Source organism: Streptomyces sp. NPDC026301, from assembly GCF_055567935.1.
In genome coordinates, this window is sequence record NZ_JBVHPN010000022.1 from 56,854 (window position 1) to 112,829 (window position 55,976).

General features: G+C 70.3%; 47 protein-coding genes and 1 pseudogene. 25 read left to right on the top strand and 23 right to left on the bottom strand.

Features of this window, described 5'->3' with window-relative positions; all coding sequences use genetic code 11:
- Positions 1-14: 14 nt before the first annotated feature.
- The 7 genes from ACZ4MH_RS30050 (at position 15) to ACZ4MH_RS30080 (ending at position 4,555) form a co-directional block, all read left to right on the top strand.
- Positions 15-329, top strand: a complete 315-nt coding sequence (locus tag ACZ4MH_RS30050) for a Flp family type IVb pilin (protein ID WP_351599778.1) — start codon at positions 15-17, stop codon at positions 327-329.
- A 32-nt stretch (positions 330-361) separates the two neighbouring features.
- Positions 362-1,039: a pilus assembly protein TadG-related protein gene (locus tag ACZ4MH_RS30055; RefSeq protein ID WP_351599796.1), complete on the top strand. Its 678-nt coding sequence runs from the start codon at positions 362-364 to the stop codon at positions 1,037-1,039.
- 46 nt (positions 1,040-1,085) lie between these two features.
- Complete coding sequence (locus ACZ4MH_RS30060) at positions 1,086-1,688, top strand: hypothetical protein (protein WP_351599779.1); 603 nt, start codon at positions 1,086-1,088, stop codon at positions 1,686-1,688.
- Between the two features lie 4 nt (positions 1,689-1,692).
- Positions 1,693-2,316 (top strand): OmpA family protein, encoded by a 624-nt coding sequence (locus ACZ4MH_RS30065; RefSeq protein WP_351599780.1) that lies wholly within the window; start codon positions 1,693-1,695, stop codon positions 2,314-2,316.
- A gap of 238 nt (positions 2,317-2,554) precedes the next feature.
- The gene (locus tag ACZ4MH_RS30070; protein WP_351599782.1) at positions 2,555-3,286 is read left to right on the top strand and encodes an Imm52 family immunity protein; all 732 of its coding nucleotides are present in this window, start codon (positions 2,555-2,557) and stop codon (positions 3,284-3,286) included.
- Positions 3,287-3,331: 45 nt separating this feature from the next.
- Positions 3,332-3,685: a DUF192 domain-containing protein gene (locus tag ACZ4MH_RS30075; protein ID WP_351599784.1), complete on the top strand. Its 354-nt coding sequence runs from the start codon at positions 3,332-3,334 to the stop codon at positions 3,683-3,685.
- A 69-nt stretch (positions 3,686-3,754) separates the two neighbouring features.
- Positions 3,755-4,555: an A24 family peptidase gene (locus ACZ4MH_RS30080; protein ID WP_351599786.1), complete on the top strand. Its 801-nt coding sequence runs from the start codon at positions 3,755-3,757 to the stop codon at positions 4,553-4,555.
- Positions 4,556-5,261: 706 nt separating this feature from the next.
- On the opposite strand, the gene mgrA is transcribed toward ACZ4MH_RS30080, so the two are convergent.
- The gene (gene mgrA, locus ACZ4MH_RS30085) at positions 5,262-6,296 is read right to left on the bottom strand and encodes an L-glyceraldehyde 3-phosphate reductase (protein WP_351599788.1); all 1,035 of its coding nucleotides are present in this window, start codon (positions 6,294-6,296) and stop codon (positions 5,262-5,264) included.
- Positions 6,297-6,439: 143 nt separating this feature from the next.
- On the opposite strand from mgrA, the gene ACZ4MH_RS30090 reads away from it, so the two are divergent.
- From ACZ4MH_RS30090 to ACZ4MH_RS30105, 4 genes are all read left to right on the top strand, one after another.
- Positions 6,440-7,219: an isoprenyl transferase gene (locus tag ACZ4MH_RS30090; RefSeq protein ID WP_351599798.1), complete on the top strand. Its 780-nt coding sequence runs from the start codon at positions 6,440-6,442 to the stop codon at positions 7,217-7,219.
- A 373-nt stretch (positions 7,220-7,592) separates the two neighbouring features.
- Positions 7,593-8,915 (top strand): PhoH family protein, encoded by a 1,323-nt coding sequence (locus ACZ4MH_RS30095; protein WP_351599790.1) that lies wholly within the window; start codon positions 7,593-7,595, stop codon positions 8,913-8,915.
- 454 nt (positions 8,916-9,369) lie between these two features.
- Positions 9,370-10,083 (top strand): aggregation-promoting factor C-terminal-like domain-containing protein, encoded by a 714-nt coding sequence (locus ACZ4MH_RS30100; RefSeq protein ID WP_351599792.1) that lies wholly within the window; start codon positions 9,370-9,372, stop codon positions 10,081-10,083.
- Between the two features lie 120 nt (positions 10,084-10,203).
- A complete protein-coding gene (locus ACZ4MH_RS30105) occupies positions 10,204-11,703 on the top strand; it encodes an AI-2E family transporter (RefSeq protein ID WP_467754780.1) in 1,500 nt (499 codons plus the stop codon).
- 149 nt (positions 11,704-11,852) lie between these two features.
- Here ACZ4MH_RS30105 and ACZ4MH_RS30110 read toward each other — a convergent pair whose 3' ends face one another.
- A complete protein-coding gene (locus ACZ4MH_RS30110) occupies positions 11,853-12,386 on the bottom strand; it encodes an alkyl hydroperoxide reductase (RefSeq protein WP_351600368.1) in 534 nt (177 codons plus the stop codon).
- A gap of 6 nt (positions 12,387-12,392) precedes the next feature.
- Positions 12,393-12,947 (bottom strand): peroxiredoxin, encoded by a 555-nt coding sequence (locus ACZ4MH_RS30115; RefSeq protein ID WP_351600366.1) that lies wholly within the window; start codon positions 12,945-12,947, stop codon positions 12,393-12,395.
- A 130-nt stretch (positions 12,948-13,077) separates the two neighbouring features.
- Here ACZ4MH_RS30115 and ACZ4MH_RS30120 point away from each other — a divergent pair, with 130 nt between their 5' ends.
- A complete protein-coding gene (locus ACZ4MH_RS30120; RefSeq protein WP_351600364.1) occupies positions 13,078-14,037 on the top strand; it encodes a hydrogen peroxide-inducible genes activator in 960 nt (319 codons plus the stop codon).
- 27 nt (positions 14,038-14,064) lie between these two features.
- Here the strand turns inward: ACZ4MH_RS30120 and ACZ4MH_RS30125 are convergent, their stop codons facing one another.
- The 5 genes from ACZ4MH_RS30125 to ACZ4MH_RS30145 are packed head-to-tail and all read right to left on the bottom strand — an operon-like array spanning position 14,065 to position 18,960.
- Positions 14,065-16,485, bottom strand: a complete 2,421-nt coding sequence (locus ACZ4MH_RS30125) for an ABC transporter permease (RefSeq protein ID WP_467754781.1) — start codon at positions 16,483-16,485, stop codon at positions 14,065-14,067.
- Positions 16,482-17,168: an ABC transporter ATP-binding protein gene (locus ACZ4MH_RS30130; protein WP_351600362.1), complete on the bottom strand. Its 687-nt coding sequence runs from the start codon at positions 17,166-17,168 to the stop codon at positions 16,482-16,484. The genes ACZ4MH_RS30125 and ACZ4MH_RS30130 overlap by 4 nt, the downstream gene beginning before the upstream one ends.
- Positions 17,165-17,689, bottom strand: a complete 525-nt coding sequence (locus ACZ4MH_RS30135) for a PadR family transcriptional regulator (RefSeq protein WP_351600360.1) — start codon at positions 17,687-17,689, stop codon at positions 17,165-17,167. The genes ACZ4MH_RS30130 and ACZ4MH_RS30135 overlap by 4 nt, the downstream gene beginning before the upstream one ends.
- Before the next feature lie 54 nt (positions 17,690-17,743).
- Complete coding sequence (locus tag ACZ4MH_RS30140) at positions 17,744-18,007, bottom strand: type II toxin-antitoxin system antitoxin (protein WP_351600358.1); 264 nt, start codon at positions 18,005-18,007, stop codon at positions 17,744-17,746.
- Complete coding sequence (locus ACZ4MH_RS30145) at positions 18,004-18,960, bottom strand: SPFH domain-containing protein (RefSeq protein WP_351600356.1); 957 nt, start codon at positions 18,958-18,960, stop codon at positions 18,004-18,006. Before ACZ4MH_RS30145 ends, ACZ4MH_RS30140 begins: the two co-directional genes overlap by 4 nt.
- A 268-nt stretch (positions 18,961-19,228) precedes the next feature.
- On the opposite strand from ACZ4MH_RS30145, the gene ACZ4MH_RS30150 reads away from it, so the two are divergent.
- Positions 19,229-21,466, top strand: a complete 2,238-nt coding sequence (locus ACZ4MH_RS30150; protein WP_351600354.1) for a transglycosylase domain-containing protein — start codon at positions 19,229-19,231, stop codon at positions 21,464-21,466.
- A 91-nt stretch (positions 21,467-21,557) separates the two neighbouring features.
- On the opposite strand, the gene ACZ4MH_RS30155 is transcribed toward ACZ4MH_RS30150, so the two are convergent.
- The 6 genes from ACZ4MH_RS30155 to ACZ4MH_RS30180 form a co-directional block, all read right to left on the bottom strand.
- A complete protein-coding gene (locus ACZ4MH_RS30155; RefSeq protein WP_467754782.1) occupies positions 21,558-23,972 on the bottom strand; it encodes a SpoIIE family protein phosphatase in 2,415 nt (804 codons plus the stop codon).
- Positions 23,973-24,019: 47 nt separating this feature from the next.
- On the bottom strand, positions 24,020-24,700 hold the full coding sequence (locus ACZ4MH_RS30160; protein WP_351599698.1) for a class I SAM-dependent DNA methyltransferase: 681 nt from the start codon (positions 24,698-24,700) through the stop codon (positions 24,020-24,022).
- A gap of 306 nt (positions 24,701-25,006) precedes the next feature.
- Positions 25,007-25,711, bottom strand: coding sequence for a cytidylyl-2-hydroxypropylphosphonate hydrolase (gene fomD / locus ACZ4MH_RS30165; protein WP_351599699.1), 705 nt, complete (start codon positions 25,709-25,711; stop codon positions 25,007-25,009).
- A gap of 220 nt (positions 25,712-25,931) precedes the next feature.
- Positions 25,932-27,347, bottom strand: coding sequence for a class II fumarate hydratase (locus ACZ4MH_RS30170; protein ID WP_351599700.1), 1,416 nt, complete (start codon positions 27,345-27,347; stop codon positions 25,932-25,934).
- Positions 27,348-27,446: 99 nt separating this feature from the next.
- The gene (locus tag ACZ4MH_RS30175; RefSeq protein ID WP_351599701.1) at positions 27,447-27,773 is read right to left on the bottom strand and encodes a DUF1876 domain-containing protein; all 327 of its coding nucleotides are present in this window, start codon (positions 27,771-27,773) and stop codon (positions 27,447-27,449) included.
- A 98-nt stretch (positions 27,774-27,871) separates the two neighbouring features.
- Positions 27,872-29,569 carry a fumarate hydratase gene (locus tag ACZ4MH_RS30180; RefSeq protein ID WP_351599702.1) on the bottom strand — a complete coding sequence of 566 codons (1,698 nt, stop codon included), beginning with the start codon at positions 29,567-29,569 and terminating at the stop codon, positions 27,872-27,874.
- 148 nt (positions 29,570-29,717) lie between these two features.
- Here ACZ4MH_RS30180 and ACZ4MH_RS30185 point away from each other — a divergent pair, with 148 nt between their 5' ends.
- The 3 genes from ACZ4MH_RS30185 (at position 29,718) to ACZ4MH_RS30195 (ending at position 33,076) form a co-directional block, all read left to right on the top strand.
- Positions 29,718-31,721 carry a glycoside hydrolase gene (locus ACZ4MH_RS30185; RefSeq protein ID WP_351599703.1) on the top strand — a complete coding sequence of 668 codons (2,004 nt, stop codon included), beginning with the start codon at positions 29,718-29,720 and terminating at the stop codon, positions 31,719-31,721.
- A gap of 55 nt (positions 31,722-31,776) precedes the next feature.
- Entirely contained in the window at positions 31,777-32,514 is a 738-nt protein-coding gene (locus ACZ4MH_RS30190) for a DUF1707 SHOCT-like domain-containing protein (RefSeq protein ID WP_467754783.1), read from the top strand.
- 202 nt (positions 32,515-32,716) lie between these two features.
- Positions 32,717-33,076: a WhiB family transcriptional regulator gene (locus tag ACZ4MH_RS30195; protein ID WP_351599704.1), complete on the top strand. Its 360-nt coding sequence runs from the start codon at positions 32,717-32,719 to the stop codon at positions 33,074-33,076.
- An 86-nt stretch (positions 33,077-33,162) separates the two neighbouring features.
- On the opposite strand, the gene glpX is transcribed toward ACZ4MH_RS30195, so the two are convergent.
- Complete coding sequence (gene glpX / locus ACZ4MH_RS30200; protein ID WP_351599705.1) at positions 33,163-34,194, bottom strand: class II fructose-bisphosphatase; 1,032 nt, start codon at positions 34,192-34,194, stop codon at positions 33,163-33,165.
- Between the two features lie 209 nt (positions 34,195-34,403).
- Between glpX and ACZ4MH_RS30205 the strand changes: the two genes are divergently transcribed.
- Positions 34,404-34,916, top strand: a complete 513-nt coding sequence (locus tag ACZ4MH_RS30205) for a DUF4245 domain-containing protein (RefSeq protein ID WP_467754788.1) — start codon at positions 34,404-34,406, stop codon at positions 34,914-34,916.
- Between the two features lie 110 nt (positions 34,917-35,026).
- Here ACZ4MH_RS30205 and ACZ4MH_RS30210 read toward each other — a convergent pair whose 3' ends face one another.
- The 4 genes from ACZ4MH_RS30210 to ACZ4MH_RS30225 all read right to left on the bottom strand — a co-directional run bounded on the left by ACZ4MH_RS30210 (position 35,027) and on the right by ACZ4MH_RS30225 (position 38,803).
- Positions 35,027-35,620 (bottom strand): malonic semialdehyde reductase, encoded by a 594-nt coding sequence (locus ACZ4MH_RS30210; protein WP_351599706.1) that lies wholly within the window; start codon positions 35,618-35,620, stop codon positions 35,027-35,029.
- 135 nt (positions 35,621-35,755) lie between these two features.
- Positions 35,756-36,037 carry an exodeoxyribonuclease VII small subunit gene (locus ACZ4MH_RS30215; protein ID WP_351599707.1) on the bottom strand — a complete coding sequence of 94 codons (282 nt, stop codon included), beginning with the start codon at positions 36,035-36,037 and terminating at the stop codon, positions 35,756-35,758.
- Between the two features lie 10 nt (positions 36,038-36,047).
- Positions 36,048-37,298, bottom strand: a complete 1,251-nt coding sequence (gene xseA / locus ACZ4MH_RS30220; protein ID WP_351599708.1) for an exodeoxyribonuclease VII large subunit — start codon at positions 37,296-37,298, stop codon at positions 36,048-36,050.
- Between the two features lie 68 nt (positions 37,299-37,366).
- Entirely contained in the window at positions 37,367-38,803 is a 1,437-nt protein-coding gene (locus ACZ4MH_RS30225) for an APC family permease (protein WP_351599709.1), read from the bottom strand.
- 171 nt (positions 38,804-38,974) lie between these two features.
- Here ACZ4MH_RS30225 and ACZ4MH_RS30230 point away from each other — a divergent pair, with 171 nt between their 5' ends.
- Positions 38,975-39,964 (top strand): 4-hydroxy-3-methylbut-2-enyl diphosphate reductase, encoded by a 990-nt coding sequence (locus ACZ4MH_RS30230; protein WP_351599710.1) that lies wholly within the window; start codon positions 38,975-38,977, stop codon positions 39,962-39,964.
- 123 nt (positions 39,965-40,087) lie between these two features.
- Positions 40,088-40,945 (top strand): polyphosphate--glucose phosphotransferase, encoded by an 858-nt coding sequence (gene ppgK / locus ACZ4MH_RS30235; RefSeq protein ID WP_467754784.1) that lies wholly within the window; start codon positions 40,088-40,090, stop codon positions 40,943-40,945.
- 19 nt (positions 40,946-40,964) lie between these two features.
- Here ppgK and ACZ4MH_RS30240 read toward each other — a convergent pair.
- Positions 40,965-41,570, bottom strand: a pseudogene (locus ACZ4MH_RS30240) (DUF6542 domain-containing protein); the annotation flags it as partial.
- Positions 41,571-41,877: 307 nt separating this feature from the next.
- Here ACZ4MH_RS30240 and ychF point away from each other — a divergent pair.
- The 6 genes from ychF (at position 41,878) to ACZ4MH_RS30270 (ending at position 52,893) form a co-directional block, all read left to right on the top strand.
- Complete coding sequence (ychF, locus tag ACZ4MH_RS30245) at positions 41,878-42,966, top strand: redox-regulated ATPase YchF (RefSeq protein ID WP_351600265.1); 1,089 nt, start codon at positions 41,878-41,880, stop codon at positions 42,964-42,966.
- 371 nt (positions 42,967-43,337) lie between these two features.
- Positions 43,338-46,940, top strand: a complete 3,603-nt coding sequence (locus ACZ4MH_RS30250; RefSeq protein WP_351600266.1) for a type I restriction endonuclease subunit R — start codon at positions 43,338-43,340, stop codon at positions 46,938-46,940.
- An 8-nt stretch (positions 46,941-46,948) separates the two neighbouring features.
- Positions 46,949-48,463 (top strand): restriction endonuclease subunit S, encoded by a 1,515-nt coding sequence (locus ACZ4MH_RS30255; RefSeq protein WP_351600268.1) that lies wholly within the window; start codon positions 46,949-46,951, stop codon positions 48,461-48,463.
- Positions 48,460-50,103 (top strand): type I restriction-modification system subunit M, encoded by a 1,644-nt coding sequence (locus ACZ4MH_RS30260; RefSeq protein WP_351600270.1) that lies wholly within the window; start codon positions 48,460-48,462, stop codon positions 50,101-50,103. The genes ACZ4MH_RS30255 and ACZ4MH_RS30260 overlap by 4 nt, the downstream gene beginning before the upstream one ends.
- Before the next feature lie 520 nt (positions 50,104-50,623).
- Positions 50,624-51,367: a hypothetical protein gene (locus ACZ4MH_RS30265; protein WP_351600272.1), complete on the top strand. Its 744-nt coding sequence runs from the start codon at positions 50,624-50,626 to the stop codon at positions 51,365-51,367.
- Positions 51,368-51,792: 425 nt separating this feature from the next.
- On the top strand, positions 51,793-52,893 hold the full coding sequence (locus ACZ4MH_RS30270) for a tyrosine-type recombinase/integrase (protein WP_351600274.1): 1,101 nt from the start codon (positions 51,793-51,795) through the stop codon (positions 52,891-52,893).
- Positions 52,894-53,106: 213 nt separating this feature from the next.
- Here ACZ4MH_RS30270 and ACZ4MH_RS30275 read toward each other — a convergent pair whose 3' ends face one another.
- The 3 genes from ACZ4MH_RS30275 to ACZ4MH_RS30285 are packed head-to-tail and all read right to left on the bottom strand — an operon-like array spanning position 53,107 to position 55,931.
- Positions 53,107-53,493, bottom strand: coding sequence for a YwqJ-related putative deaminase (locus tag ACZ4MH_RS30275; RefSeq protein WP_351600276.1), 387 nt, complete (start codon positions 53,491-53,493; stop codon positions 53,107-53,109).
- Positions 53,486-53,962: an SUKH-3 domain-containing protein gene (locus ACZ4MH_RS30280; RefSeq protein ID WP_351600278.1), complete on the bottom strand. Its 477-nt coding sequence runs from the start codon at positions 53,960-53,962 to the stop codon at positions 53,486-53,488. The genes ACZ4MH_RS30275 and ACZ4MH_RS30280 overlap by 8 nt, the downstream gene beginning before the upstream one ends.
- A 28-nt stretch (positions 53,963-53,990) precedes the next feature.
- Positions 53,991-55,931: a YwqJ-related putative deaminase gene (locus tag ACZ4MH_RS30285; RefSeq protein WP_467754785.1), complete on the bottom strand. Its 1,941-nt coding sequence runs from the start codon at positions 55,929-55,931 to the stop codon at positions 53,991-53,993.
- Positions 55,932-55,976 lie beyond the last annotated feature (45 nt).

A 55,976-nucleotide genomic window follows, 5' to 3' on the forward strand; every position in this document is an offset into this window, starting at 1 on the left:
CCGGGGGGAAGCAGGTGCCACGTACGGCGTGGAAGCCTGCGCGCCGGCCCGAACTCGGCCGGCCGGACCCGGAGGGGAACACCACCATCATGAACCAGCGGATGCTCAAGGCCACGACCGCCACCCAGGTGTACATCGGCTCCTGGCGGGACGCCTGCATCGAGCGGATGTACGGCCGGGAGCGCTCCAAGGGGCAGACCGCGGTGGAGTACATCGGCATGATCGTGGTGGTCGTGGCGATCATGGCGGCGATCGCCGGGTTCACGGACATCGGCGACACGATCAAGAACAAGATCAAGGCCGCGATCAACAGCGTCAGGACCGGCTGAACCTGCCCGCGCCGGGGATCTCCCGCGCGCCGCTGCGGACGTGCCGCGATTCAGGGCAGGCCCTCCCCATCTACATCACGGTGGTGGCGGGCCTGCTCTTTCTCGCGTTCGCGTACTTCGCGGTCGGACAGGCGGCGGCCGCCCGCAACGGCGCCCAGTCCGCGGCCGACTCGGCGGCGCTCGCGGCCGCGCAGGACGCCCGCGACCAGCTGCGCGAGGCGCTGCTCGGCTCCCTCCACGAGCCCGCCGACTGGCCCGTACTGATCAAGGGGCAGCTCTACGACGCGGCCAGGGCCTGTCTGGCGGCCGGCAGCTTCGCGCAGCGCAACGGTACCGCGGTGGCCGGCGACGGCTGCCGGCAACTGAGCGATCAGCGGGAGGGCTTCACCGTCCAGGTGCGCACCACCGGCGGCATGGGCGCCTCGGTCATCCCGGGCACCGAGAACGAGCAGGCAACGGCAAGTGCCGTCGCGGTCATCGAGCCGAAGTGCGCCCTGCGGCCGGACGAGAAGCCGGGCGGGGGCGGTACCGGTGACGAGGACCCGAAGCCGAAGCCCGGCGGGGACGACGGGGACAAGGACCGCGATCCCCGGCGCCTGAACCTGATGTGCGACGGCCAGGAGTGGTCCATCGATCCCGAGGAACCGGATCCCGCGCACCCGGACTTCCCGCGCGCGGCCGATCTGTTCTCCGTAAAGCTTGCCGGCTGAAGCCCTCTCACGGCTGACGGCGCGAAGACGAGTAGAGGACGAGTTCATGAGTATGTGGCAGATCACCCCGGCGCGACGGACGGTGGCCGCCGCTTCCCTCGCGGCGGCGCTCGCCTTAACGCTGTCCGCGTGCGGTGAGGACCCCGCGAAGACGGCGAACCGGATCCCGTCGTCCAGTCAGCAGCACACCAGTGACCAGGCCGGCGGCGAGCGGGCGCGGCAGCCCGAGCAGCCGGCCGACGACACGGTGATCGCCACGCTGCACGGCCCGCAGGGCATCACGCTGGACGTGACGTCGGCGACGCGCGACTCCAGCGGATTCGTCACCGTCAACGGCAACTTGAAGAACTCCTCGGGCAAGGACTTCACCGACACCGCCCAGTGGACCGGCCCCGAGCTGGCCATGAAGCGGGCCGCCGGCGACTCCCTCGGCGGCGCCACTCTCGTCGACAAGACCGAGAAGAAGCGGTACTACACGCTGCGTGACACGGAGAACCGCCCGCTGGCGACCACCGGCCTCGGCATCGTCGCGGCCAACTCCGACCAGAAGGTCTTCATGCAGTTCCCCGCGCCGCCCAAGAGCACGACGGACGTGGACCTGCAGATACCGACCTTCCAGGCCGTCTCCCTCACGCTGACGGACGCGTGATCCGATGAGCACCCCTCACCGCTACCGCGTGCGCGGGCCCGTACTGCTGCTGTCCTCGGCGCTGGCGGCGGGCCTGACGCTGGCCGGCGGGTCGGCCGCGCTCGCCGACGAGGACGTGCCGGCGGCGCCCTCCGTCTTCCGCGGCAAGGTCGACGTCAAGGACCCCGACCTCAAACTCCCCGAAGGCAAGACCCTCGCCGCGCCCAAGGTGCTGGACATCAAGACCGTCGTCGGCGACGAGCGCGGGACGGAGCAGCGCGAGGACTCCAACTCCGACGTGAAGTTCCAGCTCCAGGCCGAGGTGCTGTTCGGCAAGGACAGCGCGGAGCTGTCCGGCGAGGCGAACGACCGCATCGGGCAGATCGCCGACGAGATCGAGAAGCAGCACGCCACGAACGTGACCGTGGCCGGCTTCACCGACGACCTCGGCTCGTCCGCGCACGGCCTCAAGCTGTCCAAGCGGCGCGCGGACGCCGTCCAGCGGCAGTTGAACGAGGACCTCGACGGCAGCGGCATCACCTTCGAGATCCGCGGCTACGGCGAGGACGCGCCGGTCGCGAGCAACGACACCGAGGACGGCCGCGAGAAGAACCGCCGCGTGGAAGTGTCCTTCCCGCGGGCCGAGTGATCATGCCGGTGTCCGTGACGGGCGCCTCGATGTGAAGAGACACCACATAACCCCGTGAAGGTGGTGAAGAAGGCGCAGGCCGGACTCGACGCGGCACGGGGGCGGATGACAGCGTGCATCCGGACCGGGCGGGCGCCGGCCTGATGGCTGCCGTACGCGCCGGCCGGCGTGCCCGCGGCAGCAGACCGCGGGCACGGCGACGAAAGGCAACGAACGGAACACCTGAGTGGGAGCTGACGTGACACTGGATCTGACGGTCGGCGGTGTCTGGGGCCCGCGGCAGGAGAGCCCGGACCAGCTCGCCGAGCGCTGGCTGCGACTCCTGCGGCGGCTGGCGAGGATCGCGCCGGAGGACTTCGCGGGCTGGCGGGCCGAGGCGGTCGGACAGGCGGAGCAGCTGCCCGAGAACGTCGACGCGGACTGGTTCGCCTCGTACCTCTCGCGCGTCAATCCCCAGGACGACGCCGCCACGATCGGCTACTCCGCCGTCCTGGTCGCGGCCCGGCCCGGCCGGCCGATCATCACCCTGTGCGTCGGCGCCGGCGGGACACCGCAGTTCGCGCCGCAGACCGCCGTCATCACGATCCGCTCCGCCGACCTGAACGATTCGGCACCGCTGGTCGCCCGGCTCCCCGAGGTGCTCACCGCGATCGCGGAGGAGTGGGACGCGGACTGGGGCGACATCGCCGACGACGACCTCCTCGGCGCGCTGGAGAAGGAGTACGAGCTCGACAACTCCACGCCGCGCTGCGGCCGGGCCGTCTACCTCTCCAGCGGCCGCCGGGCGCTGATCCCGGAGGACGTACCGGGGCGCCGGTCGCACACCGAGCACGGCGGCCTGGTCATCGACCTCGGCAGGCCGGACGGCACGGGCCCGGACGCCGATCACGTACTCGCGGTCAACGGCCTGCTCCGCAAGGCCGGTGCGCTGGAGGAACTGCCGTACCCGATGGACCGCGCGAAGTGGTGACCGCGCGGCGGCAATATCCCGGCCCGGCGTAGGGGAGGGGACACCATGGGCAGGTGGCGGGACGGCCGGGGGCGGCTGGGGATCACGGCCGGCGAGAGCGTCCCCCTGGAGATCGCGGCCTCCTACCGCGCCAGGACCCGCGGGCTGCTGGGCCGGGACGGCATCGAGGGGGCCGTCCTGCTGACGCCCGCGAGCAGCATCCACACCTTCCGCATGCGCTTCGCGATCGACGTCGCGTACCTGGACCGTGACCTGACCGTCCGCGCCGTCCGCACCATGCGGCCGAACCGGCTCGGCCGCCCACGGCTCCGCGCTCGCCACGTCCTGGAGGCCGAGGCGGGCGCGATGGCCTGCTGGGGCCTGCGGCCGGGCACCCGCCTGACGATCGAGGCGCCGTAGGGGCCGCGTGGCCCGTTGTTGGGCCCCAGGGCCCATGACCGGGCCGCCGGCCGGCCGTACGGTCGAGGGGTGCATCCGCTCCTGATCGCCCTCGCCGCCGTGTTCGGGGCCGCCGCCGGGCTGCTCGTGCCGCGGGCCGCCTACCGCCTGGCCGTCGAGCCCGAGGAGGGGCGGCGCGCGGCGTGCCCGCAGGGCCACCCGATCACCGGCGTGGCAGGCGGCTGGCTGGGCCGCGCGCGCTGTACATCCATGGGGTCCGCCGCACTCGTCGCCGTCCCCGCTTCGGCCCCCCTCGCCTCCGCACCTCCCGTCCCCTGCCCGGCCTACGGCCCCGCGCGCGCCACCGCGCCCCTCGTCACCGCCGCGGCCTGCGCGCTGCTCGCCGCGGCCGTCGGGCCCCGGCCCGAGCTGGGCGTGTGGCTGCTGCTCGCGCCGGTCGCGGTGCTGCTGGCGACGGTCGACGCGGTGGTGCACCGGCTGCCGGACGTGCTGACCCTGCCGGCGGCCGGCGCCGCCGCCGCGCTCCTGGGGGCCGCCGCGCTGCTGCCGGGCCACCGCGGGTCCTGGACCGGCGCGCTCCTGGGCGGACTCGCGCTGGCCGCCGCGTACTTCGTGCTCTTCCTGATCCGGCCCGACGGGCTGGGCTTCGGCGACGTCAAGCTGGCGCTGACGCTGGGGATCGCGCTGGGCTGGTACGGCTGGGCCGTGCTCTTCCTCGGCGCCTTCGCGGGCTTCGTACTGGGCTCGGTGTACGGGATCGGGATGATGATCGGGCGGCGTGCGGACCGGAAGTCCGCGATGCCCTTCGGCCCGTTCATGGTCCTCGGCGCGCTGCTCGGCCTACTTCTGGGGGGATTCGGCACCACCTGAGCGGTATGTGCCCTATGGTCGTTTCCGCACCGCCCGTAGCGATCAGCTGGAAGCGCATCGCCCGGGCCGCCCGCCCCCGCGCCGGGGGCGGCACGGCCCGCGGCGACGAGCCACCAGCCGGTGTGCGGCACGGCGGCGCGCCGCTGCCCGGCAAGGCAGGGACCGAGGACCGTGAGGATTGGGGGCCGCGGAGGACCGAGACGGAACGATCGCACGACGACCGGTGAAGTCCGATACGAGGGCCGGGACAGCCCGGCCATTGCCTCGCGCTCCGGGTGCGCCGCGCCGCACTCGGGGCGCTTCCCTTTTCGCGGGCCCTCTGCGGCCGGCCCGCGGGCGCGTCAAGCCGGCGACCGTACGGGTGTCGCTCCTGCGGGGTATCCGTGACCGGCGGGACGAGAGCTCCGTCACGCTCGCGGCGTGGCGGCCGGGGACGGGTCCGACACCGTACGAAACAAGATCATTAAGCCCATGGGCCCGGCATGGGGCGGGCGGTGGCCCGCGAATTCAAGATCATTAAGGGAATTCGCGTGCCGCCCGGACGGGCTCACCGCGCCATGACCGACTCCGCGACGCGCGGGCCGACCGCCGATGATGCGCGAACCACGGCCGTTCCGGGGTTATGGTGGAAACCCCCCCTCGGGCCGGTCCGTATCCCCCCCACGGACCGGCCCGCTTTTTCTTTCCCCGCCCCGGGCGCCGCGTGCTAGCGCCGGGCCCAGATGTTGACGCCCTCCGTCGAGGTCGCGAATTCGTCGATCTCGGCCAGCTCGGCGTCCGTCAGCTCGTCCCCGCCGAGCGCCGCGACATTCGCCTCCAGCTGCGCGACGCTGCTCGCGCCGATCAGCGCCGAGGTCATCCGCTCGTCCCGCAGCACCCACGACAGTGCCAGCTGCGCCAGCGACTGGCCGCGGCGCTTCGCGATCTCGTTCAGGCCGCGCAGCCGCCGCACGACGTCCTCGGAGAGCAGGCCCGGGTCGAGCGACTTGCCCTGGGAGGCGCGCGAGCCCTCGGGGATGCCGTTCAGGTACTTGTCGGTGAGCATCCCCTGGGCCAGCGGCGCGAAGGAGATGCAGCCCATGCCCGCCGCGTCCAGGGTGTCCAGCAGCCCGTCGTCCTCGGTCCAGCGGTTGATCATGCTGTACGAGGGCTGGTGGATCAGCGCGGGTACGCCCATTTCCCGCAGAATGCGGGCGGCCTCGCGGGTCTGTGAGGAGTTGTAGGAGGAAACACCCACATACAGGGCCTTGCCCTGCTGCACCGCGGAAGCCAGCGCGCCCATCGTCTCCTCGAGCGGAGTGTCCGGGTCGAATCGGTGCGAGTAGAAGATGTCGACGTAATCGACCCCCATCCGCCGAAGTGACGCGTCGAGCGACGAGAGCAGGTATTTCCGGGAACCCCATTCTCCGTACGGGCCCGGGTGCATCAGATATCCGGCCTTCGTGGAAAGGATCATTTCGTCCCGGTAGGACCGGAAGTCCTGCGCGAAGATCTTGCCGAAGTTCAGCTCCGCGGAGCCGGGCGGCGGGCCGTAGTTGTTCGCCAGGTCGAAGTGGGTGATGCCCAGGTCGAAGGCGCGCCGCAGGATCGCGCGCTGCGACTCCAGGGTGCGGTCGTCGCCGAAGTTGTGCCAGAGCCCGAGAGAGATCGCCGGGAGTTTCAGGCCGCTGCGGCCGGTACGGCGGTACTCCATGGAGTCGTAGCGCGAATCGGCTGCGCGGTAGTCAGAGGTGCCAGTCATGACCATCTCCTTATCACGGACTTGTGACACACCTGATTGGGTCATTGCCACTCCTGAGAAGTAAAGTTGCGGACTTGAGGCGACGGGGGCGACCGCCAAATAGGCACGGAGGGGCTGGACCACACATGCTGCGATCTTCCGGGATGGGTATCCCGTATCCCCCTGTTGTGCGGGAGTTCGTCTACAAGCTGTACGAGCGCCGGGTGGAGCGCCGGCTGGACCACTCCCAGGTGCCCAAGCACATCGGCGTGATCCTGGACGGCAACCGCCGCTGGGCCCGCGCCGACGGTCTGACCACCGAGCAGGGGCACCAGGCGGGCGCGGCGAAGATCGAAGAGCTGCTGGGCTGGTGCGAGGAGACCGACGTCGAGGTCGTCACCCTGTGGATGCTCTCCACGGACAACCTCGACCGGCCCGAGGAGGAGCTCAAGCCGCTCCTCGGCATCATCGAGAACACCGTGCGGCGGCTGGCGGCCGACGGCCGCTGGCGGGTGCACCACGTCGGCAACCGCGACCTCCTCCCCGCCGGTACGCAGCGGGTGCTCAAGGAGGCCGAGGAGGCCACGGACGACATCGGCGGCATCGTCGTCAACGTGGCGGTCGGCTACGGCGGCCGGCAGGAGATCGCGGACGCGGTCCGCTCGCTGCTGCTGGACGAGGCCGGGCGCGGCGCCTCGGTCGAGGACATCGCCGAGACCGTCGACGTCGAGAAGATCTCCGAGCACCTGTACACCCGCGGCCAGCCCGACCCGGACCTGGTGATCCGCACCAGCGGCGAGCAGCGGCTGTCGGGCTTCATGCTGTGGCAGAGCGCCCACTCGGAGTACTACTTCTGCGAGGTCTTCTGGCCCGCGTTCCGCAAGGTCGACTTCCTCCGCGCGCTGCGCGACTACGCCTACCGGCACCGGCGTTACGGGGTCTGACTCCCCGCACCACGGGGTGGCGACGGCCTGTCAGGCGCGGGGCGTGACACGTCACATGGGGCCTGCCGCTCATCCGTAACCACGAATTCACTGGCCATGCGTCATATGCCGGGGCATGGCGGCAGGTGTTCGCGGGAATATCCCTTCCAGGACGGCACCCGAAGAGCCAGATCCAGATCCAGTGGGTGCCGCTCTGCAGCGGACGGCATGGGGCCGTCCGCCCGGGAGGCCCTTTGCGCATCACGGACGATCGTGCGGTCAGCACGGCCGACGCGGAGGGCCGGTGCCCGGCCCGCGCATCGCGGCCCGAGCCCGGCTCCATCCCCCGCGACGCCGTCGCACCCCGACCTCATCCGAGGGGGTTCGTCCACCCGTGGTGAACAGCAAGCAGCGCCGTGAGGCCGACCGGCGCACCTACGTCCTCGACACCAGCGTCCTGCTGGCGGATCCAGGCGCCATGGCCCGCTTCGAGGAGCACGAAGTCGTGCTGCCCGTAGTAGTGGTCACGGAGCTGGAAGCCAAGAGGCACCATCCCGAGCTCGGTTACTTCGCCCGGCAGGCCCTGCGCCGGCTGGACGAGTACCGCGTGCGGTTCGGCCGCCTGGACGCGCCCATCCCGATCGGCGAGGTCGGCGGCACGTTGAGGGTCGAGCTGAACCACTCCGATCCGGGGGTCCTCCCCGCCGGCTATCAGATGGGGGACAACGACTCGCGGATCCTCGCGGTGGCCCGCAATCTCCAGGCCGAGGGGTACGACGTCACGGTCGTCTCCAAGGACCTGCCGCTGCGCATCAAGGCGTCCTCGGTCGGCCTGCTGGCCGAGGAGTACCGCGCCGAGCTGGCGATCACCGACTCCGGCTGGACCGGCATGGCGGAGCTGACGATCACCGCCGAGCAGGTCGACGACCTCTTCGCCGTGGAGAGCGCGTACGTCCCCGAGGCCGCGGAGATGCCCGTGCACACGGGGCTCGTGCTCCAGTCCGAGCGCGGCAAGGCGCTCGGCCGGGTCACGGCCGACGGCCGGGTGCGGCTGGTGCGCGGCGACCGCGAGGCGTTCGGCATCCACGGCCGCAGCGCCGAACAGCGGATCGCGCTGGACCTGCTGCTCGACCAGGAGATCGGGATCGTCTCGATGGGCGGCCGGGCCGGCACCGGCAAGTCGGCGCTGGCGCTCTGCGCGGGCCTGGAGGCCGTACTGGAGCGCCGGCAGCACAGAAAGGTGATGGTCTTCCGGCCGCTGTACGCCGTCGGCGGGCAGGATCTGGGGTATCTCCCGGGCACCGAGGCCGAGAAGATGGGGCCCTGGGCGCAGGCCGTCTTCGACACCCTCACGTCGGTGACATCGTCCGATGTCATCGAGGAGGTGGTGGGGCGCGGGATGCTGGAAGTGCTGCCGCTCACCCACATCCGCGGCCGGTCGCTGCACGACGCGTTCGTGATCGTCGACGAGGCGCAGTCCCTGGAGCGGAACGTCCTGCTGACCGTTCTGTCCCGTATTGGCGCCAATTCGCGCGTCGTGCTCACGCATGACGTCGCGCAGCGCGACAACCTGCGGGTCGGGCGGTACGACGGCGTGGTCGCGGTCGTGGAGAAGCTGAAGGGCCATCCGCTCTTCGCGCACATCACACTCAACCGCTCGGAGCGGTCGCCGATCGCGGCCCTGGTGACCGAAATGCTGGAGGACGGGCGTATCTGATCCTCTATAGGGGCCGCACCCCGTATGAGGAGGTCGGAGCGGCTCCGACCCGTTGTGTGACCTGCGCCGTCCGGCGAAGCCAGAGAGCCTAGCCGGGCGGCGTCGGCGCGCGCGGAGATATCCGGAAACTCCTTGGCGTAAACGAGGTGTGAGCTTTCACACCCGGCTGAGAATTGATTCCACGCGTCCGGTTCGGGCAGAGTCTGGGACCTGTCAGGCCCCGCATACGGCACATCAGCACCCCCAGCGGTGTAGAACCACAGAACTGAAAAGCGTTCGCCGTATGCCGCCCGAGCACCACGCGGACCCCCGAGGGGGACGTACCGGGCCAGTGCCTCCTGTGACCAGCCGGCCCCACCCGCACTTCGGGGACGGAGCAATACGGAGGACAGCGCCAGGGGCACGATTGCGTCCGCGATGGTCACCTACGCGGACGACGCTGGAAGGAAAACGTGTGAGCCGGATTTCGGTCCGGGGATTCGCCGTGGCCTCCGCCACCGCGGTCACCACAGTCGGCGCCGTTGTCGGCGTCGCGTCGGGCGCTCAGCCGGGCTCGGTCGCCAACACCGAGGCCACCGCTGCCGACGCGACGATCGCCGACATCCCCGCGGGCCAGCAGGCCCAGGTGGAGACGGCGTCCCTCGTGCAGCAGGCGGATGACCAGTCCACCCAGGCGGACGCCGCCGCCCTGAAGACCGCCCAGGAGGCGGCCCGCAAGGCGGCAGCCGAGAGCGCACAGGCCAAGAAGGACGCGGCAGAGAAGCAGGTCGCGGCCGAGAAGCAGGCCGCCAAGGAGCGGGCGGAGGCCAAGAAGCAGGCCGCCAGCCGCTCCGCCGAGCGCGGTCCCCTCGGCGACATCGCCGTCAAGGCTTCGTACTCGATCGCAGAGACCCAGGCGATGGCCCGGCAGATGATGCCGGCCGACCAGTTCCAGTGCTTCAGCAACATCGTGGACCACGAGTCCGGCTGGAACTACCGCGCCACCAACGCCGGCTCGGGCGCCTACGGCCTCGTCCAGGCGCTGCCGGGCTCCAAGATGGCCTCCGCGGGCTCCGACTGGCAGACCAACCCGGCCACGCAGATCAAGTGGGGCCTGGGCTACATGAACGACCGCTACGGCAGCCCCTGCGGCGCCTGGTCGTTCTGGCAGGCCAACAGCTGGTACTAGACCGGCTCGCCGTACAGCGACGCGAAACCCCCGACCGCACCAGGGTCGGGGGTTTCGTGCATTCGGCACGGGTAACGTCGTCCCGTCAGTGACGGGACCGAGGGGGGAAGAGGAAGCGACATGTCCAGACTGCCTCAGTGGGTCGGCGGCGCGGGGGCCGGCCTGACGCGGCTCGCCGCGCGCCTGGAGGAACGGCGCCGGCGTACGGAGGCCGCGGCAGCCGACGGCGACGGCCGGCTGGGGCACGGCGCGGGGCACGGCCACGCGGTGCCGCCGATGCCGCCGGCGCCGCCCATGCCGGTGGAGCCGCCCGTCGTGCCCGGCGGTCCCGGCCCTGGCCGTGCGTCCTCGGACGGCGAGGCGGCCCGGGACGCCACGGACGCCACAGAGGCCACGGAAGCCGCTCCTGCCGCTTCCGCTCCCCCTGAGCCGCCGACGCCCCCTCAGGAGGCCCCCGCGGCCGCTGGACCGGCGTCCGTGCCCGCGCCGCCCGCGTACGCGCCGGCCGTGCCGTCCAGGGCCGAGCCCGTGGACGCGGTGCCGTGGGGGATACGGGTCGCCGCCGAGGCGGGCTGGCGGCTGCTCGTCCTGGCCGCGACCGTGTACGTCCTCGCGCGGGCCATCACCAGCATTCAGCTGGTGGTGCTGGCGTTCGTCGCGGCGCTGCTGATCACCGCGCTGCTGCAGCCGACCGTGGCCTGGCTCAAGCACCGCGGGCTGCCCAGGGGCCCGGCCACGGCCATCACGTTCATCACCGGCTTCGTCATCATGGGCCTGGTCGGCTGGTTCGTGGTCTGGCAGGTCATGGACAACATCGACTCGGTCTCCAGCCGGGTCCAGGACGGCATCAGCGAGCTGAAGGACTGGCTGCTGAAGAGCCCGTTCCATGTGACCGAGGGCCAGATCAACGACATCGCGAAGAACCTCCAGGACGCGATCGGCTCGAACACCGAGGAGATCACCAGCGCGGGCCTGGAAGGCGTCACGGTCGTCATCGAGATGCTCACCGGCATCCTCCTGGCGATGTTCACCACGCTCTTCCTGCTCTACGACGGGCGGCGCATCTGGGAGTGGCTGCTCAAGCTCGTGCCGAGCGCGGCGCGCGAGGGCGTGGCGGGGGCCGGGCCGCGGGCCTGGCGGACGCTGACCGCCTATGTGCGCGGCACGGTGATCGTGGCGCTGATCGACGCGATCTTCATCGGCATCGGGCTGTACTTCCTGAACGTGCCGCTCGCCGTGCCGCTCGCGGTGTTCATCTTCCTCTTCGCCTTCATCCCGCTGGTGGGCGCGGTGGTCTCGGGCGCACTGGCGTGCGTGGTCGCGCTGGTGACCCAGGGCGTGTTCACGGCGCTGATGGTGCTGGTGGTCGTACTGGCCGTGCAGCAGATCGAGGGCCACATCCTGCAGCCCTTCATCCTGGGCCGGGCGGTGCGGGTGCACCCGCTGGCCGTGATCCTCTCGGTGGCCGCGGGCGGGCTGGTCGCGGACATCGGCGGCGCGGTGGTCGCGGTACCGCTGGTGGCCGTCACCAACACGGTGGTGTCGTACTTGCGCTCGTACGCGCACGAACAGGCCCTGCGGAGGGCGCCCATGGCGCCGGCCCGGGACACCGACGGCTAGTCGCCGCGGGGGCTGGTCCCGTCGCCCGGCTCTCGCGCCGCGGTGGTTGCTCGCGCAGTTCCCCGCGCCCCTCCAGGGCGCGGTAGCCGAAGGGCCCCGCGGACGTCACGTCCGCGGGGCCCTTCGGTACGCGTGGGCGCGAGCCGGTGTTACTCGGCCAGCGTCGCCTCGGCGTCCAGCGTGGCGCCGACGGCCTGCAGGACGGCCGCGATCTTGACGGCCTCCTGGATCGTCTCGCGCTCCACGCCGGCCTTGCGCAGCACCTGCTCGTGCGAGTCCAGGCACATGCCGCAGCCGTTGATGGCGGAGACGGCCAGCGACCACAGCTCGAAGTCGACCTTGTCGACACCGGGGTTGCCGATGACGTTCATCCGCAGGCCGGCGCGCATCGTCCCGTACTCGGGGTCCGACAGCAGGTGCCGGGTCCGGTAGAAGACGTTGTTCATCGCCATGATGGCGGCGGCCGACTTGGCGGCGGTGTACGCCTCGGCGGAGAGGTTGGCCTTGGCCTCCGGCTCCAGCTCGCGCAGCACCTTCGGCGAGCGCGACGCGATCGCGCAGGCCAGAACGGTGCCCCACAGCTGCTGCTGCGGCAGGTCGCTGTTGCCGATCACCGAACCGAGGTTCAGCTTCAGGTCCTTGGCGTAGTCCGGAACGGCGGACTTCAGCTCATCGAGTGCCATGTTCGATCACTCGCCCGAGAGGAGCGCGACCGGGTCCAGGGTCTCGTCGCCCTTGGACCAGTTGCAGGGGCAGAGCTCGTCGGTCTGCAGGGCGTCCAGGACCCGCAGGACCTCCTTGGGGTTACGGCCGACGGAGCCGGCGGTCACCATGGTGAACTGGATCTCGTTGTTCTGGTCCACGATGAACACGGCGCGCTGCGCGAAGCCGTCCTCGCCCTCGATGCCCAGGTCACGCATGAGCTCGTGCTTGGAGTCGGCCAGCATCGGGAAGGGCAGGTCGGTCAGGTCCGGGTGGTCCTTGCGCCAGGCGTGGTGGACGAACTCGGAGTCGCCGGAGAAGCCGAGGACCTGGGCGTCACGGTCGGCGAACTCCTCGTTCAGCTTGCCGAAGGCCGCGATCTCGGTCGGGCACACGAAGGTGAAGTCCTTGGGCCACGCGAAGACGATCTTCCACTTGCCCTCGTAGGTCTTGTGGTTGATCTGCTCGAACTCCTGGCCCTTCTCCAGCGAGACACAGGCAGTCAGGTCGAACTCGGGGAACTTGTCACCGACAGTGAGCACGCGCACTCCTTGCAAGGTCGGAAATCCCTTTTGGGGCTTTCCTGGGGGTTGGACGGTCTCCACAGTGCCACAGGGTGCATTGATCAGTGAAATAGCTAGACTCGGTGGCGTTGATCGGAGGTGGTTATCAGTGGCCCAGCCCACTACCCCGGGCGCCGGACGTCCCCGGCAGCCCTCGCTCTCGCAGCTCCGCGCGTTCGCCGCGGTGGCCGAGCACCTGCATTTCCGCGAGGCGGCCGCCGAGATCGGCATGAGCCAGCCCGCGCTCTCCGGCGCGGTCTCCGCCCTGGAGGACGCGCTCGGTGTGCAGCTCCTGGAGCGTACGACCCGAAAAGTACTGTTGTCGCCCGCGGGGGAGCGGGTGGCCGCCCGGGCACGGACAGTGATGGAGGCGGTCGGCGACCTCATGGAGGAGGCCGAGGCCGCCCGCGCACCCTTCACCGGCGTACTGCGGCTCGGCGTCATCCCGACCGTCGCGCCCTATCTGCTCCCGACCGTGCTGAAGCTCGTGCACGGCACGTACCCGGACCTCGACCTCCAGGTGCACGAGGAGCAGACCGCCTCGCTGCTGGACGGCCTCGCGCACGGGCGGCTGGACCTGCTGCTGCTCGCCGTGCCCCTCGGCGTCGCGGGCGTCACTGAACTCCCGCTCTTCGACGAGGACTTCGTGCTCGTCGCGCCCAAGGAGCACTGGCTCGGCGGCCGCGGCGACATACCGCGCGAGGCGCTGCGGGAGCTGGACCTGCTGCTCCTGGACGAGGGGCACTGCCTGCGCGACCAGGCGCTGGACATCTGCCGGGAGGCGGGGCGCGACGAAGGGGCCGCCGTGACCACCAGCGCGGCCGGGCTCTCCACGCTCGTCCAGCTGGTGGCCGGCGGGATGGGCGTCACGCTGCTGCCGCGCACCGCGCTGCGCGTGGAGACCGGCCGCAACGAGGAGCTGACCACCGGGTACTTCGACGACCCGGCGCCCTCCCGGCGGATCGCCCTGGCCATGCGCACGGGCACGGCCCGCCAGCGCGAGTTCGAGGAGTTCGCCGAGGCGCTGCGGACGGCCCTGCGGCCGCTGCCGGTACGGATCGTGGGCTGAGACCGGAGCGGACGCGGGCCCTGGTGCTCACTCCGTACGGAGTCCGTCCGGCCGCATCATGCGCCACAGCGGCGGCAGGCTCAGCACGGTGACCAGCATGACGACCCCGGCGCAGCTGCCCGCGATGCCCGCGATCACGGTGCCGTCCACGTGCACGCCCGCGTGCGACAGGGTCAGCAGTACCGTGCCGAGGCCGATGCCCGCGATCACCGCGAGCACGAGGCCCAGCGCCACCGGGATCGCCGTCTGCCACAGCAGCGACCAGCCCATCGTGGAGCGGCGGGTGCCGAACGCGTCCAGTACGGACAGCAGCCGCCGGCGCTCGCGCAGCTGCTCGACCGTGGAGACGATCAGCCCGGCGCCGATGAGCAGCAGGACGATCACGGCGCCGAGGAAGAGCGCGGTGCGCACCCCGTCGTACTGCCGGTCGTGCGGGTTGTCGATCGCGGACAGCTCCCGCATCCCCGGGTTCGTGCGGAACGCCGCCGTGCGGATGCGCTCCACAGCTTCTGTCTCGCGCGCCTTGTCGTAGCCGACGAGCAGTTCCATCGTGGGGTCCTGCAGCCGGGCGGGGGAGAGCGCGCCGGGGGTGACGAGGACGTCGCCGGGCAGGTCCTCGCCGGGGTGCCGGATGGACTGCACCCGGCGCGCCGAGTCCGGCACGGTCCACGGCCGGGGCGGGCCGGTGTGCTCGTACCCGTTCGGCGGGTTCAGGTTCAGCCGCACGCCGGGGCGTACGAAGGCGGGATCGGTGGCGCGGCCGCCCTGGCTCTCCGTCACGAAGACGTCGCCGTCCCGGCAGGAGCCGATCCGGGCCTTGCGCCGCAGCTCGGCGCAGTCGCCGACGGTCACCGTCGCGGTCTGGACGGAGCGGTAGCCGTCGGCGTCGCGGGTGCCGCGGTCGCCCGCCCGGCCGGCCAGTGCGCGGACCGTGCCGTGCGCCCAGGTCACGCCGGGCGCGCGGCGCATCGTGGTCAGCGCGTCCCGGGTCCCCCGCCAGTCCGCGGCGCCGCCGCTCAGCTGGATCACCGGGCGGCTCGCCGACTCCTCGTAGGCCTGCGCGTATCCGGCCTGGTAGGTGGTGAAGACCATGTGGATCGCGATGGCGCCTGCGACCGCGACGGTGATGCCGCCGACCGCGCGGTGGGCGGCGCCACTGTTCAACTGGAGCCGCCGAGCGGCCAGTTGCCAGGAGACCGGGCCGCCGTGCAGCCGTGCCACGACCGCCTCGACGAGCCAGGGCAGCAGTGCGGTGACGCCGAGGAGCAGCAGGGCGGCGCCGAGCGCCAGCCGTACGACGTGGAACCAGCCGTCGACCCCCTGCGGATCCCAGGCCAGCGAGAGCAGCAGCGCGAGGCCGGTCAGGGGGAGGGCGAGCCGCCATCCGAGGCGACGGCGCCGCACCGGGCGCTCGCGCACCACGCCCAGCGGCTCGGCGGTCACCGAGCGCTGCGCGAACAGCGTGACCAGGACGGACGCCGCGGGGACGAGGACGGCGACCAGCGCAGCGAGGCCCGGCGCCGGCACCACGTCGGCGGGGAAGACATTGACGCCCCACAGGGTGACGGCGCCGACCGCCTGCCGCCCGGCTAGGAAGATCAGCAGCCCCGCCACCACGCCGAGCACCGCGCCGACCACCGCCTCGCCGGCCGCGATCCGGCGGGTGGTCGGGATGTCGGCGCCGACCAGCCGCAGCGCGGCCAGCCGGGCCTCCCGGCGGTCGCTGCCGAAGCGCACGGCGGTGCCGATGAAGACCACGACCGGCATCAGCAGGACCACGCACGCCATGACGGTCAGCAGCACGAGCCGGGCGCTCGGCGGCTGCGGGTCGAAGATCTTGCCGAAGTGCGCGATGCGGTACGCCTCGCCCGCCGGCCGGTCGTCCAGCCCCGCGACGAACGTCAGCTCCTGCGGGCCGAGCAGCCCGGTGTCGCCGATGGTGCCGATGACCTTGTAGTCCAGGCGTGCGCGCAGCTGCGCGCTGCCGGGCGCCGCGAGCAGCTCGCGCAGAGCGGGGGAGACGACCATCTCGCCGGGCCCCGGGAGGCGGTCGAGGCCGGGCGGTACGGGCGGGTGGGCGCCGTCGGGCCGTACCAGGCGGCCGCGCACGGGGTCGCCGTGGAAGGAGGTGTCCGCCTGGGCGTAGCGCACGGTGCGGTCCGAGGCGCGCGGCTCGTGCATCTGACCGAGATTTTCGCGGGCCTTCTCGCGGCCGTGCCAGGCGTCGAGTACCGACGGCGCGGAGGCGGCGAGCAGCAGGACGGCGACGCCGATGCCCACGCCGACCGCGCTCAGCGCCGTACGGAACCAGCCCTCGCGGCCGCCGGTGACCGCGAACCGGGCGCCCATGGCGAGGTCGCGCAGCCAGGCGGCGGGGCCGCCGGGTGAGCCGTGCGGCGGGCGGCCGGACCGGGGGCCGGCGGCGCGGGTGCCGAGCAGGGTCGTCACCGGCCCGCCAGGGATTCCCTGACCCGCCCGTCGCGGACGGTGATCTCGCGGTCGGAGTAGGCGGCGACGCGGGGCTCGTGGGTGACCAGGACGACGGCGGCGCGGGTGTCGCGCGCCGCGTCGGTCAGCAGGGTCAGGACGCGTTCGCCGTTGAGGGAGTCCAGGGCGCCGGTCGGTTCGTCGGCGAACAGGACGCGGGGGCGGCCGGCGAGGGCGCGCGCGACGGCCACGCGCTGGCCCTGGCCGCCGGAGAGCTCGCCGGGGCGCCGGCCGGCGACGTCGTCGACCTCCAGGCGGGCCAGCCAGTCGAGGGCCGTGGCCTCGGCGGTCTTCCGCTTGGTGCCGTTGAGCCGCAGCGGCAGGGCGACGTTCTCCAGGCAGGTCAACTCGGGTACCAGCTGGCCGAACTGGAAGACGAAGCCGAAGTCCGTGCGCCGCAGGGCGCTGCGCTCCGCGTCCGGCAGCGCTGTCAGCTCCCGGCCGGCGTAGCGGACGCTGCCGGAGTCCGGCCGGACGATGCCCGCGAGGCAGTGCAGCAGGGTCGACTTGCCGGAGCCGGAGGGGCCCATGACGGCGACGACCTCACCGGGGTGCACCGAGAAGTCGGCGCCGTCCAGCGCGGGCGTGCGCCCGTACGCCTTGTGCAGCCCTTCGCCGGCCAGTATCGAGCCGTCCGGCGTCATCCGCGCACCGACTGGGCGAGCTTGTCGAGGCGGGCCGCGGTCAGCTCCAGCCAGCGCAGGTCCGCTTCGAGGTGGAACAGGGCGTGGTCGCAGATCAGCTGGTCGGCGAGGTCGCCCTTGCGCTTGCGCTCGGTCAGCCCGCGCATCAGCCGCAGGTGTTCGCTGCGCTGGGTGTCCAGCAGCTCGGCGGCGTCCCGGCCGGTCATCAGGGCGAGCACCACCTTCGTGTAGAGCGTGGAGTGCAGATACGGCTCGGGCTTCTCCGGGCGCTGCAGCCACTGGGCCACATCGGTCACACCGGCGTCGGTGATGGCGTACCGCTTGCGCTCGGGCCCGGCGCCGGCCTCGATGCCGTCCACCTCGACCAGACCGTGCTTCAGGAGCCTGGACATGGTCGAGTAGACCTGGCCGTAGTGCAGCGGACGGTCCTGCCCGAAGTGCTCGTCGAAGGCCCGCTTGAGGTCGTAGCCGTGGCGGGGTCCGGACTCCAGCAGGCCCAGCAGGGTATGACCGATAGACATGGCGACCAGCTTACGTGGGGTATCCACGCCATGTATACCTCGGGTGAATAGGTGTCACTCGTCGTCCGGAGCGGGCGGGTCTTCGGCCTTCGGTGGCCGCCCCCGGCGCCGCATCGCCCCGGCGTCCTTGGGCAGCCGCCCCGCCTCCGCCAGCGCGCGGCGGAGCAAGAACTCGATCTGCGCGTTGGCGCTGCGCAGTTCGTCACCGGCCCAGCGCACCAGCGCGTCGTGCACCGACGGGTCGAGCCGCAGCAGCACCTGCTTGCGCTGCTGCGGCCGCCGCCCCGGAGTCCCGGGCTCCTCGCTCTGCGGGCTCACTGGTAGAGCGAGCCCGTGTTCAGGACGGGCTGCGCGGCGCGGTCACCGCACAGCACCACCATGAGGTTCGAGACCATGGCCGCCTTGCGCTCCTCGTCCAGCTCGACGATGCCCTGCTCGCTGATCCGGTCCAGGGCCGACTCGACCATGCCGACCGCGCCCTCGACGATCTGCTGGCGGGCCGCGACGACCGCGCCGGCCTGCTGCCGCTGGAGCATCGCGGAGGCGATCTCGGGGGCGTACGCGAGGTGGCTGAAGCGCGCCTCGATGATCCGGACGCCGGCCGCCTCGACCCGCGCGGTCAGCTCGGCGGCGAGCTTCTCGGTGATCTCCTCGGCGTTGCCGCGCAGCGAGAGCGCGTCCTCGTCGTGCGCGTCGTAGGGGTACTCGATCGCGATGTGCCGGACGGCCGCCTCGGTCTGGGTGGCGACGAACTCCAGGAAGTCGTCCACCTCGAAGAGCGCCTGTGCGGTGTCCTCGACCCGCCAGACGACGATCGAGGCCAGCTCGATGGGGTTGCCGTACGCGTCGTTGACCTTCAGGACCGCGGTCTCGTGGTTGCGGACCCGGGTGGAGATCTTGGTGGCGCTGGTGAGCGGGTTGATCCAGCGCAGGCCGTCGGTGCGGATCGTGCCGACGTAGCGGCCGAAGAGCTGGATGACCCGGGCCTCGCCGGGCGCGACCATCTTCACGCCGCCCATGCAGAAGAGGGACGTGATCAGCAGCAGGATGCCGACGACGATCATCGTGGCGCCGAGCGCCTTGTTGCCGTCCGCCGAGCTCGCGGCGCCGAGGATCGCCAGCGCGATGCCGCCGATGACGCCGACGACGGTCAGCAGCAGACCGAGGCCGCCCGGAATGCTGTGCGCGGTGACCTCTCTGACCTGCGGGGCCGGCAGGGTCGGCCTGTCGGGCTCGGTGGTCGCGGGCGGGGTGGGCGTGTGGTCGGACATGGGGGTCCCCCGTTCCGTACGGCAGTCACTCCGTACTTACGTGCTTGCTTACTTACGTGCTTTCGCTGGTCTAGCAAAGTGATAGCTATTTAAGCGCGACGGGCGAGGCGGCGCAAGGCGGACGCGGAAACTCCCGAACGGTTGCACAGGAACGGGGTGCTCATTGTCACGTCCGGAAAAGGCTTGATCGATGCCTATGTGATGACACCCGGGGGTTAGCTTCGGAGGCTGGGTTATTGGGGGCGGAACGACTGGAGTGACACGAGCGATGGGACGAGCCGACGCCAGACGGGCGCAGAAGAGGGGCAGTCGCCGGGCGAAACGGAAACGGGGCGGCGGCATAGGCCGCTTCTTCACCTTCAAGAAGCTGCTCGGCGCGTTCTTCACCGTCTGCCTGCTGGGCATCCTCGGCTTCATCGGCCTGTACCTCGTCGTCGACGTGCCCGCCTCCGCCAACGGCCAGGCCGCCGCGCAGAGCAACGTCTACAAGTACGCCGACGGTTCGGTCCTGGCCCGCACCGGCTTCAACCGCGAGAGCGTGCCGATCAGCGACATCCCCAAGGACGTCCAGCACACCTTCGTCGCCGCCGAGAACAAGACGTTCTACCAGGACTCCGGCGTCGACCTGAAGGGCACCACGCGCGGCATCCTCAACACCCTGCGCGGCCGGGGCAAGCAGGGTGGCTCGACCATCACCCAGCAGTTCGTGAAGAACTACTACCTGACCCAGGACCAGACGGTCAGCCGCAAGCTCAAGGAGATCGTGATCTCCCTGAAGGTCGACCAGAAGCTCAGCAAGAACGAGATCCTGGCCGGCTACATCAACACCAGCTACTACGGCCGCGGCGCGTACGGCATCGAGGCCGCGGCGCAGGCGTACTACGGCGTGCACACCCGGGACCTGACGGTCCAGCAGGGCGCCTACCTCGCCTCGCTGCTCCAGGCGCCCAGCCAGTACGACTGGGCCATCGCCACCGACGCCGGCAAGAAGCGGGCCCAGGAGCGCTGGAACTACACCCTCGACAACATGGTCGAGATGAAGTGGCTGGACCCGGGGAAGCGGCAGGGCCTGACGTTCCCGGTGCCGCACAAGCCCAAGCCCAGCTCCGGCCTGAAGGGCCAGAAGGGCTACCTGGTCAAGCTCGCCGACCAGGAGCTGGAGAAGCAGGGCGTCACCGAGGACGAGCTCGCCGCCGGCGGCTGGACCATCAACCTCGGCGTCGAGAAGAAGCGGCAGGGCGCGCTGGAGTCGGCCGTCCAGGAGAAGCTGACCAGCAAGCTGGACCCCAAGTCCCGTGACGTGGACGCCGACGCGCAGGCCGGCGCGGTCTCCGTCGATCCGAAGACCGGCCACATCGTGGCGCTGTACGGCGGCAAGGGCTACCTGGAGCACTTCCTCAACAACGCCACCCGCGACGACTACCAGCCGGCCTCCACCTTCAAGCCGCTGATCCTCGCCACAGCGCTGGAGAAGAACTCCACCACCCAGGACGGCACGCCGATCACCCCGGACACCGTCTACGACGGCACCAGCCGCCGCCCGGTCAAGGGCAGCGCCATCGGCTTCGCGCCGCGCAACGAGGACGAGAAGGACTACGGCCCGATCAGCGTCCAGACGGCGATGAACAACTCCGTCAACTCCGTCTTCGCGCAGATGGGCATCGACGTCGGGCTGGAGAAGGTGCGGCAGACCGCCGGACAGCTGGGCATGAACGCGGAGAAGATCACCGCCCGCCCCGCCATGACGCTCGGCTCGATGGGCGCCAGCCCGCTCCAGATGGCCGGCGTCTACGCCACCCTCGACAACCACGGCAAGAAGGTCAGCCCGCAGCTGGTGACCTCCGCGCAGCGCGGCGAGGAGGCCCCGGTCGACCTGCCGGACCCGATCGGCGGGCAGGTGCTCGACCGCACGACCGCGGACACCGTGACCTCCGTACTGACCGGCGTGGTCCAGGACGGTACGGGCGCCGCGGTCCGCAACGCCGACTACGACATCGCGGGCAAGACCGGTACCTCCGACGACAACAAGTCCGCCTGGTTCGTGGGCTACACGCCCCGGCTGGTCACCGCCGTCGGCCTCTTCGGCGAGAACGCCGACCCGCCGCACAACCAGGTCACCCTGAAGGGCGCGGGCGGCGGCGGCCGGGTCAACGGCGGCGGCTACCCCGCGGAGATCTGGGCCGCCTACACCCAGAACGCCCTGGGCGGCGAGCTGTCGGCCCGCTTCGACCTGGACACCGACCTCGGTGCCGGGGTCGCCCCGACCCCCACCCCGACGCCGACCGAGACCGAGGAGTCCGAGTCCCCGTCGCCCAGCCCGTCGGAGACCTCCGAGTCCCCCACGCCCTCGCCGACCCCGTCGCCCAGCGAGTCGGAGACCAGCGAGCCGCCCACCGAGTCGGCCTCCCCGACGCCGAGCGAGTCCTCGGACCTCCCGCTGCCGGACGGCGGGGAGGAGACGGAGAAGGACAACGGGCACGGCAAGCACCCGACGCTCGGCGAGTAGCGAGTAGCGAGTAGCGAGCAGCGAGCGAACGACGGCGGGCCCGGGGCGAGAAGCCCCGGGCCCGCCGTACGTTTCCGTGCTGCCGTACCGCCTACTCCCGGCCCGGCAGCCGCCGTGCGACCGGCGGCATCGAGATCTCGAACCACACGACCTTGCCGGTGCTCAGCCGGGTCGCGCCCCAGCGCCGCGCCAGCCGGTTGACCAGGTACAGGCCCCGGCCGCCCTCGTCCGACGGGCGGGCCTGCCGCAGCCGCGGCAGCTGCGGCACGTCGTCGCCGACCTCGCAGCGCAGTACGTCCGTGCGCAGCAGCCGCAGCGTGATCGGCCGTTCCGCGTACCGCACGGCGTTGGTGACGACCTCGCTGACCAGCAGCTCGACCTGGTCCGTGAGGTCTTCGAGGTCCCAGCGCTGGAGCGCCCTGCGGGCGAGGCGGCGGGCCTGCCCGGCGGTCTGCGCCTTCGGGTCGAGGTACCAGTACGCCACGTCGCTCGGCGCGATCCCGTCGAAGCGGGCCGCGAGCAGCGCGATGTCGTCGTCCCGGTCGCCCGGGCCGAGCATGTCCAGCACCTCGTCGCAGAGCGGCTCCAGCGGCGGCGGGTTCGGCCCGGTCAGCCGGGCCGTCTCCGTCAGCCGCTCGCGCAGCTGCTCTATGCCGGTCCACACGTCCCGTATCCGGGACTCCACCAGGCCGTCGGTGTAGAGGACCAGCGTCGCGCCGGCGGGCGCGTCCAGCTCGACCGCCTCGAAGTCCACGCCGCCGACGCCGATCGGGGCGCCGGGCGGCACGCGCAGGACCTCGGCGCGGCCGCCGCGGTGCAGCATGACCGGCGGCGGATGACCGGCGTTGGCGATGATGATGCGGTGCGCGACCGGGTCGTAGACCGCGTACAGGCAGGTCGCCATCCGGTCCGTGCCGAGCCGCTGGGCCTGCTCGTCGAGGTGGTGCAGCACCTCCTGCGGCGGCAGGTCGAGCCCGGCGAGGGTCTGCGCGGTGGTGCGCAGCTGCCCCATGATCGCGGCCGAGGTCATCGAATGACCCATCACATCGCCGACGACCAGGGCGACTCGGGACCCCGGCAGCGGGATCGCGTCGTACCAGTCGCCGCCGACCCGCGCGGTCTCGGCGGCCGGGAGGTAGCGGCTGGCCAGCCGCACGCCCGTGGGCTGCGGGAGGGAGTCGGGCAGCATCGTGCGCTGGAGCGCGTCGGCGATGTACGCCTCGCGCCCGTACAGCACCGCCTTGTCCACGCCCAGCGCCGTGTGGGTCGCCAGCTGCGCCGCCACCAGCAGGTCGTCCGGCTCGAACGCCGGGCGGTCCGGGCGGCGCAGGAAGACCGCGGCGCCGATCACCCGGCGGCGGCCGCGCAGCGGCGCCAGGATGACCCGCTGGCCCTGCGGCATCCGCGTGCCGGTGCCGAGCAGTTCGGGCAGCGCCGCCTGCGCGGCCTGCGCCTCGCCGAAGAGCGGGCGCACCCCGCGCAGCACCTCGGCCAGCGGCCCGCCGGGCACGACCTCGGCGAGCTCCGCCGCCATTCCGCCCATCGCCGGGCCCAGGTCGGGCTGTGCGGGCAGGGTGGGCAGCCGGCCGCCGTTGGTGTCGGCCTCCTCGGGGATGCGGTCGGTGCGCCGCAGCCGCAGGACGACGGGCCCTGCGGGCCGCTCGTCGCCCACCGGCAGCGGGTCGCGCAGGTACACCAGGATCGCGTCGGCGAAGGTCGGGACCGTCGCCCGGCACAGGCCCAGCACGATCTCGTCCAGGTCGATGCCGCGCGCGATCCGCCGGGTGGCGGCGCCGACGAAGCGCAGCCGGTCGCCGCCGGGCTGCCGGGCCGGCATCGGCTCACCCCCCTCGGCCGGATGTGCCGACCGGGCCGGCGGCGCCTCCGGGCGCCCCGGCTCCTCGGCCTGGCGCCGGCCGCCGCCCTGGCCGCGGCCGCGGCGCGGCCCCGGAGGCGGTACCGCGGGCTCCTGGGGCCGCTGCCGGGCGCGGCCTTCGCCGTCGCGCGGCCGTCCGATGGCGCCCGGACCACCGCCCTCGTGCGGGCCCGGCCCTTCGTCCGGCTCCTCGGCACGGGAGCGGGCCCGGCCGGCCGGGCCGTGCGCGGCGCCGCCGTCGGAGACGCCGGTGGGGTCGCCGCCCGGGCCGCCGGCCTGGGTGTGGTCGCCGGCGTTCTGCGCGGCCTTGCGGTCGGCGGCGTCGGCGGTCCGCCGGTCCCGCGGCCGCCGGCGCTTCTTCCCGCCGCGCCCCGGGGGCGCGGGCAGCTCACCGGGACCACCGGTGGTGCGCCCCGGCGGTCCCGCGGCCCCGGAGCCGGGCAGACCGGGTCCGGGCAGGCCGGAGCCGGGGAGATCGGCAGGGGCTGGGCCGACGGGCCGCTGCAGGGCCTCGCGCGGATCGGCGGCGCCGTGCGCCGTCGTCTCCGGCAGACCCCGCGGCGGCATGGCCGGGGGCGCGGCCGGCAGGGGTGCCGGTCGCGGCTGGTGGGAGGTGGGGTGCTCCGTCACGCGTGGGATTCCATCCGTCCGGGGCTGCGCGCCTGGCGCGCTGCGTCTCAAGCGCGTCGCAGGTGCAGGAAGAGCTGGATTTCGGGTGGCACGTCCGTACTGGCCGGGGCATACGCATACGAGTCCTCCCCGGTGACTTCGAAACCCGCGTCGCGCACGACATGGCGCAAGTCGTCCCGCAGGTAACCCGATACCCGGATCGTGTTGCCCAGGAACGGAATCGGGTAGTCGTCCACGTCGGACTCGACCATCGACAGGGCGAGCAGCCCTTCGGGCCGCAGCAAGGAGTGCAGCATCCGCAGCGCGTACGGGATTTCCGCGCGCGGCAGCATCAGCAGGGAGAAGAAGGCGGCAACGCCGTCGAAGGAGCCGGGACCGCCGAGCCGGCCGTCCCGCAGGTCCGCGAGGTCGAGGTGGTGGAACTCGGCGGACGGAACGTTCTCCCGGGCCGACCTGATCATGGTGGCGGAGAGGTCGACGCCCACGACCCGGTGGCCGGCGCCGGACAGCTGGGCGGCGGTGGGCAGGCCCGTACCGCAGCCGACGTCCAGCACGCGGGAGCCGTCCGGCAGCGCGGCGGCGAGCCAGGCACCGGCGGCGCGCTGCCCCTCCTTGTGAGGGAACGCGCTGTCGTAGGTCGCGGCGATCGCGTTGAACGCCTCGGCCTGCCCGGCCCGGTCCAGTGCTAACCGGTTCAGGCCCTCGTACCCGTCGTAGCTGTCGCTCACGACCCCGCCCCTCCTGCGACCGCGGTCAAGTTCGGTTTCCAGTTCTGGAGTTGCGTCTGTGCCTTCTTGCGCCCTCTTGCGGAGGACGATCCTACGTTTGAACCAGTGGTGTGCAGCAAGGGGGCTCGCCCCTGAGCATGGTTTAAAAGGGAACGCATGTTCCCCGAAGTCCCTGCATTTCGGGCGGTTCCGCCGACTCGGAAGCCGAACTCTTCCCTCTCGCGGGTGCGGATTTCGCACAAGCGGCCGCTTTTTGGCGGCCGGTCATGCGGCGCGGGTCATGCGGTGCCGGTCATGAGACGCCGGTCATGCGGCGCTGTCACGTGGGGGAGGGGCCCCGCGCCCGTCCCAGTCGTCCGGCAGCACCGGCAGCCGCCACTGCGGATCGGGCCGCCAGTGCTCCCAGCCGTCCGCGAACGGCGCGCCCCAGGCGGTGATCCGCTCCACCGCGGCCCGGCCCGCGGCGCGTACCTCCTCGGCCTGCGCGGCCGGCATCAGCCCGTCCGCCTGCGCCTGCGCGAACTCGTCCTCGTCCCGCCACTCCCAGTGCCGGTCCGGGTAGACCGCGATGTCCAGGAAGTGGTCCTCGGAGTCCACGCCGCCGGACCAGCGGCGGCGCGGCTCCTCCAAGTTCACGTACCAGTTCTTGAACCGCCAGCCGCGCTCCCAGAAGAGCCACACCGACCACGGCTCCCCGGGCCGGGCGAGCTTGAGCACGCCGGTGCCGAACCAGCGGTCCCGCACCATGCGCCGCGGCTTGGTGTACCGGCTGGCCAGCGGCTCGCGGTGGACCGGCGTGCCGTCCGCGAGCACCGGCTTCACGCAGTCGGTGCCCGGCGCCATCCAGACGGCGAGCAGCTCGTCGGTGTCCTGGACGACGGTGACGGGCCGGCAGATGTGGAAGCGGTCGGTGGCGTTGCCGCGATAGCGCCACAGAATGTGTTCGCCCGGCGCCCAGCGCGCGGTACCGGACGCATGGCCGTCCCTGGTCTCCACCGTATCCGCTGTCATGCGCAGATCTTAGAGCCTGTGTCACGCCCCCGGCCGGGCGCCCGCCGCCTGGCACGCACTCTCGCGGCGTTGCCGAAACGCCCACGTAGCTCCGCTACGAAGACGCTCCGGCGCCTTGCGACAGCACGCACCAGACGACGTTCGCTGATCCGACCGGGGGCATGACACAGGCTCTTGGCGCGTAACCGGCGCACCGCCGTGACATGGGCCGCAGCGACCGTCACGGATGCGTCATGCGCAGCACGTCGAGCGCCTCGTCCAGCTGGGCCTCGGTCAGCGCTCCGCGTTCGACGTATCCGGACTCGATCACCACCTCGCGGATGGTCTTCCGCTCGGCGAGCGACTTCTTGGCCACCTTCGCCGCTTCCTCGTACCCGATGTACTTGTTGAGCGGGGTGACGACGGAAGGGGAGGACTCGGCGTATTCCCGGGCCCGTTCGGCGTTGGCGGTGATCCCGTCGACCGTACGGTCCGCCAGCAGCCGCGCCACATTGGCCAGAAGTCGTACCGACTCCAGGACGTTCTTGGCGATCACCGGCAGCATCACGTTCAGTTCGAAGTTGCCCGCGGCGCCCGCCGCGGCGACCGTCGCGTCGTTCCCCGTCACCTGTGCGGCCACCATCAGGGCCGCCTCGGGAATGACCGGATTGACCTTGCCCGGCATGATCGACGAGCCGGGCTGGAGGTCCGGCAGCGTGATCTCCGCGAGGCCGGTACGCGGCCCGGACGCCATCCAGCGCAGGTCGTTGGCGATCTTCGTGAGGCCGGTCGCGACGGTCCGCAGCTGGCCGCTGGTCTCCACGATGCCGTCCCGCGCGCCCTGCGCCTCGAAGTGGTTGCGGGCCTCGGTCAGCGGCAGCCCGGTGGCCCGCGCCACCTCCGCGATCACCGCGGCGGCGAAACCGGGCGGGGTGTTGATGCCGGTCCCCACGGCCGTGCCGCCCAGCGGGAGTTCGGCGAGCCGGGGCAGGGACGCCTGCAGCCGCTCCACGCCGTACCGGATCTGCGCCGCGTACCCGCCGAACTCCTGGCCCAGGGTCACGGGCGTGGCGTCCATCAGGTGCGTCCGCCCCGACTTCACCACCTCCTTGAACTCCTCGGCCTTGCGCTCCAGCGCGGCCGCCAGGTGCTCCAGGGCCGGCATCAGGTCGGCGGTCACGGCGGCGGTCGCCGCGATGTGGATCGAGGAGGGGAAGACGTCGTTGGAGGACTGGCTGGCGTTGACGTCGTCGTTGGGGTGCACGTCCCGGCCCAGCCGCTCGGTCGCGAGGGTGGCCAGCACCTCGTTGGTGTTCATGTTGGAGGACGTGCCGGAGCCGGTCTGGAAGACGTCGACGGGGAAGTGGTCGTCCCAGCGTCCCTCGGCGACCTCGGCGGCCGCGTCCTGGATCGCCCGCGCGACGTCCGCCTCCACCACGCCCAGCTCGGCGTTGACCTTCGCCGCCGCGGCCTTGATCCGGGCCAGCGCCTCGATGTGCGCCCGCTCCAGCCGCTGTCCCGAGATGGGGAAGTTCTCCACGGCGCGCTGGGTCTGGGCCCGCCACTTCGCGCCGGCGGGGACCCGCACCTCGCCCATGGAGTCGTGCTCGATCCGGAAGTCGCCCGAGGTGCTCAAGGATGTGCCGTTGTCGCTCATGCCTATGTCAGTACCCGGGGACGGACATCTGTTCCCGGGTACTGATCCGATTCGGCGAATGCGGCGCTCCGGGCCTTCCGGCGGCGCCGCTCCGGCGCGTCACCACTCGCGGGCGCGGCGGGCCTCGTCCCGCGAGTCGTCCAGCGCCGCCCACCGCAGCGGGTGCGTCGGATGCCCCACGACCTCGTCGATCTCCTCGTGCGCCTTGTCCATCAGCTGTCCGGCGATGTCCATGAGCGCCCGTGCGCCCGCGATCTCCTCACCGACCCGGAGCTGTTCCGGGTCGGTGGGGTGGCGGTCGGCGCGGCCGTGGCCGCGGCATTCCGTGCCGTCGCCGAGCCGTACCAGGGCGGCGGCCCTGGTGCGGTCGCCGTCCTCCGCGAATTCCATCTCGATGTGCCAGCCGACCAGCGTGTGTGTCTGCATGGTGGCTCACCTCCAGCGGTCCCTCTTCTCAGAGTGCGCCGCCGGAGCGCTGATCACCACAGCTGGGAGCCGGGAGTTCCGGAGGACGGGCCGGGGCGTTACGCGCCCTGGCGCACCGGGATGCTGGTGAAGGTCGGCGCCGGGGCCGGGTCGGTGAAGAAGTCGTTGCCCTTGTCGTCCACGACGATGAACGCCGGGAAGTCCTCGACCTCGATCCGCCAGACCGCCTCCATGCCCAGCTCCTCGTACTCCAGGACCTCGACCTTCTTGATGCAGTCCTGGGCGAGCCGGGCCGCCGGGCCGCCGATGGAGCCGAGGTAGAAGCCGCCGTGCGCGTGGCAGGCGTCGGTGACCTGCTGCGAGCGGTTGCCCTTGGCCAGCATGACCTTCGAGCCGCCGGCCGCCTGGAACTGCTCGACGTACGCGTCCATCCGGCCGGCCGTCGTCGGGCCGAACGAGCCGGAGGCGTAGCCCTCGGGCGTCTTGGCCGGGCCCGCGTAGTACACCGGGTGGTTCTTCAGGTACTCCGGCATCTCCTCGCCGGCGTCCAGCCGCTCCTTGATCTTCGCGTGCGCGATGTCACGGGCGACGACCAGCGTGCCGGTCAGCGACAGCCGGGTCTTGACCGGGTGCTTGGTCAGCTCGGCGAGGACGTCGTCCATCGGCCGGTTCAGGTCGATGGCGACGGCGTCCAGGTCGGCGCCCGCGCCCTCGGTCAGGTTCTCGTCCGTGGTCTCCGGCAGGAAGCGCGCCGGGTCGGTCTCCAGCTGCTCCAGGAAGACGCCCTCGGCGGTGATCTTCGCGACGGCCTGGCGGTCGGCGGAGCAGGACACCGCGATCGCGACCGGGCAGGACGCGCCGTGCCGGGGCAGACGCACCACGCGCACGTCGTGGCAGAAGTACTTGCCGCCGAACTGCGCGCCGATCCCGATCTTCTGCGTCAGCTCGAAGACCTTCTCCTCCAGCTCCTTGTCGCGGAAGCCGTGGCCGGTCGGCGAGCCCTCGGCGGGCAGCTCGTCGAGGTAGTGCGCCGAGGCGTACTTCGCGGTCTTCATGGCGTACTCGGCGGAGGTGCCGCCGACCACGATCGCCAGGTGGTACGGCGGGCAGGCGGCCGTGCCGAGCGAGCGGATCTTCTGCTCCAGGAACTTCATCATGGAGCCCTCGTTGAGGACCGCCTTGGTCTCCTGGAAGAGGAAGGACTTGTTGGCCGAGCCGCCGCCCTTGGCCATGAAGAGGAACTTGTACGCGTCACCGTCGTTCGCGTACAGCTCGATCTGGGCCGGCAGGTTCGAGCCGGTGTTCTTCTCATCCCACATGGTCAGCGGGGCCATCTGCGAGTACCGCAGGTTCAGCTTCGTGTACGCGTCGTAGATGCCGCGGCTCAGGGCCTCCTCGTCGCGGCCCTGGGTGAGCACGTTCTGGCCGCGCTTGCCCATGACGATCGCGGTGCCGGTGTCCTGGCACATCGGGAGCACGCCGGCGGCCGCGATGTTCGCGTTCTTCAGCAGGTCCAGGGCGACGAACTTGTCGTTGCCCGAGGCCTCGGGGTCGTCGATGATCTTCCGGAGCTGGCCGAGGTGCTCGGGGCGCAGGTAATGCTGGATGTCGTGGATCGCCGCTTCCGCCAGCTTGCGCAGCGCCTCGGGCTCGACCTTCAGGAACGTGCGCCCGTCGGCCTCGAAGGTGCTGACGCCGTCCTTCGTGATGAGGCGGTAGGGGGTCTTGTCCTCGCCCGTGGGCAGAAGGTCGGTATAGGCAAATGCCGGGAGGGCAGGGCGGGAAGAAACGGGCATTGCGGCCAATCCTCACTCGACGGTGACTTCGCTGTCATCAACGGCAGCCTCAACAGCCTAGAACGCCGCGCGCGGCCCGCCGCTGTGAGGTAAGGCTCAGTTCCCGTTCTCACAACTCGCTTAGAAATCATCTGCAGGGTGCCGTCGCATGACACGTTTCCTGAAAGCCGCGACAGGTTCCCGCAAGCGGCGGGCCGCGCTCGCCGCGCTGGCCGGGACCGCGCTGACCGCGAGCACGTTCACCGCGCTGCAGGCGTACGCCGGGCCCTCGGACGACGCCGGGACGGTCGCCCTGCGGATCAAGGGCGGCGAAGCACACGTGGATCCCCGCACGCTGCGGATCACCGCCCGTACGGCGAGCGGTACGGAATCCGTGCTCTCCGCCGCGGCGGCGGAGTCGCTGGGCACCCCGACCCCGGTCTCCCGCCACGGCGCCACCTCGGCGAGCTGGTCCTACCCCGACCGCGGGCTCACCGTCTCGGTGGCCGCCCGCGACGGGCGGCTCGTCGTGGACATGCACGCCAAGAAGGACGGCAGCATCGCCTGGCCGGCGGCGGGCGCCGGACAGTCCAAGGACGCCGCCTACGAGCTGCCGCGCGGCGAAGGCCTGCGCGTCCCCGCCGCCGACACCTTCTGGAACTCCGAGGAAGCCGGCCTGACCACCGCGGACGGCATCGACCTCAAGGATCTGACCATGCCCTTCTGGGGCACCACGGCGGGTGGTCACGGCGTCAGCACCATCGTCCCCACCGACCTGGGCACCCACCTGCGGTTCGTCTCGAAGGGCGGGGAGCTGCGCACCGCGGCCGGCCACGACTTCAGCCGCGCGGACGGTACGGACGACTACACGGTGGCCTTCTCGCTGACCGACGGCTCGCCCGTCGCGGCGGCCAAGGACTACCGCGCGTACCTCGCCTCGAAGGGACAGCTCGGCAGCCTGAAGCGCAAGATCCGCGAGAACCCCGAGACCGCCAAGCTGATCGGCGCCCCGCACGCGTACCTCTGGGGCGACGGCCGCACCCCGGAGACCGTCGAGCGGCTGAAGAAGCTCGGCATCTCCCGCATGTGGCTCGGTTACGACGCCGACGGCGACCCCATGTCGAAGCAGGCCGTAGCCGCCGCCAAGAAGGCGGGCTACCTCGTCGGCCCGTACGACAGCTGGGACAACGCGCAGGACCCGAAGAGCGCCGACACCAGCGTCGCGAAGTGGCCGGACCGGGTGTGGCCGGACGGCTGCGTGCACGACGCGGACGGCAAGCCGGCCGGCGGCTTCGGCGGCCGCGGCTGCTACCTCAGCTCGCAGGCGCTCGCCGACGCCGAGCCGCAGCACCACTACCTCGCCGACCGCACGAAGAGCATGACGGCCAACGGCGTGAACAGCTACTTCCTCGACGTCGACGCCACCGGCGAGCTCTTCCGGGACCACACGCCGGGCCACCCGATGACGCAGGCCGAGGACCGCGCGAACCGCCTGCAGCGGATGCGCGGGGTGTCCGGGGGCGCGCTCACCGGCGGCCGCCCGTACGTCCTCGGCTCGGAGTCGGCCGGCTCCTGGGCGAACCAGGTGATCGACTTCAGCCACGGCTCCAGCACGCCGGTCCACGACGGGCTCTGGACGGCCGAGCGCGACAAGAAGACCTTCGGCGGTTACTGGCCGAAGGAGCGGCCCGGCTTCTTCTTCAAGCCCGTCACGCTCGACAAGTCCGTCGCGCGTGCCATGTTCGACCCCGCGTACCGGGTGCCGCTGTACGAGACGGTGCTGCACGACTCGGTGGTCAGCACCGACCGCTGGGAGCTCTCCCTCTACAAGCTGCCGGAGCAGAAGCGGGACCGCGCGCTGCTCGCCATGCTCTACAACACCCCGGTCAACCTGGCGCTCGACAGCAAGGTGCTGGACGCGCACGGCAAGGAGATCGCCGCCATGCAGCGCTTCTTCGCCGGTATCCAGAAGGCCGCGGGCACCGAGGCGATGACGGACTTCCGGACGCTCACCGCCGATCACCAGGTGCAGCAGACCACGTTCGGCGGCCGGGACGCGCTGAAGATCACCGCCAACTTCGGCAGCGACGCCTACCGCGGCCTGCCCGGCGGCTGCGTCCAGGCCACCGGCCGCGGCCTGGACGGCCCGCAGCGGTTCTGCCCGGAGGGCTGAGCTCCCTGGCGCCGTCCTCTGGTCGCGATCTATCGCGTTTCGCTACGCTACGGATGTGGACGCATCTGACAACGGGGGACAGCGCCCCGCATCCGTGGATCTCACCAAGCCCGCGCAGGCCCCGCCCGCCGAGGCCGCGATCCGGGCCTCGGACGCCGACCGGGACCGCATCGCGGCGATCCTGCGCGAGGCGCTGGCCGAGGGCCGGCTGGACGCCGAGGAGCACGCCGAGCGCATCGACGGCGTCTACCGCGCCAAGACCATGGGCGAGCTGGAGCCGCTGATCCGCGACCTGCCCGCGGCGCGGGAGCGGGCGGACGCGCACCGGACGGCGTCCGCGTACGCCCCGGAGCCGCCCGCCGGTCCGCCCGCCGGCCTGTCGGCCACCAGCCTGATCGGCGTCTTCAGCTCGGCGGTCCGCAAAGGCCGCTGGCGGGCGCCGGCGCGGCTGACGGCGGTGGCGGTCTTCGGCGCGGTGGAGATCGACCTGACCGAGGCGCTCTTCACGCAGCAGCACCTGCACATCAACGCCGTCTCCGTCTTCGGCAGCGTGGAGATCCGGGTGCCGGAGAACGTCACGCTGCGCGGCGGCGGCTCCGGCGTCCTCGGCGCCTTCGAGGCCGAGACGTACGAGACGGACGACCCGGCGGCACCGGTGATCACGGTCAACGGCTTCGCGCTGCTCGGCAGCATCGAAGCCAAGCCGAAGCGCGGCAAGTGGATCGGCGATCTGCACGCCCGGATGCACGGCCGGATGCGGGACCACAGGGAACGGCGGCACCGGCACATGTAAAGCACACATGTAAGGCGCACCTGTAAGGGCCGCCGCATCCGACGCTGCTTTCAACGCGTACGCCACGGTGTGCATAGAGCCGCGTACAGCGGGTAGGGCTGGTGCATCGTCTCTCGTACGGCTGCGGGGTGTGCGAAACGTCGTGCGCAGCGAGACGGGCAAGTGGTGACTGAAATCGCCGAGCCGTCGTCAGGAGTAGACCGTGCTGCTACCGCATCAGCCCCTGCAGGAGGCCGCCGTCGTGCCCGCCCAGCGAGTGCCCGCCAGGGACGAGGCGGGACCCTGGCACTCCGAGGCGGTGTGCCGACGGGACGAGGCGGGACTCTTCTTCGCGCCGTCGAAGGAGCCGACGGCCGCCCGGCTGGCCAGGGAGGAAGCCGCGAAGCGGGTCTGTGCCCGCTGCCCCGTGATGATCGAGTGCCGGGAGCACGCCCTGCTCCAGCCCGAGCCGTACGGCGTCTGGGGCGGCCTGACCGCCGCCGAGCGCCGCGTCGTGCTGGCCCGTCGCCGGCGCCGCGACGCCGAGCTGCAGCGCTCGGCCCGGATGCCGGCCGCGGGCTGAAGTCCGTAGGAACGGTACGACCGACGGCCCGGTGCCCCGCCGTTCTCGCGGCGGGGCACCGGGCCGTCGGTCTGCCGGGCGGCGTCTCAGCTGGGCCGCTCGAAGTCGATCGAGCTGTAGGCGCGCAGCTTGGAGAGCCGGTGCTCGGAGTCGATCTGCCGGATCGTGCCGGACTTGGAGCGCATTACCAGCGACTGGGTGGTGGCGGTCTCCGCGCGGTAGCGGACGCCGCGCAGCAGTTCGCCGTCGGTGATGCCGGTGGCGACGAAGAACACGTTCTCGCCGCTGACCAGGTCGTCGGTGTGCAGGACGCGGTCCAGGTCGTGGCCCGCGTCCAGCGCCCGCTGCCGCTCCTCGGCGTCCTTGGGCCACAGCTTGGCCTGGATCGTGCCGCCCAGGCACTTGATCGCGCAGGCCGTGATGATGCCCTCGGGCGTGCCGCCGATGCCCAGCAGCAGGTCCACGCCGGTGCCTTCGCGCACGGCCATGATCGCGCCGGCCACGTCGCCGTCGGCGATGAACCGGATGCGGGCGCCGGCCTCGCGGATCTCCTTGACGATGCCGTCGTGCCGGGGGCGGTCCAGTACGACGACGGTGACGTCCTCGGGGCTGGACTTCTTCGCCTTGGCGATGCGGCGGATGTTCACGCCGACGGGCGCGTTGATGTCGACATAGTCGGCGGCCTCGGGGCCGGTGACCAGCTTGTCCATGTAGAAGACGGCGGACGGGTCGAACATGGAGCCGCGGTCGGCGACGGCCATGACGGAGACCGCGTTGGCCATGCCCTTGGCCGTCAGCGTCGTACCGTCCACGGGGTCCACGGCCACGTCGCACTCGGGGCCGGTCCCGTCGCCCACGCGCTCGCCGTTGTACAGCATCGGCGCCTGGTCCTTCTCGCCTTCGCCGATGACGACCACGCCGTTCATGGAGACGGTGTGAATCAGGGCACGCATGGCCTTGACCGCGGCGCCGTCCGCGCCGTTCTTGTCGCCACGGCCGACCCAGCGGCCCGAGGCCATGGCGCCGGCCTCGGTGACCCGGACGAGTTCCAGGGCGAGGTTGCGGTCGGGGGCTTCGGGGCTGACCTCGAGCTGGGACGGCAGATGATGCTCGGTCATCGGAGCGCACCTTTCTGTACGGCGACGGCCGGTTAGGTGAGGGTTCGCTTGACCTTATCGCTATGTCGAGAAAATGAGCAGAGGGGCCCACGGATGAGCACCGCAAGCCGGACAGGGTGCGGTGGGTGGGGGCCTTGTCCGGCTCGTACCCGGCATGGGGGACCATAGAGGGCGTGGCTGGTATGCGAGGCAAGCAGACGGTGCGGGACATGGTCCTGTCGATGGCGGTGATCGGCGTGGTCGTCGCGGCGATTTACTTCTTCATCCCGCACGACGACAGCAAGGGCGCCGAGAACAGCGCGGTGAAGACGGTCGGCTACCGCGTGGAGCTCGCGACCGCCCGGCGCGCGGCACCGTATCCGGTCGCCGCGCCCGAGGGGCTGCCCAAGGGCTGGCGTGCCACCTCCGTCTCGTACGAGGCGAGCAGCGACGGCAAGGGCGGCGCCTGGCACCTGGGCTTCCTCGACCCGAAGGGCCAGTACGCGGCGGTCGAGCAGAGCGACGCGCCGGCCCGCGAGTACGTCAAGAAGGTCACGCTGGACGCCACCCCGGCCGGCGGCAGCCGGCAGGTCGACGGCGCCCGCTGGGACGAGTACAAGGGCGACACGTACAAGGCCCTCGTGCACAAGGAGTCCGGCCACACCACGGTCGTCACCGGCACCGCGTCCTATGACGGCCTCGCGGAGCTGGCGGGCGCGCTCAAGGCGAAGAACGAGAAGTAGACGAGAAGCGGCGGCGTCATCGCATACGGCAGAGGCCGCCGCACCCGGAGTGGGTGCGGCGGCCTCTTGTCGTACGCGATGGCGTACGCGGTGAACCGTGCGGCCGTGGCTCAGACGGTGGTGACGGCGTCCTCGAAGGACAGGCGCGGGGAGCGCGGGAAGAAGGCGTCCGCGCCCGGCTTGCCGATGTTGATCACCATGAAGGACTTCTGCTTGCCGTCGCCGAAGAACTCCTTGTCGATGGCGGTGAAGTCGAAGCCGGTCATCGGGCCGGCGGCCAGGCCCGCGGCGCGGACGCCGAGGATGAAGTAACCGGCCTGCAGGGTGGCGTTCTGAGTGCCGGCGACCTCGCGCGCCGCCGCCTCGGAGAAGAACGTGTCCTTGATGCCCGGGGCGTGCGGGAACAGCGTCGGCAGCTTCTCGTGGAAGTCCAGGTCCACGGAGAGGACGACGGTCAGCGGGGCCGACAGCGTCTTCGGGCCGTTGGCGCCCATGGCGTGCTCGACGAGGCGCTTGCGGGCGTCCTCGGAGCGGACCAGCGTCAGGCGCAGCGGCGACTGGTTGAAGGCGGTCGGGGCGAACTTCACCAGGTCGTAGATGGCCTGTACCTGCTCGTCGGTGACCGGCTCGTCCGTGAACGTGTTGGCGGTCTGGGCCTCGCGGAAGAGGAGGTCAGCAGCGGCGGCGTCAAGGGCGAGAGTCATGGAGGGCACCTCGGTGATTCGTGGTGGTTCCGGGCCGGGAACGGTCCGGTCGTACAGCTTCTACTTTAACGTCGATAGGTTAACCTTAAACTAAAACGCGGGCGTTGAGACCCGATTCACATACCCGTGAGGGGGTTACTCCTCCGCCTGCTCTTCCTCCGCCAGCGCCGCGTCCAGCCGGGCCCGGGCGCCGTCCAGCCAGCGCCGGCACACCTTCGCCAGCTCCTCGCCGCGCTCCCACAGCGCGAGCGACTCCTCCAGCGTCGTGCCGCCCGCCTCCAGGCTGCGGACCACCTCGATCAGCTCGTCCCGCGCCTGCTCGTACCCGAGCGTGGACGTCACGTCCGGCGCGCCCGCCGCCTCTGTACCGGCTTCGCCGTCCGTGTCCATGCCCGTGTCCGTCTTCGCCTTGGCCATGGGGCCCAGCCTAAGCGGGGGGTGTGACAGCGCCGTCGGGAACGGCGCCGCCGCCGTCCACGCGGCGGACCGTGAAATCGCCCTCGGCCACCCGGGCCCGCAGCTCCTCGTCCGCGCCGACCTCCTCGGGGGAGCGGACCGCGCTGCCGTCGGAGCGCTGCAGTACCGCGTAACCGCGCTCCAGCGTCGCCTTGGGGGAGAGCGCCACCACTCGCGCGAGGGTGTGCGACAGCTCGGAGTCGGCCCGGTCCAGCAGATGGCCCAGCGTGCGCCGGCCGCGCTCCAGCAGGGCGGTGACCTGCTCCTCGCGGGCCTCCACCATGCGGTGCGGCTCCCGTATGCACGGGCGGTTCAGCGCGCCCGCGAGGCCGCGCTCCTCGCGCTCCAGGAAGCCGGTCACCGAGCGCAGCGCCCGCTCGCGCAGGTGCCGGATGCGGACCAGCTCCTCGCCCACGTCCGGTACGACCTTCTTCGCCGCGTCCGTCGGCGTCGAGGCGCGCAGGTCGGCGACCAGGTCCAGCAGCGGGCTGTCCGGCTCGTGCCCGATCGCCGACACGACGGGCGTACGGGCCTCGCCCACGGTGCGCACCAGCTGCTCGTCGGAGAACGGCAGCAGGTCCTCCACGCTGCCGCCGCCCCGCGCCACGATGATCACGTCCACGTCCGCCCGTGCGTCCAGCTCCCGCACCGCCTCGATCACCTGCGGTACGGCGTGCACCCCCTGCACCGCGACGTTCCGCACCTCGAAGCGGACGGCGGGCCAGCGGTGCCGGGCGTTCTCCAGCACGTCCCGCTCGGCCGCGCTCGCCCGACCGCACACCAGCCCGATCAGCTGCGGCAGGAACGGCAGCGGGCGCTTGCGCTCCGCCGCGAACAGCCCCTCGGCGGCCAGCGCCTTCTTCAGCATCTCCAGCCGCGCCAGCAGCTCGCCGACGCCCACCGGCTTGATCTCGGCGGCCCGCAGCGAGAGCTGGCCGCGCGGCGCGTACCACTCCGGCTTCGCGTGCACCACGACCCGGGCGCCCTCGCTGATCACGTCGGCGACCTTGTCGAAGACCTGGCGGTAACACGTCACGCTCAGCGAGATGTCGTGCGACGGGTCGCGCAGCGTCATGAAGACGACGCCGGCGCCGGGCCGCCGGGAGAGCTGGGTGATCTGCCCCTCGACCCACACCGCGCCGAGCCGGTCGATCCACCCGCCGATGAGGCGCGACACCTCGCCGACCGGGATGGGGGTCTCTGCGGACGTCTGTAGAGCCATTCCCTGAGGGTATCGGCGGGGACTGACGGGCGGCCGGTGCCGCCCGTCAGCTCGCCCGAGCCGCAGTTTCAGTCCGTCCGCGCCGCGCCGCGTCGCTTCGCATACTGCGCAGCCAGTACCACCAGCCCCACCACCAGCCACGCCCCGCCGACCACCTGGGCGGTGGGCGACGCCTCGACGATCACCGCGACCACCACCGCCAGGCCCAGCAGCGGGACGATCAGGTGGGCCAGTACACCCTGTGACGCGGCCCGCTTGCGCAGCCAGAAGTAGCCGATCACCGACGCGTGCAGCAGCCCGAAGGCGGTCAGCGCGCCGACGTTCACGATCGAGGACAGGTGGTCCAGGCCGTCGTCCCGGCGCGCCGCCCACACGGCCGCGATCAGTGTGACCACCGCCGCGCCCAGCAGCGCCCGGCGCGGTACCCCGCTCCCCGCGTCCACCTTCGCCATCGCCCCCGGCAGCCGCCGGTCCCGGGCCATCGCGAACAGCAGCCGCCCGGCGGCCGCCTGCCCGGCCAGCGCCGCGAACGCCGCGCCGATCGCCTTGCTCGCCGCGACCAGCTTCTGCAGCCACTCGCCGGCCGCCGCGTTCGCCGTCGCGTAGAAGGCGTCGCCCTGTTCGGCCGGCTTCGCCGCCAGCTCGGCCGCCGACATCGGCGCGAGCAGCGCCGCGAGGTACGTCTGCACGGCGAACAGCACCCCCGCCACCACCAGGCAGGTCAGCACCGCCCGGGCCACCCGCCGCCCGCCCCCGGACGCCTCCTCCGCGAACGCGGCGATCGCGTCGAAGCCCAGGTACGACAGCACCGCCACCGACACCGCCGACAGCACCGCGCTCGTCGAGAAGCCGCCCTCACCCGTGAACGGCACCGACCAGCCGCGCTGCGCGCCGTCCGTCGCCAGCACCCACACCGCCGCCACGACGAAGACCACCAGCACCAGGATCTCCATGGCCAGCACCAGGAAGCCCACCACGGCCGCGGTCCGTACCCCCCACAGATTCAGCAGCGTGGTGACGACCACCGCGACCGCCGTCCAGATCCACTGGTGCACCGACGGCACCAGGGAGTGCAGCGCGATCCCGGAGAAGAGGTACGCCACCGCCGGGATCAGCAGGTAGTCCAGCATCGCCATCCAGCCCGCGACGAAGCCCGCGCCCTCGCCCAGGCCGACCCGGGCGTAGGTGAAGACCGAGCCGGCCTGCGGCGCGACCCGCACCATCTGTGCGTACGAGTACGCCGTGAAGGCCATCGCGATGGTCGCGACGACGTACACGAGGGTGATCGCGCCGTGCGACTTGGCCTGGAGCGTGCCGAAGATGCCGACCGGCGCCATCGGGGCGATGAAGAGCAGGCCGTAGACGATCAGATCCCGGAAGGACAGGGACCGCTTCAGCCGGCCCCCGGCGGCCAGGGTGGCGCCGGAGCCGCTGTCGGTACCGGCGCCGCCGTCGGGATCGGGGACGCCGCCGGACGGGGGCTGCGGCTCGGCGGTTGGGGACATGGCGGACACCTCTGCAGGACGAACGGGCCGACGGCGGTCGGCGGCCTCACATGATCGTCGGCCGTCCCGCCGTTTCGGGCAAGCCGCCCTGCCGTACCGATATATGCCCCCGTAACGCCAGGTCCCGACCCCTGGCCAGGCCTTCCGTTCGCCGCCACCCCGACCCGTACGATGGGGACCATGACCACCCCGACTTCCCGCCGCGTCCTCCTCGCCGCCCCCCGCGGATACTGCGCCGGCGTGGACCGAGCCGTCATCGCCGTCGAGCAGGCCCTGGAGCAGTACGGCGCGCCCGTCTATGTGCGCCACGAGATCGTCCACAACAAATACGTGGTCAAGACGCTGGAGAAGAAGGGCGCGATCTTCGTCGAGGAGACGGAGGAAGTGCCCCCGGGCAACATCGTCATCTTCTCCGCGCACGGTGTCGCGCCGGCCGTCCACGACGAGGCCAAGCGCGGCAAGCTCGCCACCATCGACGCCACCTGCCCGCTGGTCACCAAGGTCCACAAGGAAGCCGTCCGCTACGCCAAGGAGGACTACGACATCCTCCTGATCGGCCACGAGGGCCACGAAGAGGTCATCGGCACCAGCGGCGAGGCCCCCGACCACATCACCCTGGTCGACGGCCCCGAGGACGTGCAGAACGTCGACGTCCGCGACCCGGACAAGGTCGTCTGGCTCTCCCAGACCACCCTCTCGGTCGACGAGACCATGGAGACGGTCGACGCCCTCAAGGGGCGCTACCCCAACCTCCTCTCCCCGCCCAGCGACGACATCTGCTACGCCACGCAGAACCGCCAGATCGCGGTGAAGCAGATGGGCGCCGAGGCCGACCTCGTCATCGTCGTCGGCTCCAAGAACTCCTCGAACTCCGTCCGTCTCGTCGAGGTCGCGCTCGGCGCCGGTGCCAAGGCCGCGCACCTGGTCGACGGCGCCGAGGAGATCGACGAGGCGTGGCTGGAAGGCGTCGGCACGGTCGGCGTCACCTCCGGCGCCTCGGTCCCCGAGGTCCTCGTCGAGGGCGTACTGGAGTGGCTGGCGCAGCGCGAGTACGAGGACGTGGAGACGGTCACCGCCGCCACCGAGTCCATCCACTTCTCGCTGCCCAAGGAGCTCCGCCGCGACCTGCGCGCGGAGGCCAAGGCGGCGACGGAGGACTGATCCACCGCAAGACGGAGGAATGATCCAAGACGGAGGACTGATCCACCGCGGTCCCTGAGACTCTCTGCGGCCGGCTCGCCCCTTTGAGGGGTGAGCCGGCCGCTGCGCGCCTAGCCTTTCCCCATGAACGTATTCGGCGTGGACATCGGCGGTTCGGGCATCAAGGGTGCCCCCGTGGACCTGGAACGCGGCGAGCTGGCGGAGGAGCGCTTCAAGGTGCTCACCCCGCACCCGGCCACCCCGGAGGCGGTCGCCGACGGCGTCCAGCAGGTGGTGGAGCACTTCGGCTGGTCGGGGCCGGTGGGGGCGACGTTCCCGGGGGTGGTGACGGGCGGGGTGACCCGTTCGGCCGCCAATGTCCACAAGTCCTGGATCGGCACCGACGCCGCCGCCCTGCTGACCTCCCGGCTCGGCGGCGAGGCCGGCGGCTGCGAGGTCACGGTACTGAACGACGCGGACGCGGCCGGGCTCGCCGAGATGCACTTCGGAGCCGCCCGCGGCCGTATGGGCACGGTCATCATGCTCACGCTGGGCACCGGCATCGGCAGCGCCGTCTTCACCGACGGGCAGCTGGTCGCCAACACCGAGCTCGGCCACCTCGAACTGGACGGTCACGACGCCGAGACCCGCGCCTCGACCCGGGTCAAGGACGAGGAGGACCTGAGCTGGCACGAGTGGGCGCCCCGGCTGCAGAAGTACCTCCGGCACGTCGAGATGCTCTTCACGCCCCAGCTGTTCGTGATCGGCGGCGGGGTGAGCCGCAAGGCCGCGAAATTCCTGCCGCTGATCGAAGGCGTCAGGGCCGAGATCGTGCCTGCGCAGCTTCAGAACAACGCGGGGATCGTAGGTGCCGCAATGGCCGCCCGGCGGGCTTCCCACCCGGCCGCTGCCGCTCCGGCCCCTGGTCAGGACGCCGGTCTCGGGGCCGCCGACCCCCGCTCCGGCGGACGTCGGGACGCTGCGCCCGCCGCCGGAGGATGAGCAGGCCCTTCCGTACGCCGACGATCAGCACGCTGAGGGCCGTGCCGAGGTAGAGCCAGCCCGCGTTGACCGCGAGCAGGGTGAAGACGCCCATCAGCAGGCTGCCCGCGCCGTCCCCGCCGCGCGCGACGGGCAGACTGCCGACGGTGTACGCGATCGGCAGCGTGACCGGCGCGACGACCAGGTCGTACGGCCGTACCCACAGCGCGCCCGCGGCCCCCGCCAGTACGAAGCAGACGCCGTACACGGCCGGCGAGCCGCCCACCAGCAGCCGGTCCAGGCAGGCGAGGACCAGCAGCGCGAGGGTGGTCAGCAGCGCGCAGCCCAGCCCGGTCAGCTTCGGCGCCGGCAGCCTGCGGGCCAGCGCGGCGAGCGGCCCCGGCAGCACGCGGCGGGCGCCCGCCCGGTAGACGGTCGAGGTCTCGGCGATGGCGGGACCGGCGGCCGGTGCGGCCTTTGCGGCTTGCGCGGCCTGTGCGGCTTGCGCGGCCGGTCGGCCGCTGCGGGCCGCGGGGGGCGCCCCGGACGGCGGCGCATCGGGACGGAACCCGGCGGCCCGCCCCGCGGCCGGACGCCGGGTCCGGGACGGGGTGTGCTGAGGTGCGCGCGCTTCGTGTTGCTCCACTCGCCAACGGTAGGCCGCTAAGTGGGATTAATAGCCCGTAGGACACGCGCTTTCCCCGACGATGACCTCGGATTCCACGACGATGCCGCGGGGACGCGGTACGGATGGCGTACGGGGTCGGGTACGTACGAGGTCGTGCGGGGTCGTACGGGGCGGTTACGGGCCCGGGTGGAAGCGGCCGTGTACGGGTGTCGGCGGCCGCCGGACCGTACGGCACCGCCCTGGCGCCCCTCCCCGTAGACTGGTGGATCGGCCCACCGGGCCACTGCCCACCCCGCCCCCTCCCGTCGGAAGTCGAGTCGCCAACGTGTCGCTCACGATCGGAATCGTCGGTCTGCCGAATGTCGGCAAGTCGACCATGTTCAACGCCCTGACCAAGAACGACGTACTGGCGGCCAACTACCCGTTCGCCACCATCGAGCCCAACGTCGGCGTCGTGGGCGTCCCCGACCCCCGCCTGACCAAGCTCGCCGAGATCTTCTCGTCGGAGAAGATCCTCCCGGCCACCGTCGACTTCGTCGACATCGCCGGCATCGTGCGCGGCGCCTCCGAGGGCGAGGGCCTGGGCAACAAGTTCCTCGCGAACATCCGTGAGTCCGACGCGATCTGCCAGGTCATCCGCGCCTTCAAGGACGAGAACGTCGTCCACGTCGACGGCAAGGTCTCGCCCAAGGACGACATCGAGACGATCAACACCGAGCTGATCCTCGCCGACCTGCAGACCATCGAGAAGGTCCTGCCGCGCCTCCAGAAGGAGTCGCGCATCAAGAAGGACGTGGCCCCGAAGGTCAAGGCCGTCGAGGAGGCCAAGGCCATCCTGGAGGAGGGCCGCACCCTCTTCTCCGCCGGCATCGTCCAGGGCTCGGGCAACGAGGAGCTCCTCCACGACCTCCACCTCCTCACCACCAAGCCCTTCCTCTACGTCTTCAACGTCGACGAGGACGAGCTGACCGACGAGGACTTCAAGAACGAGCAGCGCGCGCTCGTCGCCCCCGCCGAGGCGATCTTCCTGAACGCCAAGCTGGAGTCGGACCTCGCCGAGCTGGACGAGGACGAGGCCCTGGAACTCCTCCAGTCCGTCGGCCAGGAGGAGCCGGGCCTCGCGACCCTCGCCCACGTCGGCTTCCGCACCCTCGGCCTGCAGACCTACCTCACGGCAGGCCCCAAGGAATCCCGCGCCTGGACGATCAAGAAGAACGCCACCGCCCCCGAGGCCGCCGGCGTCATCCACACCGACTTCCAAAAGGGCTTCATCAAGGCCGAGGTCATCTCCTTCGACGACCTCGTAGAAACAGGCTCGGTAGCCGACGCCCGCGCCGCCGGCAAGGCCCGCATGGAAGGCAAGGACTACGTGATGCAGGACGGGGATGTGGTGGAGTTCCGCTTCAACGTTTAATTGAAGTTTCATCTAAATTGCACATCCTGTAAAGCTGCAGGTCAAGAGGGGTCTGTCAATCCGAGACGGGCCCCTTTTGCGTCTCCATCACAGGTTGGACGGTGCTTTGGTGCTGGATGTTGCTCCCGAGGGGCGGATCGGACCACTTGTTGTCACCTGTGGTCACCCCCGGGATGCTGTCCCGTGCTGACATTGCGCGCTGCATGGATCATTCCGAACGCACACGAATCCTTGAGGGTGGGCGGTTGTGGGGGCCGTCGATCTTGTCGTGATCGGTTCATTTGCCAGAGCGGAGTGCTTGGTTGGACATAGGCTGAGAGGTCTTGTCACAGGTGAGGGCCGGATGTGGCCTGGTCGAGGAGCGGCAGAGTATGAGCGGGCAGGCACGGCGTCGTGAGCAAGTCCCGGAGCAGTTGAAGGCAGCGGCTCGGAAGTCGCCCAACTTCGGGCGGCTCTACGCGATGCAGCCCCTGTTGGCGATCTACGGCGCGCAGGCCGAGCAGTCCGTCTTCACCAACCCCAACGTCTCGTACGTCGCCTCCGGCCAGTTCGGCGAGTTGCTCGCCGCGGAGCTGGTGCAGCGGGCCGGGGTGCGCATCGAGGGAACCCGGCAGATCGACCGGCTGGCTGGGCTCCAGCGCGCCGGCCTGCTCCCCGGCCGCACCAGAGATGCCTTCGACACGCTCCGCCGTGGGCGCAACGACGCCGCGCACAATCACCTCTTCGACACCAGCAAGGCCCTCAAGGCCGTCGAACTCTGCTTCCAGCTCGGCCAGTTCTTCTCCCGGGCGATCGACAACGTACGAGAGATCGCCGCGTTCGTGCCGCCCCAGCTGCCGAGCGAGGTGGCGGGCGGATCCGCCGAGCTGGCCGAGCTCCGCGAGGCGCTCGGTCACTACCAGCGCACCCTCGCCGAGTCCCGAACCCGCCTCAGCGAGGTCGGTGACCGGCTGGAGGCCGAGCGGCGTGGCCGGGAGGAGGCCGAGAGGCTGACCGAGGCGGCTGAGCGGGCCCGTGCCGAGTCCGAGGCGGAGGTGGCCCGCCACCTGGATGAGATCGAGCGGCTCCGGCGCGCCTACCAGGACCGTTACGACCAGGAGCGCCTCAAGCCCCGGTCGGTCACCGTCAATGCTCGTGAGGCGATAGTTGAGCGCGCCCAGCGGCCCGAACCGCTCAACGAGGTGCAGGCCCGCGTCCGAATCGACGAGATGCTCGCCCAGGCGGGCTGGACGGTCCAGCACCGCAGCGACCTCAACCCACTCGCCTCCCAAGGCGTCGCGGTCCGAGAGTTCAGCCTGGCCACCGGTCGCGCCGACTACGTCCTCTACGTCGACGGCATGATCGTCGGTGTCATCGAGGCCAAGCGCGAGGGCACCGCCCTGGCCGGCGCCCTCGCGCAGAACGAGCGGTATGCGGGCGGCGTTCTCAAGGAACACTCCATGGCGGTCTGGCGTGAGCAGGAACCGTTCGCCTTCCGCTACGCCACCACCGGCGCCGAGACGTTCTTCCTCAACCGCCTCGACCCGTACGCCCGCTCCCGCCCGGTCTTCGCCTTCCACCGCCCTGAGTCCTTCGCGGCCTGGATGAAGCGCGCCACCGAGCACCCGGACACCCCCACCTTCCGGGCCGCCCTGCGCACCGCACTGCCGGTCCTGGAGTCGCACGACTTGCGTACGGCCCAGGAAGAGGCGGTCGTCGGCCTGGAGGGATCACTCGCCCAGGACAAGCCGCGCGCACTGATCCAGATGGCCACCGGCGCAGGCAAGACCTACACCGCGGTCACCGAGTCGTACCGGCTGCTCAAGCACGCGCGTGCGCGCCGCATCCTCTTCCTCGTCGACCGCAACAACCTCGGCCGCCAGGCCAAGGCCGAGTTCGACCGCTACAAGACACCGGACGAGAACCGTAAGTTCACCGACCTCTACAACGTCGACTCGCTCGGCCGGTCCGGTCTCCAGGAGACGTCCTCCGTCGTCGTCTCCACCATCCAGCGCCTGTACGCGCTCCTCAAGGGCGAGCCGCTGGAGGACACCGCCGAGGCAGAGGACCGCGAGGACTCCTCCACTCTGGACGAGAACTACATGACCGACCGCCCGGTCACCGTTGAGTACAACCCGGCCGTCCCGATCGAGTCCTTCGACTTGATCGTTATCGATGAGTGCCACCGCTCCATCTACGGCCTGTGGCGCGGTGTCCTGGACTACTTCGACGCCCACCTGGTTGGCCTCACCGCTACCCCTACCCGGCAGACCAAGGGCTTCTTCGACGGCAACATGGTCTCCGAGTACACCTACGACCAGGCCGTCGCCGACGGCGTCAACGTCGACTTCGACGTGGTCACCATGGACTCCTCGATACGGGAGGACGGCGGCGCGAAGATCGACAAGGGGACGACGGTCCGTATCCGCGACCGCAAGACCCGCGCCCAGCGTTACGAGGAGCTGGACGAGGACTTCACGTACACGGTCAGCCAGATCGGCCGCACAGTGATCGCCGAGGACGAGATCCGGGCCGTCCTTACCGCGTACAAGAACAACTGGCAGCGCTGGTTCCCGGGCCGGACCGAACTGCCCAAGACGCTGGTGTTCGCGGCGACCGACGACCACGCGGACGAGGTGTTGAAGCAGGTCAAGGAGGTCTTCGGGCGCGGAGACGCCTTCGCCAAGAAGATCACCTACCGCTCCCGGGACAAGGGCGACGACCCCGAGCAGCTCGTCAACGACCTGCGGAACTCGCCGTTGCTGCGGGTCGCCGTCACGGTCGACATGATCGCCACGGGTACGGACGTCAAGGCCCTGGAGTGCGTGATATTCCTGCGGGCCGTTCGTAGCCCCGTCCTCTTCGAGCAGATGAAGGGACGCGGCGCCCGCACGATCGACGCCGACGACCTGAAGGCGGTCACCCCGGACCCGGCCGCCGACCTCGCCAAGGACCGTTTCGTCCTGGTCGATGCGGTGGGCGTCACTGCCTCGCCGCTGGTCGACACCCGCCCGATGCTGCCGCCGGACGGCGGCAGTCTCAGCCTGGCCAAGTTGATGGACAAGGCGGGCAGCCGCTCGCTGACGGCCGAACAGGCCGAGACACTCGGGCGTCGACTGGCCCGGCTTGACCGCAAGCTCACGAAGGAGGAGCGGGAGCGGATCGAGCAGGCGTCGGGCGGAGTGCCACTGGCGAAGATGGTCCGGAAGATCGCCAACGCGGTGGACGTCGACACCCAGGATCGGGCATACCGGGAGGGCGGCGCGGACCACGCGCGGCGACTGGTCCACGACTCGGTCGAGACCCTGACCACCCACCCGGAACTGCGGAAGCTGATCATCGGCATCAAACAGCAGCACGACCTCACGTACGACGCGACGACCGAGGTCACACTGAAGATGAACGAGGTCCCGAGGGAGGAGCGGGCGGCGAAGGAGCTGGCGGAATGGCGCCAGCTCCTGGACAGCCGCAAGCGCGACGAGGCGGCGGCGGAGGCGATAGCCCTCCAGGTGATCCTCGGCAGCGGATCGCGGGTCCGGCCGCAAGAGGCGCGGGCCCACCTGAAGGAGCTGATGGCTTCTATCAAGGCGACCAAGCGGACCTGGACACCGAAGGTCATCTGGGACCACTACGAGCTGGTCGGCGAGGCGACGGAGTCGTTGTCGAAGACGGCTGGCCTGGGCGACCTCATGAACCTCGTCCGCTACACGCTCGGCGCGGACGATCAGCTTCGCCCGTACCGTACGGTGGTCGAGGAGCGCTTTGAGGGCTGGCTGCTGCGGCAGAGCCAGGCGGGTGCGGAATTCACGGATGACCAGCTGTGGTGGCTGCGCCGAATCAAGGACGCGATCGTGGTCGACCTGGGCATGGAACGCGAGGACTTCGGCCACATGCCGTTCTCCGAAAAGGGCGGTGGTCCGGGCTTCGCGAATGCCTTCGGTGGCAGAAACCAGGCGCTGGAACTGTTGGACGAGCTGAATCGAGAATTGGCTTGAGTGAGGGAATGGAAGGTGTGCCGGAGGGGTGGGGCTGGGCGGAACTCGGGGAGATTGCATCGTCGGTCAAGAACGGGATGTACGTCTCACGCCCTGGCGCGGAGCCGAACGGTACGCCAATTCTCCGAATCGGTGCTGTCAGGTCGATGCGGCTAAGTCTGGACGACCTGAGATACACCGGGCTGGACTGGCGAGAAGTGCTGGATCAGGCGGGCGATGCAGTTCCAGGTGACCTGCTGTTCACTCGATACAATGGGAACCCTGAATATGTAGGTGCGGGGGCCAGGGTTCCGGAGGGTGCGCCCCATCTTGCGTATCCTGACAAACTGATCCGAGTGCGTGTACCTCCCGATGTTTTGGACTCCCGGTTCCTTGTCTACGCGTGGGCGTCACCGCAGGTTCGTGAACAAGTGCGAGGTCAAGTCAAGACCTCTGCTGGGCAAGCGGGAATCTCTGGTGCATCTCTGAAGCGGATCAAAGTTCCGGTCCCGCCCCTCGCCGAACAGCGCCGCATCGTCGAGACTCTCGAAGAACAGCTCTCCCGGCTCGACGCGGCTGAGCGAGTACTCCGGGTGAATCATGCACGCATTCGCGCTCTGGCCGCCCGCGTGACGAACTTTGCTACCGCTAGGGCTGTTCCGGCGGATCAGCCCACCGCACCCCTTCCGCGCGAGGCAGACGCAATCGACCGGAACCTGCCCAGGATTCCATCCAGCTGGTCCTGGGAGCGGCTCGGCGATATCGCCGAGGTCGTGGGTGGTGTCACCAAGGATAAGAAGAAACAGTTTGATCCCGACCTTACCGAAGTCCCCTATCTTCGGGTCGCGAACGTGCAACGCGGATGGCTTGATCTTAGCCGTGTAGCGACAATTCGAGTCCCGGATAAGAAGGCTGAGGACTTGCGTCTCGAAACCGGAGACGTGCTGATGAATGAAGGTGGCGACCGCGACAAACTGGGCCGCGGCTGGGTTTGGCGAGGCGAAGTGAAGGATGCCATCCATCAGAATCACGTATTCCGGGCAAGGGTTCACGGTGAGATTATTCTGCCAGAACTCCTTGCCTATCACGCGAACAGTTCGGCGCGATGGTTTGAAGCGAATGGAAAGCAGACGACCAACCTTGCTTCGATCAGCCTGAAGAAAATTAGAAATCTGCCAGTTCCCATTCCTCCTGCGGGTGAGCAGCCGGATATTCTGCAGCAGAGTGGTGAGCAGCTAGACGGTCTTGCGCGTGTTGAGGCCGCCGTCGAGGTTGGGCTCAAGCGAGCTGCGACGTTGCGCTCGGCGCTGCTGAGGAAGGCGCTGACCGGCAACTTGATCTCGCAGGACCCCGCCGACGAGCCCGCCGCTCCCCTCCTCGCCCGCATCGCCGCCGAGCGCGAGGCCGCCAAGCCCGTCCGCAAGGCGGCCAAGCGGGCCGCTCGCCCGCGTAAGGCAACCGCTGCCGCCGCGGTGACGAAGGCCGCGCCCGCTCCAACCCCCGCCCCCTCCGCCTCCGTTCAGCAGGAGTTGTTCGACCGGTGACCGCGCTCGCATCCGATACCGCCCCCGAGACCACCGCGGACGACGCCGTCACGCCCTCCGCCGATAACGTCCCCCTCACCGAGACGCCGAAGTCCAAGAAGGCTGCCGCGCAGACCAACACGCTGGTCGCGAAGCTCTGGAACTACTGCAACGTCCTCCGTGACAACGGCATGTCCACCATCGAGTACGTCGAGCAGCTCTCGTACCTGCTGTTCCTGAAGATGGTCGACGAGATCGAGAAGGACGAGTGGGGTGGCCGCGACCTCAGCGGCCTTGTGCCCGTCGACTACAACTGGAAGTCGCTCGTCAGCAAGCGTGGTCCCGAGCTCGAAGCGCACTACCGCGCCATCCTGGAGCACCTCGGCCGTAAGCCCCACACCACCATCGGCACGATCTTCGCCGACGCGCAGAACCGGATCACCAAGCCCGCCCTGCTCGAAAAGCTGGTCGTCGAGCTGATCGGCCGCGAGGAGTGGACGGTCACCGGCACCGACCTCAAGGGCGATGCCTACGAGGGCCTGCTTGCCAAGGGCGCATCGGACACCAAGACCGGCGCCGGCCAGTACTTCACCCCGCGCGCGCTCATCGACGCCATGGTGGACGTGACCCGCCCCGGCCCGGACGACACCATCACCGACCCCGCCTGCGGCACCGGCGGATTCCTGATCGCGGCCCACGCGTACGTCACCCGGCACCATGTCCAGGACATGGATATCGACGCCCGCAAGGCGTACGACAGCGGGTCCAAGATCTGGGGCAACGAGCTGGTCACCGGCACCGCCCGCCTTGCCGCCATGAACATGTTGCTGCACGGCATCGGCAAGAGTGACGGCCCGAGCCTGATCGACGTCGGCGACGCGCTCGCCGAGAAGCCGAGCGGACGGCACGCCTCCCTCGTCCTCGCCAACCCGCCCTTCGGCCGGAAGTCCGCGATCACTGTGATCGGCCAGGACGGCGAGCTGGAGAAGGAGGACATCCAGTACGACCGTGACGACTTCACGGCCACCACGACCAACAAGCAGCTCAACTTCCTTCAGCACATCATGTCGTTGACGGCAGTCAACGGCCGGGCCGCCGTCGTCCTCCCGGACAACGTCCTGTTCGAGGGCGGCGCGGGCGAGAAGGTCCGCCGCAAGCTCCTTGACGAGTTCGACCTGCACACGATCCTGCGCCTGCCCACCGGCATCTTCTACGCGGGCGGTGTCAAGGCCAACGTCCTGTTCTTCGACAAGAAGCCCCCGCGTGCCGATGGTAAACCGCACACCACTGTCACCTGGGTCTACGACTTCCGCACCGGCCAGCACTTCACCATGAAGCAGCGCCCGCTGACCCGTGCCCACCTGGACGACTTCGTCGCCCGGTACAAGGCAGGTGAGCCGCTGACCGCCCGTGTCGCGGACGAGGACGAGAACGGCCGCTGGAAGCCGTACGCGTACGAGGACTTGATCGGGCGCGACAAGGTCAACCTCGACATCACGTGGATGAAGGACCCGGCCCTGGAAGACGCGGACAGTGACCTGGAGCCGGAGGTCATCGCCGAGGAGATCGTGCGCGATCTTCAGTCCGCCCTGGCCGAGTTCACGGCCATCGCGAAGTCCTTGGGTGCGGATGTTGATGTACCGGAGGCAGAAGAGGTCTGACGATGGCCGGAAGGGCGGCGTCATAGCGCTGGAGGGCCGCAATGCCGAGTGCCTTGCGGCCCTCGACTTTCCCGCGCGGTTACTGTCGGCTATTCCGTTAGAGGTGGCGATGCCGAAGTCCTTACGATGCACTGGCCCGATGATGGAGCAATCGCCACAGCCATCACGGCGGACATCCCTGGGCCAGCCCAGCCACCCCTTTTGGGACAGTGCCGACCGCGAAGTCTCCTACGTCGTCTCCGGCTCCGGCAGTGGACTGGCCTCTGGGCTGATCGCCCAGAACGCTGAGCCGATACGATACCTCGACGCGAGCCGGCCGACCCCGTACGTATCGCGGAGCGCTCCAGAAGCCTGCTGTAAGTGAGTGAAGGGCCGGATCCGGAGCTGAACCGATCAGATCGAGCCACAAACCGACCGTGATCCGAAAAGCCGCTTGACCGACCTCTGTGCAGTACAGGGAACATCAGGAGTCCACGTTCCGGAGTTCTCCGTTCTCCCTACGCGCCGTACAGAGGTATGCATGGCCATCGCGCACCCTCAGACCCACCAGTTCGAATCGTTCGTCACGAACTTGTCGTACGCACGCAAGATGGTGCGAGCTGGGCAGGCGCTGGAGGTGCTCAGCCCCAAGGGCATCGACACCGCCGATTTCTACCGAGCCGCCTGGGTGCAGTCCATCGCCGCCCTCGAACACTGGGTACAAGAAGAGGTGTTGCGCCGGGTCGCCGAGGAAGCTGCCAAGGACGATCCGGACATGCCGCGTAAGCTTCGTGAATACCCGTTGCCGCTGCACTGCGTGGAGCAGGTGCAGCGGGGCGAGACGACCACAGCCGAGGTGGTCGCGGAACGGGTGCGCCAGGACATCGCCCACCAGACCCTGCAGAATCCGGACGCCATCGCGAAGGTGATGGCGCTCGTTACCGATGTCAAGGTGTGGCGGGAGGCAGCGAAGTGGGTCAACCGGTGGAGCCAGTACCGGACTTCATACGACGAAAAACGACTGCGCGGCCAGTACGTCCTGCTGCTCCGCCGCCGAAATCAGATCGCACACGACGCGGATCTGATCGACGGTGACCTCAAGCAGCGCCGCCCGATCGGCGAGGCTGACGTCACGGACGCGCTGAACTGGATTGAGCGGATTGCTCTCGCGCTCGCATACGCGCTGGAGGGGGACGCGTCCAAGCCGTCGCAAAATCCGACGCCGGCCCCGGCTCCGGACAGGACTGAGGAAGCGTCAGGTGGAGATCAGCTGGACGTCGACTGACTGACTGATTGATTGATGGTGGGCCCTGTGAATGCATCTTCGGGCGCTTTCAACCCTCGGGTTTGACCTTCGGCCATGCGACCCGCCGGTTCATGTGGCTGACTGCTTACTGGCGCCGTCGATCTGGCGATGATGAGGCATGTTCGCCGGAAAGTGCGGATTAGCGGCGAGTGTCTTGCCCATGTGTGAGGTGATAGCGACGATCTCAAGGACAGACGTCCAGCAGATCGGAGTGTTGGGTGGCGCGCGTCTTTCAGAAGTGCAAGCGGGATGTCCGCGATTGGAACTATCCCTGCATGCGTTCAAGATGCGGTCACGCGTGGACCATGCGGTATCGGGAGCCAGGCGGCAGGCGAGGGCGGCAGCGAGAGAAGTCGTTTCCACGAAGGATCGGCTTGGACGGTGCGGACGCTTTCGCTGCCGTCGTGGAGAAGGATAAGAAGGCCCGTGTCTGCATCGACCCTGCGCGCGGCGCCATGTCCTTGTCGGTCTGGGCTGAGGAGTGGTTGGAGCGACGAGCCATCGGAGAGGCGACTCGCTGCAACTACGAAGGGTTCATCCGCAACCATCTCGTGCCGAGCCTTGGTCGGAAGCCCCTGGCTGGGCTGGCGCGCCGGGACTTTGAGAAGTTCGTCAAGGACATCTACCGAGGCGGTGCAGGGCTGGCTGCATCGACGGTGAACGACCGGATGGTGATGGTAGCCGCCATCATGGAGGCGGCCGTCGTGGACAAGCGCATCACGGAGAACCCGGCCCGGGGCATCCGGATCTCCCGCAGGGACGTGCTGGCGGTGGACGAGGACGAAGTTCCGACGTCAGCCGAGGTGGATTTGATCGCTGCGCACATTGCGCCACGGTTCCGCCTCGCCGTCTATCTTCAGTCCGGGACAGGCCAGCGCCCCAGCGAAGCCCTGGCCTTCTCCACCGAGTGCAGGCGGCCTGGCTACGTCAGGATTCGATGGCAGGTCAGTGCCAAGGCGCACCGTGAGGACTGCCGGGCACCCTTCGTGCCGCTCAAGCATCGGCTGGAGAAGGAGTGCCGAGACGTCCCAACCGCCCTGTTCGTTGAGCAGGAGATCGACGCGCACCTCCTGAAGTGGAAGCCGGTGCCCGTCGTCTTCACTGGGCGGAAGGGGAAACGGATTCGGCTCAAGACCTTCTTTGCTCCACGTCAGCCTGGCGCTGGCATGATGCCGTCCATCGCGTCCTACGGCTACCAGATCAAGAAGGCATGCCTCTCGGCCGGCCTTGTCGATCTGGACGGCAAGGCCAAGTACACGCCTCGTAGCCTGCGGCACTTCTTCGCCTCCACGGCCCTGGCCAACGGTGTGCCGATCCACGAGGTCTCGCGCTGGCTGGGGCACCGCTCGGTCAAGACGACAGTCGACATCTACGGGCATCTGCTGACCAGCGCCTGGGATCGCTGCCGGGATGTTCTGCAGCGCGGCATGCGGTCTGTATCCCCAGGCACGACGTCCCAGCCGGCAGAGGAGGCGAGCTCGAGCGGCAGCGCCCGAGCTGCGTAGATGTACGAGGGGGCGCCTGTCCTGCATGGTGCTGGGGTTGAACGCCCGTGCTGGGATGGTGCTGGGATGACCCCTATAAAACCCGCGTTTCCGCAGGCGGGAGCTCGGTACTACAGATTCCGCTTCAACGTCTGACGTACCGCGACTGACGCACCTCAGTCCAAAGCCTGGGCCGCCTCCCTCCGGAGGCGGCCCGCTTTCGTGTTCCTGCCTTCAGAGGATCACGCGTACGCCCAATTCCTGGAGAAGGTGCGAGCAGACAGCGCAAGGTGCGGTGGTCTTGCCGTGATCGGGGTGTCCATGGCCACGGATCATCTTGGAGACCATGGCCGATCCTTCGAAGTGCCGAGCCGCTTCCCGGAGAGGCGTCGTCCGGCCGTCGTTCCGCGCGGCATCGAGTGCCCACAACTGGTCGGACAGCAGGGTCGATTCCGCGCAACGTCCGGTGAACGTGCTGCGCTGCTCCAAAGGCAGCGAGTCCACGCATGCCCGGATGGACGGGTGAAGGTTGGCGCTGTCCTCCCCGACCAGGCTGGTGTGGCTGACAACCTTTCCACCGATCAGCAACGAAGAGGATACGGCCGGGAATTGCTCAGACAAAGAAATCCTCCGCATCCGGATCGACCACGCCGCTCAAGAATCGGGAGAATGCGTCAAATGCGTTCTCTCCCAGGTAGTACCCTCCGGTGTGGTGGAGGTGGAAGAGGCGCTCTTTTTCGTCCGCCAGGATAATGCCGTACTCGGACGTCTCATACCCGATGGGGAAAAGATTCGCGTTGAGTCCGGATGCCAATTCCTGGATGGCTGCCGCGTCACCGTCGTATCCGATCGTCGGTTTCATGGCCCAGGCCGTGCCCGATATTGTGGGATGGCTGAGCTGCAGCAAGCCGTACGTATGGATGATGCGTGCTGCGGCCGGCGTCGGCGTCAGGGGCACGCCCTGCCTTTCGGCGTCCTCCACTCGCACCTGAATGAGTTCGTCGGCGCGCTCTCCGATGTCCCGACCCGGAAACCAGCCGTTGCTGATCAGCCAGTCGTGTACTTCGGGTGTCGACTGCTCGGAATCCATCAATTCTTCCGTTCCGTGAGCTGGAGCACTACGAGTGTACGTGTATGCCCAGCTTGGGCAGTACGTGCTCACACGTGTTGCAGGGCGCCAGGTAGTCGCCATGCGCTCGTGCGAGTGCGCCGGTGTCCCGGTCGTAGAGGTCGCCGATCTGGCGTGTGTGCATCAAGCCCCCCTCCAGAGCCTTCTTCGCGTCGTCGATCGTGCGAATTGATGTCCCTGCCGGGTCCAGTTGGCGCAGTCGGTCGCTGATCAAGGATATCTCGGCGCACTTCCCGTGTCCGAGCCCCCGCTTGGCTCCCGGCGTAGCGTCAAGTTTCTCTCCGACCTCCTTCAGGATGTCATCGAGAACCTGATGTGTATTCGGCGATTTCTGGCCGTGCATCTTCGTGGTGCTGCTGTGCGCAGTAACTGTGTTGTCATGCAGAAAACTCCCCGCGCATCCTGACGAGAGAGAATTCTGGCCGGGGGGCGCTGCTCCGGGCGTGGCGTTGACGGCGTCATCCGCGAGGGCGGCCGATTCACGCTCCAGAACAGAAAGCTGATCCTCTGGAGAAAGATGTGAGACGTCCAGCGCCGGACGGCGGTGATGGCGCATCTTGTCCGCGCTTTGACCGTGCCAATCGGGTTGAGGCTCCAAAGGCGTGCCCTGAGGACCGCTGCCGGAACCGCCACCGTGATGCGGGCCGCCGGAGCCATTTCCGTCATCACCGTGAGCGACGTCGGTGGGCGCCCCGTCGTCTGCGTGGGTGCCCCCATGTGACTCGTGCACATCGTGGGTGCCAATGTGGGCGCCGTCGTCACCGTGGTGGTGGGATGCCGAGCCGGGCTCGTGGGCGCCGTGCGGAGCGTCACCGTCGGCGCCTCCCGGATGGTTCCGGTGGCCGACGCCTGCGCTGTCGGCGTGGTTGCCGCCTGAACCCTCACCGTGCCCAGTGGAGTGGCTGGTGGCCGGTTCTTGGCCGGTGGACGGCCCGTGGTTGAGGTCGCCCGCGTGGCCGTCAGGGAGGCGATTTCCGGCGTTGCCCTCCTGCAGACGATCCCCGATGCCACCCCCGGGTGCGCCGTCGCCGATACGGCCGGCGTCACCGAGGTGGCTGTCGAGGCTGTTGCCGACGTGGATGGCCTGGCCGGCGTTGTCCCCCACGTGGGCACCCGCACCGACCAGGACCGGCTGCTGGGCGTGGGCCGGAGTCTCCACCCGCGGGGTGTCCGCGCCGGTGGCCGGGTGCACGTCCGGGGAGCCTTCGCGCGGCGCGTTGTCGGCGTGGTCCAGGACGTTGCCGTGCTGGTCGAGGACGTTGCCCTCGCCGTCGAAGTACCGGGCCGGCTCGCCGGGGTTCGTGGGCAGCTTGGTGGCGTTCTCCGGCAGCGCCGGGACGTCGTCGGGCAGCCGTACGTTGCCGTCCGGCAGCTTGGTCGCGCCCTCGGGAATCGCCGCGCCCTTGGGCAGGTGAACGGTGCCGTCGGGCAGCTTCAGCGACCCCTCCGGCAGCTTGATCGCATCCGCCGGCAGAGCCGGCACGTCGACCTTCCCGATCCCCTTGATGCTCTTGGCGATGTCGCCGATCTTGGAGAGGCCGGCGCCCGCGCCCTTGGCGACATACGTCATCGGGTCGATGACCTTGCCCGCCTTACCGGCCACCGACAGCGCCTTGGCGACCGCGCCGGCCTTGCCCGCACCCGCCGCCGCGCCGCCCGCGCCACCGGTGAAGACCGTGGTCAGCACGTTGAAGGTGACCGCACCCGCGGCCCGCCCCGGGTTCTTGCCCCACTCGTCCCAGGCCACCAGCGCCTTGCCGGTCTCCTTCATCGCGGTCCGCGAATCCCGCAGCCAGGAGGGGAGTTTGTCGTCCGGCAGGGCCCAAAACGCGGTGCCCACCCCGGGGATGGTGGAAATCGCCAGGCCGGTGGCCAGTTGTGCGAGGCCCTTCCAGGCCTGGCCCATGGCGTCCCAGCCGCCGAAGCCCACCAGGGTGCCCAGGCCCTTGATGGTGCCCCAGATGCCGTCGACGAT

Bases quoted from the DNA above. Each gene is read 5' to 3' on its own strand.
- mgrA (WP_351599788.1), bottom strand. From the start codon at position 6,296: ATGACTGGCACCTCTGACTACCGCGCAGCCGATTCGCGCTACGACTCC.
- ACZ4MH_RS30185 (WP_351599703.1), top strand. From the start codon at position 29,718: ATGACACGTTTCCTGAAAGCCGCGACAGGTTCCCGCAAGCGGCGGGCC.
- ACZ4MH_RS30135 (WP_351600360.1), bottom strand. From the start codon at position 17,689: ATGTCTATCGGTCATACCCTGCTGGGCCTGCTGGAGTCCGGACCCCGC.
- ACZ4MH_RS30105 (WP_467754780.1), top strand. From the start codon at position 10,204: ATGTCCAGACTGCCTCAGTGGGTCGGCGGCGCGGGGGCCGGCCTGACG.
- ACZ4MH_RS30265 (WP_351600272.1), top strand. From the start codon at position 50,624: ATGGCCATCGCGCACCCTCAGACCCACCAGTTCGAATCGTTCGTCACG.
- ACZ4MH_RS30110 (WP_351600368.1), bottom strand. From the start codon at position 12,386: ATGGCACTCGATGAGCTGAAGTCCGCCGTTCCGGACTACGCCAAGGAC.
- ACZ4MH_RS30230 (WP_351599710.1), top strand. From the start codon at position 38,975: ATGGGGACCATGACCACCCCGACTTCCCGCCGCGTCCTCCTCGCCGCC.
- ACZ4MH_RS30225 (WP_351599709.1), bottom strand. From the start codon at position 38,803: ATGTCCCCAACCGCCGAGCCGCAGCCCCCGTCCGGCGGCGTCCCCGAT.
- ACZ4MH_RS30210 (WP_351599706.1), bottom strand. From the start codon at position 35,620: ATGACTCTCGCCCTTGACGCCGCCGCTGCTGACCTCCTCTTCCGCGAG.
- ACZ4MH_RS30255 (WP_351600268.1), top strand. From the start codon at position 46,949: ATGGAAGGTGTGCCGGAGGGGTGGGGCTGGGCGGAACTCGGGGAGATT.
- xseA (WP_351599708.1), bottom strand. From the start codon at position 37,298: ATGGCTCTACAGACGTCCGCAGAGACCCCCATCCCGGTCGGCGAGGTG.
- ACZ4MH_RS30150 (WP_351600354.1), top strand. From the start codon at position 19,229: ATGGGACGAGCCGACGCCAGACGGGCGCAGAAGAGGGGCAGTCGCCGG.
- ACZ4MH_RS30170 (WP_351599700.1), bottom strand. From the start codon at position 27,347: ATGAGCGACAACGGCACATCCTTGAGCACCTCGGGCGACTTCCGGATC.
- ACZ4MH_RS30090 (WP_351599798.1), top strand. From the start codon at position 6,440: ATGGGTATCCCGTATCCCCCTGTTGTGCGGGAGTTCGTCTACAAGCTG.
- ACZ4MH_RS30075 (WP_351599784.1), top strand. From the start codon at position 3,332: ATGGGCAGGTGGCGGGACGGCCGGGGGCGGCTGGGGATCACGGCCGGC.
- ACZ4MH_RS30280 (WP_351600278.1), bottom strand. From the start codon at position 53,962: ATGGATTCCGAGCAGTCGACACCCGAAGTACACGACTGGCTGATCAGC.
- glpX (WP_351599705.1), bottom strand. From the start codon at position 34,194: ATGACCGAGCATCATCTGCCGTCCCAGCTCGAGGTCAGCCCCGAAGCC.
- ACZ4MH_RS30215 (WP_351599707.1), bottom strand. From the start codon at position 36,037: ATGGCCAAGGCGAAGACGGACACGGGCATGGACACGGACGGCGAAGCC.
- ppgK (WP_467754784.1), top strand. From the start codon at position 40,088: ATGAACGTATTCGGCGTGGACATCGGCGGTTCGGGCATCAAGGGTGCC.
- ACZ4MH_RS30250 (WP_351600266.1), top strand. From the start codon at position 43,338: ATGAGCGGGCAGGCACGGCGTCGTGAGCAAGTCCCGGAGCAGTTGAAG.
- ACZ4MH_RS30060 (WP_351599779.1), top strand. From the start codon at position 1,086: ATGAGTATGTGGCAGATCACCCCGGCGCGACGGACGGTGGCCGCCGCT.
- ACZ4MH_RS30205 (WP_467754788.1), top strand. From the start codon at position 34,404: ATGGTCCTGTCGATGGCGGTGATCGGCGTGGTCGTCGCGGCGATTTAC.
- ACZ4MH_RS30065 (WP_351599780.1), top strand. From the start codon at position 1,693: ATGAGCACCCCTCACCGCTACCGCGTGCGCGGGCCCGTACTGCTGCTG.
- ACZ4MH_RS30175 (WP_351599701.1), bottom strand. From the start codon at position 27,773: ATGCAGACACACACGCTGGTCGGCTGGCACATCGAGATGGAATTCGCG.
- fomD (WP_351599699.1), bottom strand. From the start codon at position 25,711: ATGACAGCGGATACGGTGGAGACCAGGGACGGCCATGCGTCCGGTACC.
- ACZ4MH_RS30145 (WP_351600356.1), bottom strand. From the start codon at position 18,960: ATGTCCGACCACACGCCCACCCCGCCCGCGACCACCGAGCCCGACAGG.
- ACZ4MH_RS30130 (WP_351600362.1), bottom strand. From the start codon at position 17,168: ATGACGCCGGACGGCTCGATACTGGCCGGCGAAGGGCTGCACAAGGCG.
- ACZ4MH_RS30180 (WP_351599702.1), bottom strand. From the start codon at position 29,569: ATGCCCGTTTCTTCCCGCCCTGCCCTCCCGGCATTTGCCTATACCGAC.